Source organism: Brevibacillus fulvus (genome assembly GCF_016908525.1).
GTDB classification, from domain to species: domain Bacteria; phylum Bacillota; class Bacilli; order Brevibacillales; family Brevibacillaceae; genus Brevibacillus_G; species Brevibacillus_G fulvus.
The window spans coordinates 1-55591 of sequence record NZ_JAFBEB010000017.1 but is presented as its reverse complement, the minus strand read 5'-3'; the positions used below and the strand labels follow the sequence as shown (position 1 = coordinate 55591).

Annotated in this window: 69 protein-coding genes and 2 other annotated features; of the genes, 2 read left to right on the top strand and 67 right to left on the bottom strand. The window is 47.5% G+C overall.

The annotated features are described in order from the left end of the window. Positions 1–58: 58 nt before the first annotated feature. The 34 genes from truA to rpsJ all read right to left on the bottom strand — a co-directional run bounded on the left by truA (position 59) and on the right by rpsJ (position 18313). On the bottom strand, positions 59–796 hold the full coding sequence (truA, locus tag JOD01_RS17695; RefSeq protein ID WP_204519619.1) for a tRNA pseudouridine(38-40) synthase TruA: 738 nt from the start codon (positions 794–796) through the stop codon (positions 59–61). Then, positions 793–1596, bottom strand: coding sequence for an energy-coupling factor transporter transmembrane component T family protein (locus tag JOD01_RS17690; RefSeq protein WP_204519618.1), 804 nt, complete (start codon positions 1594–1596; stop codon positions 793–795). The genes truA and JOD01_RS17690 overlap by 4 nt, the downstream gene beginning before the upstream one ends. A 39-nt stretch (positions 1597–1635) precedes the next feature. Then, entirely contained in the window at positions 1636–2520 is an 885-nt protein-coding gene (locus JOD01_RS17685) for an energy-coupling factor transporter ATPase (protein WP_204519617.1), read from the bottom strand. Further along, positions 2496–3347: an energy-coupling factor transporter ATPase gene (locus JOD01_RS17680; protein WP_204519632.1), complete on the bottom strand. Its 852-nt coding sequence runs from the start codon at positions 3345–3347 to the stop codon at positions 2496–2498. The genes JOD01_RS17685 and JOD01_RS17680 overlap by 25 nt, the downstream gene beginning before the upstream one ends. A gap of 139 nt (positions 3348–3486) precedes the next feature. After that, positions 3487–3846: a 50S ribosomal protein L17 gene (gene rplQ / locus JOD01_RS17675; RefSeq protein ID WP_204519616.1), complete on the bottom strand. Its 360-nt coding sequence runs from the start codon at positions 3844–3846 to the stop codon at positions 3487–3489. A 66-nt stretch (positions 3847–3912) separates the two neighbouring features. Then, the gene (locus JOD01_RS17670) at positions 3913–4857 is read right to left on the bottom strand and encodes a DNA-directed RNA polymerase subunit alpha (protein WP_204519615.1); all 945 of its coding nucleotides are present in this window, start codon (positions 4855–4857) and stop codon (positions 3913–3915) included. Positions 4858–5012: 155 nt separating this feature from the next. Further along, on the bottom strand, positions 5013–5411 hold the full coding sequence (gene rpsK, locus JOD01_RS17665) for a 30S ribosomal protein S11 (protein WP_204519614.1): 399 nt from the start codon (positions 5409–5411) through the stop codon (positions 5013–5015). Between the two features lie 16 nt (positions 5412–5427). Beyond that, a complete protein-coding gene (rpsM, locus tag JOD01_RS17660; protein WP_204519613.1) occupies positions 5428–5796 on the bottom strand; it encodes a 30S ribosomal protein S13 in 369 nt (122 codons plus the stop codon). Between the two features lie 23 nt (positions 5797–5819). Further along, the gene (gene rpmJ / locus JOD01_RS17655) at positions 5820–5933 is read right to left on the bottom strand and encodes a 50S ribosomal protein L36 (RefSeq protein WP_003333770.1); all 114 of its coding nucleotides are present in this window, start codon (positions 5931–5933) and stop codon (positions 5820–5822) included. Between the two features lie 30 nt (positions 5934–5963). After that, the gene (infA, locus tag JOD01_RS17650; protein WP_003333772.1) at positions 5964–6182 is read right to left on the bottom strand and encodes a translation initiation factor IF-1; all 219 of its coding nucleotides are present in this window, start codon (positions 6180–6182) and stop codon (positions 5964–5966) included. 122 nt (positions 6183–6304) lie between these two features. Further along, entirely contained in the window at positions 6305–7051 is a 747-nt protein-coding gene (gene map, locus JOD01_RS17645; RefSeq protein ID WP_204519612.1) for a type I methionyl aminopeptidase, read from the bottom strand. A gap of 6 nt (positions 7052–7057) precedes the next feature. Further along, positions 7058–7702 carry an adenylate kinase gene (locus tag JOD01_RS17640; RefSeq protein ID WP_204519611.1) on the bottom strand — a complete coding sequence of 215 codons (645 nt, stop codon included), beginning with the start codon at positions 7700–7702 and terminating at the stop codon, positions 7058–7060. Positions 7703–7739: 37 nt separating this feature from the next. Continuing rightward, positions 7740–9032, bottom strand: coding sequence for a preprotein translocase subunit SecY (gene secY, locus JOD01_RS17635; protein WP_204519610.1), 1293 nt, complete (start codon positions 9030–9032; stop codon positions 7740–7742). Further along, positions 9032–9472 carry a 50S ribosomal protein L15 gene (rplO, locus tag JOD01_RS17630; protein ID WP_204519609.1) on the bottom strand — a complete coding sequence of 147 codons (441 nt, stop codon included), beginning with the start codon at positions 9470–9472 and terminating at the stop codon, positions 9032–9034. The genes secY and rplO overlap by 1 nt, the downstream gene beginning before the upstream one ends. 30 nt (positions 9473–9502) lie before the next feature. Next, positions 9503–9691: a 50S ribosomal protein L30 gene (rpmD, locus tag JOD01_RS17625; protein WP_204519608.1), complete on the bottom strand. Its 189-nt coding sequence runs from the start codon at positions 9689–9691 to the stop codon at positions 9503–9505. 17 nt (positions 9692–9708) lie between these two features. Next, positions 9709–10206 (bottom strand): 30S ribosomal protein S5, encoded by a 498-nt coding sequence (rpsE, locus tag JOD01_RS17620; RefSeq protein ID WP_204519607.1) that lies wholly within the window; start codon positions 10204–10206, stop codon positions 9709–9711. 34 nt (positions 10207–10240) lie between these two features. Next, entirely contained in the window at positions 10241–10603 is a 363-nt protein-coding gene (rplR, locus tag JOD01_RS17615; RefSeq protein WP_204519606.1) for a 50S ribosomal protein L18, read from the bottom strand. Positions 10604–10636: 33 nt separating this feature from the next. Continuing rightward, positions 10637–11173: a 50S ribosomal protein L6 gene (gene rplF, locus JOD01_RS17610; protein ID WP_204519605.1), complete on the bottom strand. Its 537-nt coding sequence runs from the start codon at positions 11171–11173 to the stop codon at positions 10637–10639. Positions 11174–11203: 30 nt separating this feature from the next. Continuing rightward, a complete protein-coding gene (gene rpsH, locus JOD01_RS17605; RefSeq protein WP_204519604.1) occupies positions 11204–11602 on the bottom strand; it encodes a 30S ribosomal protein S8 in 399 nt (132 codons plus the stop codon). Positions 11603–11628: 26 nt separating this feature from the next. Further along, on the bottom strand, positions 11629–11814 hold the full coding sequence (locus tag JOD01_RS17600; RefSeq protein ID WP_204519603.1) for a type Z 30S ribosomal protein S14: 186 nt from the start codon (positions 11812–11814) through the stop codon (positions 11629–11631). 24 nt (positions 11815–11838) lie between these two features. Then, positions 11839–12381 carry a 50S ribosomal protein L5 gene (gene rplE / locus JOD01_RS17595; protein WP_204519602.1) on the bottom strand — a complete coding sequence of 181 codons (543 nt, stop codon included), beginning with the start codon at positions 12379–12381 and terminating at the stop codon, positions 11839–11841. Positions 12382–12407: 26 nt separating this feature from the next. Beyond that, complete coding sequence (gene rplX, locus JOD01_RS17590; RefSeq protein WP_204519601.1) at positions 12408–12722, bottom strand: 50S ribosomal protein L24; 315 nt, start codon at positions 12720–12722, stop codon at positions 12408–12410. 49 nt (positions 12723–12771) lie between these two features. Continuing rightward, positions 12772–13140, bottom strand: a complete 369-nt coding sequence (gene rplN / locus JOD01_RS17585; protein ID WP_204519600.1) for a 50S ribosomal protein L14 — start codon at positions 13138–13140, stop codon at positions 12772–12774. Positions 13141–13181: 41 nt separating this feature from the next. Then, positions 13182–13448 (bottom strand): 30S ribosomal protein S17, encoded by a 267-nt coding sequence (gene rpsQ / locus JOD01_RS17580; RefSeq protein WP_204519599.1) that lies wholly within the window; start codon positions 13446–13448, stop codon positions 13182–13184. 22 nt (positions 13449–13470) lie between these two features. Then, positions 13471–13668 carry a 50S ribosomal protein L29 gene (gene rpmC, locus JOD01_RS17575; RefSeq protein WP_204519598.1) on the bottom strand — a complete coding sequence of 66 codons (198 nt, stop codon included), beginning with the start codon at positions 13666–13668 and terminating at the stop codon, positions 13471–13473. Next, the gene (gene rplP, locus JOD01_RS17570) at positions 13658–14092 is read right to left on the bottom strand and encodes a 50S ribosomal protein L16 (RefSeq protein ID WP_204519597.1); all 435 of its coding nucleotides are present in this window, start codon (positions 14090–14092) and stop codon (positions 13658–13660) included. Before rplP ends, rpmC begins: the two co-directional genes overlap by 11 nt. A gap of 2 nt (positions 14093–14094) precedes the next feature. Further along, the gene (gene rpsC / locus JOD01_RS17565; RefSeq protein ID WP_204519596.1) at positions 14095–14757 is read right to left on the bottom strand and encodes a 30S ribosomal protein S3; all 663 of its coding nucleotides are present in this window, start codon (positions 14755–14757) and stop codon (positions 14095–14097) included. Positions 14758–14770: 13 nt separating this feature from the next. After that, complete coding sequence (rplV, locus tag JOD01_RS17560; protein ID WP_204519595.1) at positions 14771–15103, bottom strand: 50S ribosomal protein L22; 333 nt, start codon at positions 15101–15103, stop codon at positions 14771–14773. Between the two features lie 30 nt (positions 15104–15133). Beyond that, positions 15134–15415 carry a 30S ribosomal protein S19 gene (gene rpsS / locus JOD01_RS17555; protein WP_204519594.1) on the bottom strand — a complete coding sequence of 94 codons (282 nt, stop codon included), beginning with the start codon at positions 15413–15415 and terminating at the stop codon, positions 15134–15136. A gap of 49 nt (positions 15416–15464) precedes the next feature. After that, positions 15465–16295: a 50S ribosomal protein L2 gene (gene rplB, locus JOD01_RS17550; protein WP_204519593.1), complete on the bottom strand. Its 831-nt coding sequence runs from the start codon at positions 16293–16295 to the stop codon at positions 15465–15467. Between the two features lie 32 nt (positions 16296–16327). Further along, positions 16328–16618 carry a 50S ribosomal protein L23 gene (gene rplW, locus JOD01_RS17545; protein WP_204519592.1) on the bottom strand — a complete coding sequence of 97 codons (291 nt, stop codon included), beginning with the start codon at positions 16616–16618 and terminating at the stop codon, positions 16328–16330. After that, positions 16618–17241 (bottom strand): 50S ribosomal protein L4, encoded by a 624-nt coding sequence (gene rplD, locus JOD01_RS17540; protein ID WP_204519591.1) that lies wholly within the window; start codon positions 17239–17241, stop codon positions 16618–16620. Before rplD ends, rplW begins: the two co-directional genes overlap by 1 nt. 17 nt (positions 17242–17258) lie before the next feature. After that, positions 17259–17888 carry a 50S ribosomal protein L3 gene (gene rplC / locus JOD01_RS17535; protein WP_204519590.1) on the bottom strand — a complete coding sequence of 210 codons (630 nt, stop codon included), beginning with the start codon at positions 17886–17888 and terminating at the stop codon, positions 17259–17261. Between the two features lie 116 nt (positions 17889–18004). Continuing rightward, entirely contained in the window at positions 18005–18313 is a 309-nt protein-coding gene (rpsJ, locus tag JOD01_RS17530; protein WP_005828858.1) for a 30S ribosomal protein S10, read from the bottom strand. A gap of 427 nt (positions 18314–18740) precedes the next feature. Here rpsJ and JOD01_RS17525 point away from each other — a divergent pair, with 427 nt between their 5' ends. Then, entirely contained in the window at positions 18741–19133 is a 393-nt protein-coding gene (locus JOD01_RS17525; protein WP_204519589.1) for a globin domain-containing protein, read from the top strand. A gap of 59 nt (positions 19134–19192) precedes the next feature. Here the strand turns inward: JOD01_RS17525 and tuf are convergent, their stop codons facing one another. The 25 genes from tuf to JOD01_RS17400 all read right to left on the bottom strand — a co-directional run bounded on the left by tuf (position 19193) and on the right by JOD01_RS17400 (position 45310). Further along, on the bottom strand, positions 19193–20383 hold the full coding sequence (gene tuf, locus JOD01_RS17520) for an elongation factor Tu (RefSeq protein ID WP_204519588.1): 1191 nt from the start codon (positions 20381–20383) through the stop codon (positions 19193–19195). A 148-nt stretch (positions 20384–20531) separates the two neighbouring features. Next, positions 20532–22610: an elongation factor G gene (gene fusA, locus JOD01_RS17515; RefSeq protein WP_204519587.1), complete on the bottom strand. Its 2079-nt coding sequence runs from the start codon at positions 22608–22610 to the stop codon at positions 20532–20534. A gap of 70 nt (positions 22611–22680) precedes the next feature. Continuing rightward, entirely contained in the window at positions 22681–23151 is a 471-nt protein-coding gene (gene rpsG, locus JOD01_RS17510; protein WP_204519586.1) for a 30S ribosomal protein S7, read from the bottom strand. Positions 23152–23200: 49 nt separating this feature from the next. Then, on the bottom strand, positions 23201–23638 hold the full coding sequence (gene rpsL / locus JOD01_RS17505) for a 30S ribosomal protein S12 (protein WP_204519585.1): 438 nt from the start codon (positions 23636–23638) through the stop codon (positions 23201–23203). 121 nt (positions 23639–23759) lie between these two features. Continuing rightward, positions 23760–24014 (bottom strand): 50S ribosomal protein L7ae-like protein, encoded by a 255-nt coding sequence (locus tag JOD01_RS17500; RefSeq protein ID WP_204519584.1) that lies wholly within the window; start codon positions 24012–24014, stop codon positions 23760–23762. A 254-nt stretch (positions 24015–24268) separates the two neighbouring features. Beyond that, positions 24269–27898: a DNA-directed RNA polymerase subunit beta' gene (gene rpoC, locus JOD01_RS17495; RefSeq protein WP_204519583.1), complete on the bottom strand. Its 3630-nt coding sequence runs from the start codon at positions 27896–27898 to the stop codon at positions 24269–24271. 28 nt (positions 27899–27926) lie between these two features. Beyond that, positions 27927–31466 carry a DNA-directed RNA polymerase subunit beta gene (gene rpoB, locus JOD01_RS17490; RefSeq protein WP_204519582.1) on the bottom strand — a complete coding sequence of 1180 codons (3540 nt, stop codon included), beginning with the start codon at positions 31464–31466 and terminating at the stop codon, positions 27927–27929. Positions 31467–31805: 339 nt separating this feature from the next. After that, positions 31806–32405 carry a class I SAM-dependent methyltransferase gene (locus tag JOD01_RS17485; protein ID WP_204519581.1) on the bottom strand — a complete coding sequence of 200 codons (600 nt, stop codon included), beginning with the start codon at positions 32403–32405 and terminating at the stop codon, positions 31806–31808. A 93-nt stretch (positions 32406–32498) separates the two neighbouring features. After that, the gene (rplL, locus tag JOD01_RS17480) at positions 32499–32867 is read right to left on the bottom strand and encodes a 50S ribosomal protein L7/L12 (RefSeq protein WP_204519580.1); all 369 of its coding nucleotides are present in this window, start codon (positions 32865–32867) and stop codon (positions 32499–32501) included. An 89-nt stretch (positions 32868–32956) separates the two neighbouring features. Beyond that, the gene (gene rplJ, locus JOD01_RS17475) at positions 32957–33472 is read right to left on the bottom strand and encodes a 50S ribosomal protein L10 (RefSeq protein WP_204519579.1); all 516 of its coding nucleotides are present in this window, start codon (positions 33470–33472) and stop codon (positions 32957–32959) included. Between the two features lie 30 nt (positions 33473–33502). Further along, positions 33503–33654: a sequence feature (ribosomal protein L10 leader region), on the bottom strand. Between the two features lie 48 nt (positions 33655–33702). Further along, positions 33703–34386 (bottom strand): 50S ribosomal protein L1, encoded by a 684-nt coding sequence (gene rplA / locus JOD01_RS17470; protein WP_204519578.1) that lies wholly within the window; start codon positions 34384–34386, stop codon positions 33703–33705. A gap of 112 nt (positions 34387–34498) precedes the next feature. Beyond that, entirely contained in the window at positions 34499–34924 is a 426-nt protein-coding gene (rplK, locus tag JOD01_RS17465) for a 50S ribosomal protein L11 (protein ID WP_019123553.1), read from the bottom strand. A gap of 190 nt (positions 34925–35114) precedes the next feature. Next, positions 35115–35651: a transcription termination/antitermination protein NusG gene (gene nusG, locus JOD01_RS17460; RefSeq protein WP_204519631.1), complete on the bottom strand. Its 537-nt coding sequence runs from the start codon at positions 35649–35651 to the stop codon at positions 35115–35117. Between the two features lie 44 nt (positions 35652–35695). Further along, complete coding sequence (gene secE, locus JOD01_RS17455; RefSeq protein WP_204519577.1) at positions 35696–35917, bottom strand: preprotein translocase subunit SecE; 222 nt, start codon at positions 35915–35917, stop codon at positions 35696–35698. Positions 35918–35949: 32 nt separating this feature from the next. Beyond that, entirely contained in the window at positions 35950–36102 is a 153-nt protein-coding gene (gene rpmG, locus JOD01_RS17450; RefSeq protein WP_275581973.1) for a 50S ribosomal protein L33, read from the bottom strand. A 388-nt stretch (positions 36103–36490) separates the two neighbouring features. Further along, positions 36491–37141, bottom strand: coding sequence for an RNA polymerase sporulation sigma factor SigH (gene sigH, locus JOD01_RS17445; RefSeq protein ID WP_204519576.1), 651 nt, complete (start codon positions 37139–37141; stop codon positions 36491–36493). A 197-nt stretch (positions 37142–37338) separates the two neighbouring features. Next, positions 37339–37863: an NYN domain-containing protein gene (locus JOD01_RS17440; RefSeq protein ID WP_204519575.1), complete on the bottom strand. Its 525-nt coding sequence runs from the start codon at positions 37861–37863 to the stop codon at positions 37339–37341. Position 37864: 1 nt separating this feature from the next. Beyond that, positions 37865–38620, bottom strand: a complete 756-nt coding sequence (gene rlmB, locus JOD01_RS17435; RefSeq protein ID WP_204519574.1) for a 23S rRNA (guanosine(2251)-2'-O)-methyltransferase RlmB — start codon at positions 38618–38620, stop codon at positions 37865–37867. A 4-nt stretch (positions 38621–38624) separates the two neighbouring features. Beyond that, complete coding sequence (locus tag JOD01_RS17430; protein ID WP_204519573.1) at positions 38625–39026, bottom strand: Mini-ribonuclease 3; 402 nt, start codon at positions 39024–39026, stop codon at positions 38625–38627. Positions 39027–39038: 12 nt separating this feature from the next. After that, the gene (gene cysS, locus JOD01_RS17425; protein WP_204519572.1) at positions 39039–40445 is read right to left on the bottom strand and encodes a cysteine--tRNA ligase; all 1407 of its coding nucleotides are present in this window, start codon (positions 40443–40445) and stop codon (positions 39039–39041) included. Beyond that, the gene (gene cysE / locus JOD01_RS17420; RefSeq protein ID WP_204519571.1) at positions 40426–41106 is read right to left on the bottom strand and encodes a serine O-acetyltransferase; all 681 of its coding nucleotides are present in this window, start codon (positions 41104–41106) and stop codon (positions 40426–40428) included. The genes cysS and cysE overlap by 20 nt, the downstream gene beginning before the upstream one ends. A gap of 154 nt (positions 41107–41260) precedes the next feature. Beyond that, positions 41261–41489 (bottom strand) — a binding site (T-box leader). A gap of 18 nt (positions 41490–41507) precedes the next feature. After that, the gene (gene gltX, locus JOD01_RS17415; protein WP_204519570.1) at positions 41508–42971 is read right to left on the bottom strand and encodes a glutamate--tRNA ligase; all 1464 of its coding nucleotides are present in this window, start codon (positions 42969–42971) and stop codon (positions 41508–41510) included. 51 nt (positions 42972–43022) lie between these two features. Next, a complete protein-coding gene (ispF, locus tag JOD01_RS17410) occupies positions 43023–43496 on the bottom strand; it encodes a 2-C-methyl-D-erythritol 2,4-cyclodiphosphate synthase (protein WP_275581974.1) in 474 nt (157 codons plus the stop codon). Continuing rightward, on the bottom strand, positions 43496–44191 hold the full coding sequence (gene ispD / locus JOD01_RS17405; RefSeq protein WP_204519568.1) for a 2-C-methyl-D-erythritol 4-phosphate cytidylyltransferase: 696 nt from the start codon (positions 44189–44191) through the stop codon (positions 43496–43498). The genes ispF and ispD overlap by 1 nt, the downstream gene beginning before the upstream one ends. A gap of 21 nt (positions 44192–44212) precedes the next feature. Beyond that, a complete protein-coding gene (locus tag JOD01_RS17400) occupies positions 44213–45310 on the bottom strand; it encodes a PIN/TRAM domain-containing protein (RefSeq protein WP_204519567.1) in 1098 nt (365 codons plus the stop codon). A 293-nt stretch (positions 45311–45603) separates the two neighbouring features. On the opposite strand from JOD01_RS17400, the gene JOD01_RS17395 reads away from it, so the two are divergent. Further along, positions 45604–45999, top strand: a complete 396-nt coding sequence (locus tag JOD01_RS17395; RefSeq protein WP_204519566.1) for a DUF1573 domain-containing protein — start codon at positions 45604–45606, stop codon at positions 45997–45999. A gap of 180 nt (positions 46000–46179) precedes the next feature. Here the strand turns inward: JOD01_RS17395 and pssA are convergent, their stop codons facing one another. From pssA to JOD01_RS17355, 8 genes are all read right to left on the bottom strand, one after another. Continuing rightward, on the bottom strand, positions 46180–46911 hold the full coding sequence (pssA, locus tag JOD01_RS17390; protein ID WP_204519565.1) for a CDP-diacylglycerol--serine O-phosphatidyltransferase: 732 nt from the start codon (positions 46909–46911) through the stop codon (positions 46180–46182). 233 nt (positions 46912–47144) lie between these two features. After that, complete coding sequence (radA, locus tag JOD01_RS17385; RefSeq protein WP_204519564.1) at positions 47145–48515, bottom strand: DNA repair protein RadA; 1371 nt, start codon at positions 48513–48515, stop codon at positions 47145–47147. A gap of 109 nt (positions 48516–48624) precedes the next feature. Continuing rightward, the gene (locus JOD01_RS17380) at positions 48625–51081 is read right to left on the bottom strand and encodes an ATP-dependent Clp protease ATP-binding subunit (RefSeq protein ID WP_204519563.1); all 2457 of its coding nucleotides are present in this window, start codon (positions 51079–51081) and stop codon (positions 48625–48627) included. An 18-nt stretch (positions 51082–51099) separates the two neighbouring features. Then, a complete protein-coding gene (locus tag JOD01_RS17375; RefSeq protein ID WP_204519562.1) occupies positions 51100–52167 on the bottom strand; it encodes a protein-arginine kinase McsB in 1068 nt (355 codons plus the stop codon). Positions 52168–52185: 18 nt separating this feature from the next. Continuing rightward, positions 52186–52716, bottom strand: coding sequence for a protein-arginine kinase activator protein McsA (locus JOD01_RS17370; RefSeq protein WP_204519561.1), 531 nt, complete (start codon positions 52714–52716; stop codon positions 52186–52188). 72 nt (positions 52717–52788) lie between these two features. Next, complete coding sequence (locus JOD01_RS17365) at positions 52789–53253, bottom strand: CtsR family transcriptional regulator (protein ID WP_204519560.1); 465 nt, start codon at positions 53251–53253, stop codon at positions 52789–52791. 211 nt (positions 53254–53464) lie between these two features. Beyond that, a complete protein-coding gene (locus JOD01_RS17360) occupies positions 53465–54124 on the bottom strand; it encodes an HAD-IA family hydrolase (RefSeq protein WP_204519559.1) in 660 nt (219 codons plus the stop codon). Continuing rightward, complete coding sequence (locus JOD01_RS17355; protein ID WP_204519558.1) at positions 54124–55254, bottom strand: MGDG synthase family glycosyltransferase; 1131 nt, start codon at positions 55252–55254, stop codon at positions 54124–54126. The genes JOD01_RS17360 and JOD01_RS17355 overlap by 1 nt, the downstream gene beginning before the upstream one ends. Positions 55255–55591 lie beyond the last annotated feature (337 nt).

Sequence of the window (55591 nt, the reverse complement as noted above, 5' to 3'; positions counted from 1 at the left end):
GCAGCAAAGATTGACTGGAGAAAATGATGGAGAAAAAGCTGTTTTTACCTCTCATTCCCTAGTCATACTCAACCTGCCACATCGTCAAGCCTCTGGCAGGAGCTGTTTTCCCGGCAAGCTCACGATTTTTCGCTTCCAAAATTTGCTTGATCTCACGGGGAGCTCGCTTGCCTTGCCCAACTTCCACCAAAGTTCCTACAATGATGCGAACCATATTGTACAAAAAGCCGTTTCCCCTGCAGATGACCCAGACAAAATCGTTCTGCCGTTCTACCCGCACGTCATAAAGCTCTCGAACCTTGTCCTCGACAAACGTTTTGGCAGAACAAAATGAAGTGAAGTCATGCTCGCCGATCAAACAGCCGGCCGCCTGCTGCATCGCTTCAATATCGAGCGGATAGCGGATATGATCGGCATAACGGTGATAAAACAGGTCAGGAACCGGACCATTGTCAATGCAGTAACGATATTCCTTTACCTTTACATCAAACCTGGCGTGAAAGCCCGCCGGCGCCTCTTCAACGTCTTTGACGATTATCGAAGAGGGCAGCTGGTTGTTCAAAATAAGCCGCCATTTTTCAAGAGGAATCGAACTGGCGGTGTCAAAGTGAATCACCTGGCCTTGGGCGTGGACACCCGCATCCGTGCGTCCTGAGCCAACGATTTGGATCGTCTCTCCCGTAATCCGCTGCAAAGCCGCTTCGATCTCTCCCTGAATCGTCACCTGCTCCGGTTGCACTTGAAACCCGCTATAATCGGTCCCATCATAGGCCACAATGCATTTTAAACGTCTCATCGTCTCACCCATCCAATCACGGCAAACAAAATCAGCGCAATGCCAAATGCCAACAAGTCCCTCCATGTAAAGCGCAATTGCCGCAATTTGGTTCTGCCTTCTCCGCCACGATAACCTCTTGCTTCCATCGCCAGCGCCAGCTCCTCCGCCCGGCGAAAAGCGCTGACGAACAAAGGAACGACAATCGCAACGAGATTTCGCAACCGTTTCCACAAACCGCCCGTCTCAAAGTCAATGCCTCGCGATGCTTGGGCCTTGATAATCTTGTCCGTCTCATCGAGCAGCGTCGGGATGAAGCGCAACGCGATCGTCAGCATCAAGGCAATCTCATGGACGGGGACGCCCACCCTGCTCAATGGATGGAGCAACCGTTCCAAGCCATCGGCCAATTCCAGCGGGGAAGTGGTCAATGTCAGCAAGGAACTGAACAAGGCTAACAAAGCCAGCCGTACGGAAATAAAAACAGCTTGCCGTACTCCTTCCGCTTCCACCGTAAGCCACCCCCACGCCAGATAGACCGTGCCTCCTTTTGTCATGAGCACATGCAGCAGAAAGGTTAATGCCAGCAAAAACCACACCGGCTTCAGACCGCGTAAAATATAGCGGTAGGAGATCGATGACCCTTTCATGATGAGGAGTGTAAACAGGGCAAGGATTGCGTAAGAAAGTCCATCATTCGCCATGAATACCAGGACAGCAAAAATAAGTACATATAAGAGCTTGCAGCGCGGATCGAGCCGATGAATAAAGGAATGGCCCGGTACATACTGACCGATTGGAAAATTTTGAAGCAAGTTCATGAGCCTGCCTCCTTCCCCCTGACTCCCTGGTTGAACGGGCTACTCCGGTATAATGACAGCCCGAGTCTGGCGCAATCGGTGGAGCAAATAGTCCTGCAGCTCCTCTTCCCGAAAAAGTGTCACAGGTATTTGCTGTTCACCCGGCAGACTTGCATTGATCTGTTGGATCAATTCGACGGTTTGCGGTACGGCCAAAGCATGATGGCGCAATAGTTCCTCCTCGGCAAATACCTCAGCCGGCGTCCCTTGCAGCACAACCTTCCCTTCGGCCATCACCAGCAAAAAGTCGGCGTATCGCGACGCCTCTTCCATACTGTGGGTCACCAGGAAGGTAGTCAGTTTCCGCTCTCGATGAATCCGATAGATCGCCTCCAAAATCTCTTTGCGACCAGCGGGGTCCAACCCTGCGGTGGGTTCATCAAGAACCAGCACTTTGGATTGCATCGCCAAAACGCCGGCAAGCGCTACCCGGCGCATTTGTCCGCCGCTCAAATGAAACGGTGAACGATCTTTCAATTCATCATAAGACAGACCGACTGTCTCCAGCGCCTCTTTGGCCCGCAGCAGCGCTGCTTCTTCAGACAAACCGAGGTTGCGGGGACCAAAGGCCACATCTTTTGCGACCGTCTCTTCAAACAGTTGGTGCTCCGGATACTGAAAAACGAGACCAACGTTTGAGCGAAATTCAGCCGGCAAGCGGCTGGACGGTTCAATTTGCCAATCGCCCACCTGAATCCGACCGCGCGTTGGCTTCAACAACCCGTTCAGATGCTGGACCAGCGTTGACTTTCCCGATCCGGTCTGCCCGATGATTCCGACAAACGCTTCATCGGGAATGGCGAAACTCACAGCGGAGAGCGCCTCTTTCTCAAACGGTGTCCCCGCACCATAAATATGCGTTACCTGTTCAAAAATAATCGGCATAGTTCTTCAACCAGCTCCTTCTGGTGAAGTAAAGGCGGAATCGGCACGCCGTTTGCGGATAGATAGTGCTGAATGCGAACGGCTAACGGCACATCCAATCCGGTTTCCTGCAGACGGGTGACATCGGCGAAGACGTTTCGCGGCGTTCCTTGCATAAAAATCTTCCCTTGTCGCATCACCACTACCCGGTCGGCGTCCACCGCCTCTTCAGGAAAATGGCTGATATTGATGACCGTGATGCCTGCTTCCCGATTCAGCCTGCGGACGAGCTCCATGATTTCCTTTCGTCCTTGCGGGTCCAACATTGCTGTCGCTTCATCGAGAATCAACACGCGCGGACGCATGGCGATAATGCCGGCGATCGCGGTACGCTGTTTTTGTCCGCCGGAGAGCTTATGCGGTTGTCGCTGTGCGTAGGCGGCCATGCCCACCGCTTTCAGTGCCGCGTCAATCCTCTCTCTCATTTCCGCTGGCGGCACGCCTATATTTTCCAGACCAAACGCCACATCATCTTCCACCGTTGAACCAACGATCTGATTATCGGGATTTTGAAAGACAAGCCCAACCATTTGCCTGATTTTCCACACTTCTTGCGTGGCACCTGTCTTCCAGGGACCAACCCTTACTTCACCTTCGGCGGGAAGCAGCAGTGCATTCATCAATTTGGCAAGCGTCGATTTGCCGGAACCGTTATGTCCAATAATCGTCACAAACTCGCCTTCCGCGATCGTCAAATTGAGATTTTGCAAAACCGGCAGTTTTTCGCCAAACTCGTCCGTATAATAGAACGACACATTTTCAAACTGGATTAACGGGGCACTCTCCATGTTCATGCTCCCTTCCCTGTACAGCAGGTTCCTTCCACTTGTCGCAACGATGTTCAGACAAAAGAAAAAAGGGCATGAATCAGAATCTGGTCGAAAAAACCAGATTCTGCCCTCACCCTTTTATGACTACCACGCACTATTAAACTAATTCCAGATACGCCATTGGTGCAGCGTCGCCACGGCGAGGACCAACTTTCAGGATACGAGTGTATCCACCATTACGCTCTGCATAACGTGGTGCGATGTCATCAAACAGCTTTTGAACGGCGTCGCGTCCTTCTGCTGTAGCTACTTCTTTGCGTACGAAAGCTGCCACTTGGCGACGAGCATGCAAGTCACCGCGTTTTGCCAACGTAATCATTTTTTCGGCAATCGAACGCACTTCTTTCGCCTTCATTTCAGTCGTTTCAATGCGCTCGTTAATGATCAGGTCAGTAACCAAATCACGGAACAATGCTTTTCGAGCGGCACTTCTACGCCCCAATTTACGGTATGCCATGTTCTTACCTCCCTCTTACTGGCGTGTTTACGTCGAGTCTAATTTCGCTGTAAGCCAGCCTCTTCCCTAATCGTCATTTCGCAAGGAAAGACCCAATTCTTGCAGTTTTTCCTGTACTTCTTCCAAGGATTTTCGTCCCAGGTTACGCACTTTCATCATATCTTCTTCCGACTTTTGGGTCAGCTCTTGAACAGTATTGATTCCAGCACGTTTCAAGCAGTTGTAAGAACGAACAGAAAGGTCAAGCTCTTCGATGGTCATCTCAAGCACTTTCTCTTTCTTGTCCTCTTCTTTTTCCACCATGATTTCTGCATCCTTCGCCTGATCGGTCAGACCGACAAACAGGTTCAAATGCTCCGTCATGATTTTCGCGCCCAGACTGACAGCTTCTTCCGGACTGATGCTGCCGTTTGTCCAAACCTCAAGCGTTAACTTGTCATAGTTGGTCATTTGTCCAACACGAGTGTTTTCCACTTGATAGTTGACGCGCTTAATCGGCGTATAGATCGAATCAATCGGAATCACACCAATCGGTTGATCCTCCGACTTGTTTCCATCCGCCTGAACATATCCACGACCACGTCCAGCTGTCATACGAATGTGCAGACGACCGCCGTTTGCTAGGGTGGCAATATGAAGATCAGGGTTTAAGATCTCCACATCACTGTCAGCACGAATATCTCCAGCTTTGACTACACCTTCGCCTTCAGCATCAATCTCGATGATTTTTTCTTCATCGGAATGAATTTTCAGAGCTAGGCCTTTGATATTAAGGATAATCTCCGTAACATCTTCCACAACGCCTTCTACTGTGGAGAATTCATGCAGAACACCGTCGATTTGAACAGAAGTTACTGCAGCACCAGGCAGTGAGGAGAGCAGAATTCGTCTCAGCGAGTTGCCAAGCGTCGTGCCGTAACCACGCTCAAGCGGCTCAACAACGAACTTTCCGTACAGGTTGTCGTCGGTAACTTCCACAACCTCGATTCTCGGTTTTTCTATTTCTATCATTAAACAAACCCTCCTTCAAAACGTCGAAATTCTTGGGTGGGCGTAAGAGCCCACTCAGGAATTTCCTTCGGCGGTTTACCGTATGCGTGCATGACAAGCTAAAAAAGCAGAATTTACCATTCTAGTATGGACATGTTCTGAACTTTATAAACGCATTACACGCGGCGACGTTTTGGTGGACGGCAGCCGTTGTGTGGGATTGGCGTAACATCTTTGATCATGTTAACTTCCAAACCGGCAGCTTGCAAAGAACGGATAGCGGCTTCACGGCCTGCCCCCGGTCCTTTCACAAGAACTTCACAAGAGCGCATTCCGTGTTCCATTGCAGTTTTTGCAGCGGTCTCAGCGGCCATTTGCGCAGCAAACGGAGTGCTTTTACGGGAACCCTTAAATCCGAGGGCACCAGCACTGGACCAAGAGATTGCGTTGCCGTGCGGATCGGTGATAGTAACAATCGTGTTGTTGAACGTAGAACGGATATGAGCTACGCCCACTTCAACGTTTTTCCGATCGCGACGACGTGTACGAGTGGCAGCTTGTTTTCTTTTAGCCATGTCAGATTACCCTCCTTTACTTCTTCTTGTTCGCTACAGTACGACGAGGACCTTTGCGCGTACGAGCATTTGTTTTAGTACGTTGACCACGGACAGGCAAGCCGCGACGATGGCGAATACCACGGAAGCATCCGATTTCCATCAAGCGCTTGATGTTGAGGGAGATTTCACGACGAAGATCACCTTCAACTTTGATGTTCTTGTCGATGTATTCACGAAGTTTCGCTACTTCGTCCTCAGTGAGGTCACGCACGCGAGTATCAGGGTTTACACCTGTAGCCGCCAAAATACGTTGAGACGTAGGGCGACCAATACCAAAGATATAGGTCAAAGCGATTTCCGCGCGTTTTTCGCGAGGCAAGTCAACGCCTGCAATACGTGCCATGCTAGAAAAGCACCTCCTTAAATTTATCCTTGTTTTTGCTTATGCTTTGGATTTTCACAAATAACCATTACGTTACCTTTACGACGAATGACTTTGCATTTTTCGCAAATCGGTTTAACCGATGGTCTCACTTTCATGGTTCTTGCCTCCCTTTTCTATTAGGGGTCTTATTTATAGCGGTAGGTAATGCGACCGCGCGTCAAATCATATGGCGACAATTCAACCGTCACTTTATCACCGGGCAAAATGCGAATAAAGTGCATGCGAATTTTACCCGAAACGTGAGCCAACACTTTATGACCATTCTCTAATTCTACACGAAACATTGCATTGGGCAAGGGTTCGATAACCGTACCCTCTACTTCAATTACATCGTCTTTGGCCATTCGTTTCTCTCCTTTCATCTGTCCTTCAGTCAGACCATGAGTGTTCAATACTAGTATTACAAACGAACTTATCGTCAACACGTTGGACGACAATCCAGATCTGCACAGGCATCTTGTATCGTCTATAACTTCGTTAAGACCTCATAGCCATCTTCCGTAATCGCGATGGTGTGTTCATAATGGGCGCAATTTTTCCGATCCACTGTTACGACCGTCCAATTGTCCTCCAATGTGCGGACATAACGTTCGCCAGCATTCACCATCGGTTCGATCGCCAAAACCATGCCAGGCTTCAATACTGGTCCTCGATCCGGAGGACCGTAATTGGGGATTTGCGGATCTTCATGCAAGCTTCGTCCTATGCCATGCCCCACATACTCGCGAACGATCGTGAAACCGGCAGCCTCTACATGGATTTGGATTGCGTGCGAGATATCAGAAAGACGTCCGCCAGGAACTGCTTTCTCCAGTCCTTTATACAACGACTCCTCCGTTATCCTCATCAACCGCTGATCTTCATCGGAGATCTTGCCAACTGCGTACGTCCAAGCGGAATCACTGTGGTAGCCGTCAACCATGGCCCCAATATCAAGACTGATCAGATCTCCCTCTTGCAACGTCCGTGTTCCCGGGATCCCGTGTACGAGTTCTTCATTGACTGAAGCACAGATACTTCCTGGAAAGCCACCGTAGCCTTTAAACGATGGAACAGCCCCTTTGCTGCGAATAAAGCTTTCCGCTAATTCGTCCAGTTGTTTTGTGGTGATGCCCGGCTTTACTGCTTTGGACAGCTCTTGATGGGTTAAGGCGACAATTCGCCCTGCTTCACGCATAACCTCAAGTTCCAATCTTGATTTTAGATGGATCATTCTTGCTTACCCTCGCAATAAAGACTTGATTTCCGCAAAAACAACCTGGATATCTTGTTCGCCGTTGATATTGCGCAAAAGCCCCTGCTTGGAATAGTAATCAATCAATGGTTGCGTTTGTGCGATGTTGACATCCAAGCGTTGTGTAACCACTTCGGCTTTGTCGTCATCACGTTGATACAACTTACCACCGTCTTTATCGCAAACCCCTTCCGTTTTTGGAGGGTTAAACAAAGTATGGTAGCTTGCACCGCAAACTGGACAAATCCAACGCCCCGTCAGCCGCTCAATCAAAAGCTCGCGACGAACATTAATATTGATAACGTGATCAATCTCACGTCCCAATTCTTTCAATGTAGAGGTCAAGGCTTCCGCTTGAGGAACAGTCCGTGGAAACCCGTCAAGCAGAAATCCATTAGCACAATCCTCATTTGAAAGGCGTTCCCGCACAATACCGATCACAACTTCGTCCGGTACCAGAAGACCTTTGTCCATAAAGGATTTGGCTTCCAACCCAAGAGGCGTTTGGTTCTTCACCGCAGCTCGGAACATATCGCCGGTTGAGATATGCGGGATGTTGAATTCTTCTACGATACGTTCTGCCTGTGTACCTTTTCCGGCACCAGGAAGACCCATCAGTATAATATTCATATCCATCCCCTCCGTCTGAATCACAACAACCTCAGCTTTATTTCATGAACCCTTGGTAGTGACGCTTAATCATTTGGCTTTCAATTTGCTTCATCGTATCCAGTACAACCCCGATCACGATCAACAAGGTTGTTCCCCCGATATAAATCTGCGAAGGCAAATTAGCCAATCGGGTGAAGAAGAACGGCAAAATTGAAATTACCATCAAGAATAAGGCACCAGCCAAAGTTAACCGGGTCAGCGTACGGGTGATGTACACTTCCGTGTTTTTGCCGGGTCGGATTCCAGGGATGTACCCGCCGTTTTTCTTCATATTTTCTGCCATTTGCACAGGATTCATTTGCACAAATGTATAGAAATAGGTAAAGCCAAGGATGAGCAATGCGTACAATGTCATTCCCAGCGGAGCGCTGATCTGGAAGTTTTGATAAATCCAGTTGGCAACACCCACACCGGTCGGATCAGCCCAGAACTGGGCAATTGTCGACGGGAACGTCACCAGCGAGATCGCAAAGATTACCGGAATAACCCCAGCCGAGTTAATTTTCAACGGAATGTGCGTAGATTGGCCACCGTACATTTTACGGCCAACCACACGTTTCGCATATTGCACCGGAATCTTGCGAATACCTTGCTGCATGAAGATAACGCCCACAATGATCGCAATGATGACCAACAAAATAATCACGATCTTCAAGATGCTGAAGAACAGATTGGTGGTTTCGGCAAACTGGCTTTGGTAAATCGTCACCACACCGCCGTGGATGTTGGCTACGATACCCGCCATGATAATCACCGAAATCCCGTTCCCAATACCTTTTTCCGTGATTTGCTCACCCATCCACATCAGGAGCGATGTACCAGCCGTCAAGGTGATCGCAATCAGGGCATAACTGCCGACTGACTGGTCTGTCAACAAACCGGGAGCCATATTGTTAAAACCAAATGTCATCCCAACGGATTGAACCAAAGAAAGCACGATCGTAAAGTAGCGAGTGACCGTAGCAATCTTGCGTCGTCCCGTTTCCCCTTCACGCGCCCATTGCGTAAACTTCGGCACCACTTCCATCGACAACAGCTGCATGATGATCGATGCCGTGATATAAGGCATGATCCCCATTGCGAAAATCGAGAAGTTTTTCAACGCCCCACCGGAGAACGTATTGAGCAAGTTGAGGAAATTGTTGTTGGCTTGTTCAAACATCGCCACATTGATATTGGGAACCGGAATAAAGCTACCAATTCGGAAGACGACGAGCATCAACAGGGTAAATAATACCCTTCGACGCAAGTCGCCTATCTTAAAAATGTTAGTGAGGCTCGCTAACATTAGATCACCTCGGCAGATCCACCGACTTGAGCGATCTTCTCGACAGCAGCTGCAGAGAACTTGTGAGCTTTCACTGTAAGCTTAACATTGAGTTCACCATTTGCCAAAACTTTAACACCATCACGCAGAGCGCTGATTACACCGGTTTCTCTGAGAAGTTCCGGAGTAACGACAGTTCCTTCCGCAAAACGGTTCAAAGCATCGAGACTCACAATCGCATATTCCTTGCGATTAATGTTGTTGAAACCACGTTTCGGCAAACGACGGTACAACGGGTTTTGTCCACCCTCGAAACCAGGACGGACACCACCGCCTGAACGAGCATTTTGACCCTTGTGACCTTTACCGGCAGTTTTACCAGTACCGCTACCGATACCACGTCCAACACGTTTGCGTTCATGGCGGGATCCTTCGGCAGGTTTCAATTCATGCAATTTCATTCGTTGCACCTCCTAACTGAAAAAGTCTGCTTAAGCTTCAATTTCTTTTACTTCAACCAAATGTTTTACTTTAAAGATCATCCCACGCATCGCTGGGTTATCTTGTTTAACGACAGTTTGGTTAACTTTGCGAAGGCCAAGGGCTTGCACCGTAGCGCGTTGATCTTCTGTGCGTCCAATCACACTACGTTTGAGGGTGATTTGCAGAGCTTTTGCCATATCCCATTCCCTCCTTCTTATCCTAACAATTCGTCAACGGATTTACCGCGCAATTTAGCGACATCTTCCGCTGTTTTCAATCGGCTGAGACCTTCCAGCGTAGCGTTGACCATATTGATTGGATTGTTAGAGCCGAGCGATTTGCTCAATACATCACCGATACCTGCGAGTTCAAGCACCGCACGAACAGGTCCACCAGCGATAACTCCTGTACCTGGGGAAGCCGGTTTGATCAATACGCGACCAGAACCAAAATGGCACAGAACTTCATGAGGAATAGTTGTTCCTTTGAGAGGTACGCGAATTAGATTTTTCTTCGCGTCATCAATCGCTTTACGGATAGCGTCCGGTACTTCTTGTGCTTTGCCCATTCCAGCGCCTACGTGACCATTTTTGTCACCTACAACGACCAATGCGCTGAAGCTGAAACGACGTCCACCTTTAACCACTTTCGCTACACGGTTAACGGCGACTACTTTTTCTTCTAGCTCTAATTTGCTAGGGTCGATTCGCATTCCTTACCCTCCTTGTTTACAAAAATCTTGTTGACTAGAAATCAAGTCCTGCTTCACGCGCTGCGTCAGCAAGTGCTTTAATACGTCCATGATACAAATAACCGCCACGATCAAACAGAACATTGGCGTAGCCTTTTTCTTGCGCTCTTTTCGCAATCAAAGTACCAACAGCAGTTGCTGCTTCAATGTTTCCGCCATTTTTCAGACCCAGTTCTTTATCCAGCGAAGATGCAGAAGCTAGTGTTGTTCCTGTGGCATCGTCAATCAATTGAGCGTAAATGTGTTTGGAAGAACGGAAAACGTTCAAACGAGGACGTACCGCAGTTCCGACCAGACGTCTGCGGATACGCAGATGACGTTTCTTCCGAGCTTTATTTTTATCGCCTTTTGTAAACATTACGCTGCCTCCCTTCTCATAAAACTAGCTGCTTTATTTACCTTTTTTACCCTCTTTACGACGAACAACCTCATCGCTGTATTTAATCCCTTTGCCTTTGTAAGGTTCAGGTTTACGGATCGAACGAATTTCCGCAGCCACTTGGCCAACGCGTTCTTTATCGATACCTTTCACAACCAATGTGGTTTGGTTCGGCACATCCAGTTCAATGCCTTCTTCCGGGGTAATTTCTACCGGATGGGAGAAACCGAGAGAGAGAGTTACACCTTTGCCAGCTTTAGCGGCACGGTACCCAACGCCCACCAGTTCCAGCGTACGGCTAAAACCTTCAGACACACCTGTAACCATGTTTGCAACAAGCGCGCGAGTTGTACCGTGCAAGGAACGATGTAATTTATTGTCGCTCGGACGTTCTACCAACACTTCGTTTTCACCGATGGTGATGGTAATGTCCGGATGAAAGTTCTTAACAAGTGTACCCTTAGGGCCCTTTACTGTCAGCTCCGTACCGTTCAGGGTGAGAGTAACGCCTGCAGGGACCGCTATCGGTTTTTTACCGACACGTGACATAACTTGCACCTCCTGTGCGAGAATCAAATATTACCAAACGTAAGCGAGCACTTCTCCACCAACATGCGCTTGACGAGCTTGTTTGTCAGTCATCACGCCGTTGGAGGTAGAAATGATAGCCAAACCTAAACCGCCCAACACACGAGGAATCTCGTTGTTTTTCGCGTACACGCGCAGACCAGGTTTGCTAATGCGTTTCAAACCGGAAATAACGCGCTCATTGTTCGGACCGTATTTCAGGAACAAACGAATGATTCCTTGCTTGTTATCCTCAACAAACTCAGCATCGCGGATAAAGCCTTCCTCTTTCAGGATGCGGGCAATTTCCTTCTTGATTGTAGATGCTGGGATCTCCACTTTCTCGTGGCGAACCATGTTTGCGTTACGGATACGAGTAAGCATATCTGCAATTGGATCTGTCATAACCATGAGAAAAAACCTCCTTCCCGTCTAAATTACCAGCTTGCTTTCTTAACGCCTGGAATTTGACCTTTATAAGCCAGTTCACGGAAGCAAATACGGCACAATTTGAACTTGCGCAGTACAGAATGCGGGCGACCGCAACGTTCACAACGTGTATAAGCACGTACGCTGAATTTTGGTTTCCGCTGTTGCTTAATGACCATTGATTTTTTTGCCACGTTTTTCCCTCCTTACGATAGGGTTTATTTACGGAATGGCATACCCATTTGAGTTAACAATTCACGAGCTTCCTCGTCGGTTTTTGCGGAAGTTACGATCACGATGTCCATACCGCGAACCTTGTCAATTTTATCGTATTCGATCTCAGGGAAAATAAGTTGTTCCTTCAGACCGAGTGTATAGTTTCCACGACCGTCGAATGCTTTGGAAGAAACACCGCGGAAGTCACGTACGCGTGGAAGCGATACATTCATCAATTTGTCAAGGAAGTAGTACATACGTTCACCGCGCAATGTTACTTTCGCACCGATAGGCATACCTTCACGAAGTTTAAAACCTGCGATGGACTTTTTCGCGCGAGTCACAACCGGTTTTTGACCAGTAATGATTTGCAAATCTTCTACTGCAGAATCAAGGGCTTTCGCATTGCCAACTGCTTCACCAACACCCATGTTGACAATGATTTTTTCCACTTTCGGTACTTGCATGATGGAGCTGTAGTTAAACTTGCTCATCAACGCAGGTACGATTTCATTTTGATATTTTTCTTTCAATCTTGCTGCCATCTAGGACAACCTCCTTTCCGACCTGACTACTTGTCGATTACTTCGCCAGATTTTTTTGCAACCCGAACTTTTTTGCCATTGTCAAGCACTTTATAACCTATGCGAGTAGGTTTTCCGGACTTAGGATCAATGAGCGACACGTTGGAAACGTGAATAGGTGTTTCTTGTGTTACAATGCCGCCTTGCGGATTCGCTTGAGACGGACGTGTATGTTTCTTCACGAGATTGATACCTTCTACCAATACACGATCTTTTTTCGGATAAGCAGCAAGTACGCGGCCTTTTTTGCCCTTGTCCTTACCCGTAATTACGATAACGGTATCGCCTTTTTTAACGTGCATCGCTTGGTGCACCTCCTATCGAACAAACTGCAGAATTTAAACGTTCAAATTAGAGAACCTCAGGAGCCAGAGAGATGATTTTCATAAAATCTTTATCACGAAGCTCACGAGCTACCGGTCCAAAGATACGAGTACCACGTGGGGATTTATCATCTCTGATAATAACCGCTGCGTTTTCATCGAAACGGATGTAAGATCCATCGTTGCGACGAACGCCACGAACACTACGCACTACAACTGCTTTTACAACTTGACCTTTCTTGACAACGCCGCCGGGTGTAGCGCTTTTTACGGAGCATACAATGACATCCCCGATGTTCGCGGTTTTGCGACCGGAACCACCCAGCACCTTGATGCACATCAATTCTTTCGCACCAGAGTTGTCAGCAACGGCCAATCTCGTCTGAGTTTGGATCATTTACTGTTCCTCCTTTCGGTTATGGTTGACCGAAATCTTCCTTATACAATAACTGCTTCTTCAACAATACGCACAAGACGGAAACGTTTATCTTTGGAAAGCGGACGGGTTTCCATGATCTCTACGATATCGCCGATTTTTGCAGTGTTGTTTTCGTCATGAGCCTTGTACTTTTTGGAGTACTTCACGCGTTTGCCGTACAATGGATGTTTTTTGTAGGTTTCAACAAGAACCACTACAGTTTTATCCATTTTGTCGGAAACGACGCGACCTACCATGGTTCTACGCATATTGCGGTCTGCGGTCATCGTTCGAACCTCCTTCCTTTAATTAGCCGATCCCTAATTCTCTTTGACGCAGGACTGTTTTCGCACGCGCGATGTCTCTGCGCACTTGCTTGATACGAGCTGTGTTTTCAAGCTGACCTGTTGCCAACTGGAAACGAAGGTTGAACAACTCTTCTTTCAAAGAGGAGATGTTTTGTTCGATCTCGGCAGTGGTTAAATTGCGATATTCATTAGCCTTCATTTGCGTCACCACCCACTTCTTCGCGCTTCACAAACTTGCATTTTACAGGCAGTTTGTGCATCGCGAGACGCATAGCCTCACGCGCGATCTCTTCAGGAACACCAGCAAGTTCAAACATAATCTTGCCAGGTTTCACAACTGCAACCCAATGTTCAGGAGAACCTTTACCGGAACCCATCCGTACTTCCAACGGTTTTTGTGTTACCGGTTTGTCAGGGAAAATTTTGATCCATACTTTACCGCCACGACGGATGTAACGAGTCATCGCAATACGGGCAGCTTCAATTTGACGGTTGGTTACCCAAGCCGGTTCGAGTGCTTGTAAACCGTATTCACCAAATGCAACGGTAGTACCGCCTTTTGCATTACCAGTCATCCGACCGCGGTGTTGTTTACGGTGTTTTACGCGTTTAGGCGTTAACATGTTTACTTGCCTCCTTCCTCAACTGCTACGTTCTTCTTTGTAGGAAGCACTTCACCACGATAGATCCATACTTTCACACCGATCCGACCATAAGTGGTATGAGCTTCTGCAGTACCATAATCGATATCTGCGCGAAGTGTGTGCAGCGGTACAGTTCCTTCACTGTAACCTTCCGAACGAGCGATATCAGCACCACCAAGACGACCGCTTACCAAAGTTTTGATCCCTTTAGCGCCAGCACGCATGGTACGAGCAATGGTTTGTTTTTGTGCACGACGGAAAGAAATACGGTTTTCCAATTGACGTGCGATGTTTTCAGCTACCAAAGTAGCATCCAAATCAGGTTTTTTCACTTCATTGATGTTGATGTGAACGCGTTTGCCTGTCATTTCGGACAGCGTTTTACGAAGTACTTCTACTTCTTGGCCGCCTTTCCCGATAACCATTCCAGGTTTAGCGGTGTAGATCGTCACGTTTACGCGATTGGCAGCGCGCTCGATTTCAATCGTAGAAACAGCAGCATCTTTCAGACGCCCTTTTACATACTTGCGAATACGAAGGTCTTCATGCAACAAAGAAGCGAAATCTTTGTCGGCGTACCATTTTGACTCCCAGTCACGGATAACGCCAATACGAAGACCTACCGGGCTTACCTTTTGACCCACACGTAATCCCTCCTTATTTCTCGTTTAGTACCACCGTAATATGGCTAGTGCGTTTATGGATGCGGCTAGCGCGACCCATTGCACGCGGACGGAATCGTTTCAAGGTTGGACCTTGGTCAACGAAAACTTTGCCGACTACGAGGTTGTTTGGATCCAGTTCGTAATTGTGTTCTGCGTTAGCGATTGCCGATTTCAATACTTTCTCAACTACTGGAGAAGCAGCTTTCGGAGTGTGTTTGAGAATCGCCAATGCTTCACCGACTTGCTTGCCTCTGATCAAGTCCACTACCAAGCGAACTTTGCGAGGTGCAATGCGAATATAGCGAGCAACTGCTTTTGCTTCCATCTTTGTACCTCCTCTCTGTGAAGAGAAAAATTAGCGCTTCTTGGATTTTTTGTCGTTATCGACGTGACCCTTGAAGGTACGAGTTGGTGCGAATTCACCCAATTTGTGACCCACCATGTCTTCCGTCACGTAAACCGGCACATGCTTGCGACCATCATAAACCGCAAACGTATGTCCAACGAACTCAGGGAAGATTGTTGAGCGACGAGACCACGTTTTTACAACGCGTTTTTCGTTCTTCTCGTTCAATTCGTCAACTTTCTTCATCAAGTGGTCATCCACGAAAGGACCTTTCTTCAAACTACGTCCCATATGTGAACCTCCCTTCGCCAAAGGCGTTCGGTTATTGTTTCATCCAGCCTTATTTTTTGCGGCGGCGGATGATGTATTGATCGGATTTGTTCTTTTTCTTGCGGGTTTTGAGACCCAAAGCAGGTTTACCCCAAGGAGTAACAGGCGCTTTACGTCCGATAGGTGCGCGACCTTCACCACCACCGTGTGGGTGATCATTCGGGTTCATTACGCTACCGCGAACAGTTGGACGAACTCCCAACCAACGAGAGCGACCAGCTTTACCGATGTTGATCAATTCGTGATCGAGGTTACCTACTTGGCCAACAGTCGCGCGGCACTCGTTATGAATGCGGCGAGTTTCGCCAGAAGACAAACGAACGATTACGAAGTCACCATCACGACCGAGCAATTGAGCGGAAGCACCGGCTGCACGAACCAATTGTCCGCCTTTGCCAGGTTTCAACTCGATGTTGTGAATGGTTGTACCAACCGGAATTTTTTCCAGCGGCAATGCATTACCGGTTTTGATATCGGCATCTGCACCGGAAACGATCTCGTCGCCCACTTTCAAGCCCAAAGGAGCAAGAATGTAGCGTTTTTCACCATCTGCGTAGTTGATCAAAGCAATGTTTGCAGAACGGTTTGGATCGTACTCGATCGTAGCTACTTTACCTACGATACCATCTTTGTTGCGTTTGAAGTCAATAATGCGATATTTGCGTTTATGACCGCCACCTTGATGACGAACGGTAATTTTCCCTTGGTTATTGCGGCCTGCTTTTTTATTCAAAGGCGCCAACAGGGATTTTTCGGGAGTAGAAGTGGTAATCTCCTCGAATGTGGAAACCGTCATTTGGCGACGACCAGGAGAAGTCGGTTTAAACTTTTTGATTCCCATTCAAATTCCCTCCTTTTCGGTAGTCGTCGTGCTTACACACCTTCGTAGAATTCGAGATCTTTACTGTCAGCTGTCAGCTTTACGATCGCTTTTTTCCACTCGGAAGTGTATCCGGAATATTTGCCGTAACGTTTTGGTTTTGCTGGTACACGAGTCGTGTTAACAGCTTCAACCTTTACACCAAATACTTTTTCTACCGCTTGCTTGATTTCGGTTTTGTTAGCTTTGAGAGGCACTTCAAAAACGTACTTCTTCTCAGCCATCATGTCAGTGGTGCGCTCCGTAATGATAGGGCGCTTGATTACATCATGCAGGCTCTTCATTAGGCGAGCACCTCCTCTACTTTAGCAACCGCATCTTTAGTTACGATTACTTTATCATGAGCAACGAGATCCAGAACGTTAATGCCTGCAGCATCTACAAACTTAGCTCCTGGAATGTTGCGGGAAGAGAGCGCTACGTTTTGATCAAACTCAGAGGTTACGATCAACACTTTGCGTTCTGCTTTCAGGTTGTTCAAAACAGCAACCATATCTTTTGTTTTAGGTGCAGCGATGTTCAATGCATCCAAAACAAGCAATTCATTATTTTGCACTTTGCTGGAAAGCGCGGATTTCAATGCCAAACGGCGAACTTTACGGTTCAGTTTGTAACCGTATTTGCGAGGTGTTGGTCCGAATACGACACCGCCGCCTTTCCATTGTGGAGCACGAATGGAACCTTGACGAGCGCGACCAGTACCTTTTTGACGCCATGGCTTACGGCCGCCGCCGCGAACTTCGGAACGGTTTTTCACATCGTGAGTACCTTGGCGTTGCGAAGCTTGTTGCATCACAATCGCATCGTACAAGACGTTATTGTTTGGCTCGATCCCAAAAATGCTGTCAGCCAATTCAATTTCGCCTACTTGAGAACCGCTTTGATTGTAAAGAGCTACTTTTGGCATGTCAGATCCTCCTTTCTTTACTTGTTCTTGACAGCCGTAGAAACGACCACGTAGCTATTTTTTGGTCCAGGAATAGATCCTTTAACCAAGATCAGGTTGCGATCTGCATCCACTCTTACTACTTCCAGGTTTTGAATGGTTACATTGTCAGTACCCAATTGACCTGGCAAAGTTTGACCTTTGAACACGCGGTTAGCTGCGATCGAACCGAGCGAACCTGGTCCGCGATGGTAACGGGAACCGTGTGCCATTGGTCCGCGGGATTGATTGTGGCGTTTGATTGCACCAGCATAACCTTTACCTTTGGTTACGCCAGAAACGTCAACAACATCTCCTGCGGCAAAAATATCAGCTTTCAATTCTTGACCAACCTCAAACTCTCCGAGGTTAACTCCGCGAATTTCGCGAACGAAGCGCTTAGGTGCAGTGTTAGCTTTCGCTGCATGACCTTTTTCCGGTTTGTTTGCGCGATGCTCTTTTTTATCGTCAAAACCGATTTGGATAGCTTCGTATCCATCGTTGGCTTCGTCTTTCTTTTGAAGTACAACGCAAGGACCAGCTTCGATAACAGTTACCGGAACTGCAGTGCCATTCGGCCCGAAAACCTGAGTCATGCCCAGTTTTTTACCTAAGATTCCTTTGGTCATTAGTGCCACCTCCTGTGAACAAATCAATCTGTTGTATCAAGTCCCTGCCGATGCGCAGGGGCGCATTATTCGTGGGTTTTGCAAGACAACGCCAGCGTGTGTGTCGCTGCTTCTGATTACAATTTGATTTCGATATCTACACCGGACGGCAGATCCAAACGCATCAAAGCATCAACAGTTTGCGGTGTTGGATTCAAAATATCAATCAAACGTTTGTGAGTACGCATCTCGAATTGTTCGCGAGAATCTTTGTACTTGTGAACAGCACGAAGAATCGTGTAAACCGCTTTTTCAGTAGGAAGCGGAATCGGCCCAGATACATTCGCTCCGGAACGTTTAGCCGTATCCACGATTTTCTCAGCGGATTGATCGAGGATTTTATGATCGTATGCTTTAAGACGAATACGAATCTTTTGTTTTGCCATTTTAGTCCCTCCTTTTTCGCCCATTTTATTAACGGACATTTCTCCGTGGAAATATCCTGCACCCCAGCCATGGCAAAGGGGCCGGGTGTGTCAGCAACCTCCCACATCATCGCAAGTCCATGACCAACATTCACTATTGTACTAAAATCATATAGGCAACGCAAGTTTTTTTTAAAATAAATTATAAAAGCAAGTATTGCCAAAATGGCGTTCTATCAACGCTTTACCGCACCGCAACAACACAACTCTTCTATTAATAATCGGCGGCCTTTTGGATTGTCCCTTCTTCCCGGCTTCTTGGCACGGATCGCCTGATGCAGAAAAGGAAGCCGGATAGATCCCTCTGTATTCCGTCAAGTGATGTTTTCTATACCGCGCCGTCACTTTTTGATAAAGTAGAAAGAGACGGAACGAAAGGAGTCTGCTTATGGCAAACGAAACGACTGCGTATGAACAAATCGGCGGCGCCGAAACGATTTCGCGTCTTGTCCATACATTTTATGCCTTGGTCCAACGCCACCCTGATTTGGCACCGATATTCCCTGAGGATCTCACGGAAACAAAAAACAAGCAATACATGTTCCTTACGCAATTTCTCGGCGGCCCTCCCTTATATAGCGAACGTTTCGGGCACCCCATGTTGCGCGCAAGGCACATGCCTTTCCCGATTACCCCGAAACGAGCTGAAGCCTGGTTATCATGCATGAACCAAGCAATGGACAAAATCGGCTTGGAAGGTGAGCTTCGCAATGAAATCTTTTCCCGTTTAACTTTGACCGCCCATCATATGGTCAACCAATGGGACGATGCAAGCGAATAGCTTTCTTTAACCAATAAAAAAAACCGATAGCAGCGCTATCGGTTTTTTTAACGCATATCTTACTCGATAATACCAGCAACAACGCCAGCGCCTACAGTACGGCCACCTTCGCGGATAGCGAAACGAGTACCTTGTTCCATCGCTACTGGAGCGATCAGTTCAACAGTGAACTCAGTGTTGTCGCCAGGCATAACCATTTCAACGCCTTCTGGCAATTGAATGATACCAGTTACGTCAGTTGTACGGAAGTAGAATTGTGGACGGTAGTTAGCGAAGAAAGGAGTGTGACGTCCACCTTCTTCTTTGGACAATACGTATACTTCAGCACGGAATTTGGTGTGCGGAGTAACGGAACCTGGTTTTGCCAAAACTTGACCGCGTTCGATATCTTTACGCTCAACACCACGGAGCAATGCACCGATGTTGTCACCAGCTTCAGCTTGGTCGAGCAATTTACGGAACATCTCTACACCTGTTACGGTAGTAGAACGAGTTTCTTCAGCCAAACCAATGATTTCTACTTGGTCACCAACTTTAACTACACCGCGCTCTACACGACCGGTAGCAACAGTACCGCGACCAGTGATGGTGAATACGTCCTCAACTGGCATCAAGAAAGGTTTGTCAGTTGCGCGTTCTGGAGTTGGGATGTAGTTGTCTACAGCTTCCATCAATTCAACGATTTTTTGAGCCCATTCACCGTTTGGATTGTCAAGAGCTTCTTTAGCGGAACCTTTGATTACTGGGATATCATCGCCTGGGAACTCATATTGAGACAACAGGTCGCGGATTTCCATTTCAACCAGTTCCAACAATTCTTCGTCGTCAACCATGTCGCATTTGTTCATGAAAACAACGATGTAAGGTACGCCTACTTGGCGAGACAACAGGATGTGTTCACGAGTTTGCGGCATTGGACCGTCAGCAGCGGATACAACCAAGATTGCTCCGTCCATTTGAGCAGCACCAGTGATCATGTTTTTCACATAGTCGGCGTGTCCAGGGCAGTCAACGTGTGCATAGTGACGGTTGTCAGTTTCATACTCAACGTGCGCGGTGTTGATGGTGATACCGCGTTCACGTTCTTCTGGAGCTGCGTCAATGCTGCCGTAGTCCATAGCTTTTGCTTTACCTTGTTGTGCCAATACAGTTGTAATAGCAGCAGTCAAAGTAGTTTTACCGTGGTCAACGTGACCGATTGTACCAATGTTAACGTGTGGCTTATTACGCTCAAATTTTTCTTTTGCCATGAGAGTTTAATCCTCCTCACAAATTAAGGGTAGTTAAGTATTTTTTGAAAGAAAGGTTTACAGCAAAACCAAGATTATTGTAAACCTTTCTTTCCAGAGAATAAAGAGAGTAAGCACATCTTTTAAAAGATTTTTTAAGCCGCGAGCATTATTCGCCTTTGGACTTTTTGATAATCTCTTCTGCGATGAACTTTGGTACTTCTTCGTAGTGGTCGATCACCATGGAGTAAGTACCGCGACCTTGGGTACGGGAACGAAGTACGGTGGAATAACCGAACATCTCGGACAACGGTACCATCGAACGGATCACTTGTACATTCGCACGAGCTTCCATACCTTCGATACGACCGCGGCGTGAGTTCAAATCACCCATAACATCGCCCATGTATTCCTCAGGAACAGTAACTTCTACTTTCATGATTGGTTCAAGCAGAACCGCACCGCATTTTTTGGCAGCTTCTTTCAGCGCCAAGGAACCAGCTACTTTAAACGCCATCTCGGAGGAGTCTACATCGTGGTAGCTACCGTCAACGAGCGCCGCTTTAATATCAACCAGCGGGAATCCAGCGAGCACACCATTTTTCATGGCTTCTTCAATACCGGCTTGAACAGCTGGTACATACTCACGAGGGACAACCCCACCGACGATTTTATTCTCAAATTCAAACCCTTTACCAGGTTCGAGCGGAGAGAATTCAACCCATACGTGACCGTATTGACCGCGACCACCAGATTGACGAACGAATTTACCTTCCACTTTCGCTGCATTACGGAATGTTTCACGATAAGCAACTTGTGGCGCACCTACGTTTGCTTCAACCTTGAATTCGCGTTTCATCCGGTCAACAATGATCTCCAGGTGAAGCTCACCCATACCGGAGATAATGGTTTGACCTGTTTCTTCATCAGTGTGCGTACGGAACGTTGGGTCTTCTTCAGCCAATTTCGAGAGGGCGATACCCATCTTGTCTTGGTCAGCTTTGGACTTCGGTTCGATCGCAACCGAGATAACTGGTTCTGGGAAGGTCATCGATTCCAGGATAACCGGAGATTTCTCATCGCAGAGAGTGTCACCGGTCGTCGTATCTTTCAAACCTACTGCTGCAGCGATATCACCGGAGTAAACCATATCGATTTCTTGACGGTGGTTAGCGTGCATTTGCAGGATACGTCCGATACGTTCGCGTTTCCCTTTAGTCGAGTTCAACACATAAGAACCGGAACTGATCGTACCAGAGTACACACGGAAGAAGGTCAGTTTACCAACATAAGGGTCGGTCATGATCTTGAAAGCAAGAGCAGAGAACGGACCGTTATCGTCGGACTCACGAGTCACTTCTTCTTCAGTATCCGGAAGAGTACCTTTGATTGCAGGTACATCAACTGGTGCAGGCAGATAGTCTACTACTGCGTCCAGCATTGGTTGTACACCTTTGTTTTTGTAGGAAGAACCGCAAAGTACCGGAGTGAGTTTAACTTCGATCGTACCTTTGCGCAGAGCGCGTTTGATCTCCTCGACAGTCAACTCTTCCCCTTCAAGATACTTCATCATCAATTCTTCATCTTGTTCCGCAGCTGCTTCTACAAGTTGAAGATGAAGTTCTTCACATTTGTCTTTCAATTCAGCAGGAATTTCTACTGCATCGGAAGTTTTACCAAGGTCATCGGTATAGATGATGGCTTTCATTTCAACCAAGTCAACCATTCCGACAAATTGATCTTCTGCACCGATCGGGTATTGAATCGGTACAGGGTTAGCGCCGAGACGGTTGCGAATTTGTTCTACGCACATGTCAAAGTTAGCGCCGATGATGTCCATTTTGTTAACGTAGCAAATACGCGGAACACCATAGCGGTCAGCTTGACGCCAAACCGTTTCGGTTTGTGGTTCCACGCCGCCTTTTGCGTCAAACACAGTAACAGCACCATCAAGTACACGCAAGGAACGTTCAACTTCTACTGTGAAGTCTACGTGTCCAGGAGTATCGATGATGTTGATACGATGTCCGTTCCATTGAGCGGTGGTAGCAGCTGATGTAATCGTGATACCGCGCTCTTGTTCTTGTTCCATCCAGTCCATGGTAGCTGCACCTTCGTGCACCTCACCAATTTTGTGAACGCGACCGGTATAGAAAAGAATACGCTCAGTTGTCGTCGTTTTACCAGCATCAATGTGTGCCATGATACCAATATTGCGCGTATTCGCCAGAGAGAATTCGCGAGCCATTATAAAATGCTCCTTCCATACTCATATGTGAGAATATGCAGGCATCCTGAGCGGACACCTGCTTTGGATTCTACCAGCGATAGTGTGCAAACGCTTTGTTCGCCTCAGCCATTTTGTGAGTATCCTCACGTTTTTTCACCGCTGCACCTGTATTGTTAGCTGCATCGATGATTTCGTTAGCAAGGCGTTGTTCCATTGTTTTCTCACCGCGAGTGCGAGAGTAGTTAACCAACCAGCGCAGACCGAGAGTGGTGCGGCGCTCAGGTTTTACTTCGATCGGCACTTGGTAGTTAGCACCACCGACACGACGAGCTTTAACTTCCAATACAGGCATGATGTTTTTCAGTGCTTCTTCAAACACTTCCATCGGGTTGCGACCTGTACGTTCTTGGATAATATTGAATGCGTTGTAGAGAATGTTTTGCGCTACTCCGCGTTTACCATCCAACATCAAACGGTTGATCAAACGAGTAACCAATTTGCTGTTGTAAATCGGATCAGGCAATACATCACGACGCGAAACCGGACCTTTACGTGGCATAATGTCCCCTCCTTCTTTTGAAATTCAAGAAACGGTTATCGTTTCTTTATCATTTCTTTTTCGCTGCGTCTTTACCAGCTTTCGGACGTTTTGTACCATATTTGGAACGTCCTTGCATACGGTTGTTCACACCAGCGGTATCAAGCGCACCGCGAACGATGTGGTAACGAACCCCTGGCAAGTCTTTCACACGGCCGCCGCGAACAAGAACAACGCTGTGCTCTTGCAAGTTGTGACCGATACCGCCGATGTATGCAGTTACCTCGATACCGTTTGTCAAACGCACACGTGCGTATTTACGAAGAGCGGAGTTAGGCTTCTTCGGAGTCATGGTACCTACACGAGTACATACACCGCGTTTTTGTGGAGAACTTTGGTTTGTTTGTGCTTTTTTAAAGCTGTTGTACCCTTTTTGCAAAGCAGGAGATTTGGATTTCTCCACTTTGTCTGTACGACCTTTGCGTACCAATTGGTTCATTGTAGGCATTATATTTACCTCCCTTCTTATTACCCTTCTTCAAGACCACAGATCCAGGTGAGTCATTTTTAGGCCAAATAGAAAGTTCTTGTCCGAAAAGTTACCATTGCAACTTACAAACAAAAACATTTTAACCACCTTTTTTGATCGCGACAGCAGCCGCGCCTACATCAATTCTACACGCCTTTCCAAGACGCCGCATAGAATCAACATAGAAAACTGGCACACCCTTCTCCTTTGAAAGGAGAGCGACTTTTTGAGTCAGACGCTTGTCGGCATCTTCCGCAATAAACACCTCTTCAGCCGAAGCGTGTTCAACAGCCTTAATCGTCTGATTTATTCCGATCGCCAACTCCTTGGCCCGCTCTACTTTTTCATAAGACATGATTATCATATCCTCCAAAGCATAGAGTGTCAGGCACACTTGAATATAATATCAGTTCAATTGAGAGATGTCAACTTCGCATTTCATATTTTATTCTCAAAAATTGAGCGGTATATATCCCAAGCAAATCGATAACCGTACTTCGGCAGCTCAGACGGTCATGGCATGGCCGAAATCGACGACAGATTGCGCCTGACTTTCTCTGCTTTTTTAAGTAAGGAAAGTGCCCACCGTAACGATGGGCACTTGCTGCATTATTCGACAGATACTGCTTCCGGAACAGCTTCTCCTTGATTCAAAGCGAGTGCCTCTTGTTCTGCGGCAGTCATCACTTTGGTGTTGCGATAACGCGTCATACCAGTACCGGCTGGAACCAGTTTCCCGATAATCACGTTTTCTTTCAAGCCGAGCAGACGATCCACTTTTCCTTTGATCGCTGCATCGGTAAGTACGCGAGTCGTTTCTTGGAAAGAAGCAGCAGACAGGAATGAGTCTGTTTCCAAAGATGCTTTGGTAATACCGAGCAACACCGGACGTCCAACCGCCGGATTGCCGCCTTCGATCAATACTTTGGCATTGGCTTGTTCAAACTCATGCACTTCCACGAAAGATCCAGGCAGCAAATCAGTGTCCCCGCTGTCAATCACCCGCAACTTGCGCAGCATTTGACGGATCATAACCTCAACGTGCTTGTCGTTAATTTCCACACCTTGCATCCGGTATACCTTTTGCACTTCTTGCAAAATGTAGTTGGATACTCCGCGGGTTCCGCGGACTTTCAGCATTTCTTTCGGGTCAACCGAACCTTCGGTGAGTTCATCCCCGGCGTTCAGTCTGCTTCCAATCGCCACTTTGATACGAGAGCCGTATGGCACAGCGTACACTTTGTTTTCTGCTTCTCCGCGAACTTCAATTTCACGGCGATCTTTTCCTTCGCGGATGTCAATGACTTCCCCGTCAATTTCCGAGATAACCGCTTGACCTTTCGGATTGCGCGCTTCAAACAACTCTTGAATACGCGGCAAACCTTGCGTGATATCGTCTCCAGCCACACCCCCGGTATGGAAGGTACGCATCGTCAACTGTGTACCAGGTTCACCGATCGACTGAGCAGCGATAATACCAACCGCTTCACCGATTTCTACCTCAGCGCCTGTAGCCAGGTTGCGTCCATAGCAACGTTTGCAGACACCATGGCTGGTGCGGCAAGCCAGCACGTTGCGGATATACACGTCTTCGATTCCTGCTTTTTCGATTTGCTCCGCGATCTCTTCGGTAATCTCTTCATTGCGGCCCACGATGATCTCTTTGGTGACCGGATGGCGCACCGTTTCAAAGCAAGTGCGACCAATGAGACGATCGGAAAGTTTTTCAATTTCCTCTTTCCCGTCTTTAATCGCCGTCACGCGAATCCCTTTATCGGTACCGCAATCTTCCTCGCGAACGATCACGTCTTGCGCCACGTCAACCAAGCGGCGTGTCAGATAGCCGGAGTCAGCCGTACGCAACGCGGTATCAGCAAGACCTTTACGAGCACCGTGTGTCGAAATAAAGTATTCCAACACGGTCAAGCCTTCACGGAAATTGGACTTAATCGGCAACTCGATAATCCGGCCGGATGGGTTCGCCATCAAGCCGCGCATCCCGGCCAGCTGGGTAATCTGCGAAACGTTACCGCGCGCACCGGAGTTCGCCATCATAAAGATCGCATTAAATTTATCCATCGATTTCATCAAAACATCGGTTACTTCGTCTTTGGCTTTCGACCAGATGGAAATGACGCGGTCATAGCGTTCATCTTCCGTAATCAAACCGCGGCGGAACTGCGTCATAACCGTCGCTACCTTCTCGTCGGCTGCTTCCAGAATTTCCTTCTTCTTCTCCGGAACGGCGATATCAGCAACAGCGATCGTAATACCGGCCTTGGTTGAATAGGTAAATCCGAGTTCCTTGATCCGGTCGAGAATCATCGAAGTCTGCATCGTGCCAAAGCGACGGAAACACTCCGAAATAATCGTCCCCAAGAAACCTTTTTTCACCGCGCCCCTGTCAGGCAGCTTTTGAATAAATTCCTTGATGTCGACACCTTTATCAAAGATAAAGTATTCGTCTGGCACACCATTTTGCAGGTTTTCCTTGGTCGGGGTATTAATATAAGGCAACTCCGGCGGGAAGATTTCATTAAAGATAATCTTACCAACGGTCGTTACAAACAACGCTTTGTTTTGTTTCTCCGTAAAGCTGGTTTTTCCCAAGCTATTTGTAGGCACGACAATGCGAGTTTGCAAGCTGATATATCCGTTTTGGTATGCGGCGATCGCATCCCGTGGATCACGATAAGTTGTACCTTCGCCAATGGCGCCTTCGCGTTCCAATGTAAGATAGTAAGAACCGAGAACCATGTCCTGCGACGGTGTTACGACCGGTTTTCCATCTTTCGGGTTCAAAATGTTTTGCGCAGCCAGCATCAAGATGCGCGCTTCCGCTTGTGCTTCGGCGGACAGCGGTACGTGCACAGCCATTTGGTCCCCGTCGAAGTCGGCGTTGTAAGCCGTACATACGAGCGGGTGAAGACGAATTGCACGTCCTTCAACCAGGACCGGTTCAAACGCCTGAATCCCCAAGCGGTGCAAAGTGGGGGCGCGGTTCAGCAGAACCGGATGTTCGCGGATCACATCTTCCAAGACATCCCACACTTCCGGTTGAACGCGTTCCACTTTTCGCTTCGCGCTTTTAATATTGTGGGCCAGCCCTTTAGCGACCAGCTCCTTCATGACAAACGGTTTGAACAGCTCAAGCGCCATTTCTTTCGGCAGACCGCATTGATACATTTTCAAGTTTGGTCCTACGACGATAACGGAACGCCCGGAGTAGTCCACACGTTTACCCAACAGGTTTTGACGGAAACGACCTTGTTTCCCTTTGAGCATATGGCTCAACGATTTCAACGGACGGTTACCAGGACCGGTAACAGGACGTCCGCGACGACCATTGTCGATCAAGGCGTCAACCGCTTCCTGCAGCATCCGTTTTTCGTTTTGTACGATAATATCCGGCGCGCCTAGTTCAAGCAAACGTTTCAGACGGTTGTTCCGGTTGATGACCCGACGATACAAATCGTTCAAGTCGGAAGTAGCAAAGCGACCGCCATCGAGCTGTACCATCGGACGCAATTCCGGCGGAATAACCGGCAATACATCAAGCACCATCCATTCCGGACGGTTTCCGGAGTTGCGGAATGCTTCCAAAACCTCCAGACGTTTGATCGCACGGTTGCGGCGTTGGCCTTGCGCAGTTTTCAACTCTTCCTTGAGAAAATCCACTTCTTTGTCAACATCGATTTCAGCAAGCAGACGTTTAATCGCTTCTGCCCCCATCATCGCCTGAAAAGATTGGCCGTATTTCTCACGGTAACTGCGATATTCTTTTTCAGAAAGCAATTGTTTCTTATCCAGCGGTGTATCTCCTGGATCCGTTACAACGTAGGAAGCAAAATAAATGATTTCTTCCAGCGAGCGAGGAGACATGTCAAGGACAAGACCCATGCGGCTGGGGATTCCTTTAAAGTACCAGATGTGGGAGACAGGGGCAGCCAATTCAATGTGCCCCATTCTCTCACGGCGAACTTTCGCACGGGTAACTTCCACACCGCATCGGTCGCAGACGACCCCTTTGTAACGAACGCGTTTGTATTTACCGCAATGGCACTCCCAGTCCTTTGTCGGTCCAAAAATACGTTCGCAGAACAAACCGTCTTTTTCCGGTTTCAAAGTACGATAGTTAATCGTTTCTGGTTTTTTCACTTCTCCAAATGACCACGAACGGATCTTTTCAGGAGATGCCAAGCCTATTTTCATGTATTCAAAATTATTAACGTCAATCACAGGGCGTTACCTCCCTTGTACCGGAATCTTACTCTTCGTCCAAGCTTCCACCTTCAAGCACGAGATTGAGCTTTTCGCCCGCACCCTCGTCCTCGTCTTCAATTTCCCGCATTTCGATCTCTTGTTCATCCTCGGACAGGATTTTCACATCCATCCCCAAGCTTTGCAATTCCTTAATCAAAACTTTGAAGGATTCTGGAACGCCAGGTTCCGGCACGTTCTCCCCTTTGACAATCGCTTCGTACGTTTTCACACGGCCGACGACGTCATCGGATTTAACGGTAAGAATCTCTTGCAATGTATAGGCTGCCCCGTATGCTTCGAGCGCCCATACCTCCATTTCCCCAAAACGCTGTCCGCCAAATTGGGCTTTACCTCCCAATGGCTGTTGCGTGACAAGCGAGTATGGACCAGTGGAACGAGCGTGGATTTTATCGTCGACCAAGTGGGCCAGTTTCAGCATATATACGCAACCAACCGTTACGCGGCGGTCAAACGGTTCACCTGTACGGCCATCGAACAAAATCGTTTTTCCGTCGCGGTCCAAACCGGCCTCTTCCAAAGTCTCGAATACATCGTCTTGACGCGCTCCGTCAAAGACTGGCGTCGCCACGTGAATACCGAGCATTTTTGCCGCCATCCCCAGATGTGTCTCCAATACCTGACCGATGTTCATCCGAGACGGCACACCCAATGGGTTGAGGACGATCTCTACCGGCGAACCGTCAGGCAAGAACGGCATATCTTCTTCTGGCATGATCCGGGCAATTACCCCTTTGTTACCATGTCGACCGGCCATTTTGTCCCCAACGGAAATTTTCCGTTTTTGCGCGATGTAGACGCGCACAAGCTGGTTGACGCCAGGCGGCAACTCATCGCCGTTTTCACGGGTAAACACTTTCACATCTACGACAATACCCGATCCGCCGTGCGGTACGCGCAGCGAAGTGTCGCGCACTTCACGCGCTTTTTCACCAAAGATGGCATGCAGCAAACGTTCCTCGGCTGTCAGCTCGGTAACCCCTTTAGGCGTTACTTTCCCTACCAGGATGTCGCCGTCCTGAATTTCCGCCCCAACGCGAACAATTCCGCGTTCATCCAGGTTTTTCAGCGCATCTTCACCCACGTTTGGAATGTCGCGAGTGATTTCTTCCGGTCCAAGCTTGGTGTCACGCGCTTCTGATTCATATTCTTCAATATGGATCGAAGTGTAAACATCATCTTTCACCAGTTTTTCACTCAACAGGATGGCATCCTCGTAGTTATATCCTTCCCAGGTCATAAACGCTACGATTACATTTCGACCCAGCGCCAGTTCGCCTTTTTCTGTGGAAGGACCGTCGGCAATGATGTCACCCGGTTCAATCCAGTCGCCTTTTTTCACGATTGGACGTTGGTTTACGCAAGTTCCTTGGTTGGAACGAATAAATTTATGCAGTTTGAATCGATCAAGTTCGCCGGCAACCATCTTGCCGTCGATTTCATGGTAGCGGCGCACGCGAATCTCACGAGCAGTCACGTGTTCCACTTGACCATAATGTTTGGCAACAATCGCTACACCAGAGTCCTGTGCTGCTTTATGTTCCATTCCTGTTCCGACAAAAGGAGCCTGCGGAACCAAAAGCGGAACGGCTTGGCGCTGCATGTTGGAACCCATCAACGCGCGGTTCGCGTCGTCGTTTTCCAGGAACGGGATCAGCGCGGTTGCAACCGAAACGACCTGTTTTGGCGAAACGTCCATGAAGTCTACACGATCGCGCGGCACACTGATGATTTCGCCTCTGCGGCGGCAGATAACCATCTCGTTGATAAATCGGCCTTCTTCATCGAGCGGCTGGTTAGCTTGTGCCACATTATAGACGTCCTCTTCATCCGCGGTCAGGTAAACAATGTCGCTTAGCACCCGGCCGGTTTCCGGATCAATTTTGCGCCGCGGCGTTTCGATAAAGCCGTAATCATTGATGCGGGCAAAAGAAGACAGCGAGTTGATCAAACCGATGTTCGGACCCTCCGGGGTTTCAATCGGACACATCCGGCCATAGTGGGAATGGTGAACGTCCCGAACTTCGAAACCAGCACGCTCACGTGTCAAACCGCCTGGTCCCAATGCAGAGAGACGACGTTTGTGCGTCAATTCAGCCAATGGGTTGGTTTGATCCATGAACTGGGACAACTGCGAACTCCCGAAAAACTCCTTGATAGCCGCAATCACCGGACGAATATTGATGAGCGCCTGCGGAGTGATCTGGTTTTGATCCTGGATGGACATCCGCTCGCGAACCACACGCTCCATACGGGAAAGCCCAATGCGGAATTGGTTTTGCAACAACTCACCAACCGAACGGAGACGACGGTTCCCGAGATGGTCAATGTCATCCGTAGAGCCTATGCCGTGCAGCAAATTGATAAAGTAGTTAATTGCCGCAACAATATCGGACGGGGTAATATGCTTGATCGTTTTTTCGACGTTTCCGTTTCCGATCACTTTAATTACTTTTCCGTCTTCAAGCGGAGAGAAGATATTGATGGATTGCAAACGAATCACATCTTCATCGAGCACGCCGCCATTTGTGCGAACATCTACATAGCCGACATTCTCTTCGAGCGCCGGAAGAATTCGATCCAGCAGACGGCGGTCGAGGATTTGACCGGCTTCCGCAATAATTTCGCCAGTTCTTGTATCAACAAGCGTTTCCGCAAGACGTTGATTGAACAAACGGTTCTTGATATGCAGCTTTTTGTTCATTTTGTAGCGACCAACAGAGGCCAGATCATAGCGTTTTGGATCAAAGAAACGAGAAACAAGCAAACTTTTGGCGTTGTCCACCGTTGGCGGTTCACCCGGACGCAAACGCTCGTAAATTTCGATCAGCGCTTTTTCGGTTGAATCGGTGTTGTCTTTTTCCAAAGTGTTTTTGATGTACTCATCTTCACCCAACAGGTTCAAGATTTCTACATCGGAACTGAAACCAAGTGCGCGCAGCAAAACCGTCACCGGAATTTTGCGGGTACGGTCAATACGAACATAAATGACATCCTTTGCGTCGGTTTCCAGTTCCAACCAAGCGCCACGATTCGGTATCACAGTCGCTGTATACGTCTGCTTTCCATTTTTGTCCACTTTGTTGTTGTAATAGACACTCGGGGAACGAACCAGCTGACTTACAATAACGCGTTCAGCACCGTTAATCACAAATGTGCCCGTTTCCGTCATGAGCGGGAAATCGCCCATGAACACTTCTTGTTCTTTCACTTCGCCCGTTTCCTTGTTCAACAAACGAACTTTCACTCTGAGAGGGGCGGCATATGTAACATCGCGCTCCTTCGATTCATCCACATCATACTTGGGTTCACCTAAGCTGTAATCAATGAACTCCAGCACCAGATTCCCCGTAAAATCTTGGATCGGCGAAATATCTTGAAACATCTCGCGCAACCCTTCGTCTAAGAACCATTGGTAGGATTTTTGCTGAATCTCAATCAGATTAGGAAGACCCAGCACTTCGTTAATACGCGAATACGTGCGACGCTGGCGGTGTCGACCGCTCTGAATCAGTTTACCTGCCAACTTATTCACCCCTCATGTTTGTGTTATCAGCTTGAACAGAAATGGCCTTTGCTGAACTCCCACGCAAAAAACGCCAAGTCGAATTGTAACCCTGGCACTGACAGCGTTAATAAAAATAAAAATGGGTTAAAGCAACGACTCCTTTTTTAACCCAAAAAAGCTCTATTTTAAAAGAATTCCCATCTTTTTACACCAGCATTCCTCCTTATGAATAAAAAAGAAGAAAAATTACGGTTGACAAAATAGGAATTACTTCAAAATTAGACACCAATCCCATATTGACATTATCCAATGTTACCATAACCATTTTTTAACGTCAAGCACTGTTCAGAGCAAAACTTATTTTATGGCTCGATAAATAAAGTATCCTTTGCTTCGCTCCACTTCTTCCACTTCACGATAAATCTCCTGCAGTTTTTTCAAAGCAGAAGGGGCTCCCTGTTTCTTTTGGATCACGACCCACATCTCCCCGCCGTCTACCAGAAACTGATAACCTTCTGTAAAAATCCGATGAACAATCTCCTTGCCGGCCCGGATCGGCGGGTTCGTCAGGATTACATCAAACTTCTCCATGTCATCCAGACCGCTGTATAAATCGCTGGTCAGCACCTTTACATTGGCAATGCCGTTGCGCTCGGCGTTTCTTCGGGCCAATGCCACCGCCCGTTCATTTACATCGATCATCGTGACTTTGCCTTGTTCGGCCAATTTCGCCGCTGTCAACCCGATCGGCCCGTATCCGCAACCAACATCCAATACGTTTGCTGCCTTCGGGATCTGCATCGTTTCGATCAACAGGACGCTGCCAAAATCAATGCGATCACGAGAAAACACACCGGCATCGGTAATAAAGCGAAGCGTAAAACCGCGCAGTTGAAAAGAAAATTCCATCTCGTCGTGTGGAATGTTGGGGTTGTTGGTGTAGTAATGATCGGTCAAGTCTTACACACCTTTCGCATCATTGTGGGGAGAATATGCAGAAAACCCCCTGCCTTATCGGCAAGGGGAGTCTTTCTATCAAGAAGAACAACCTTATTTTACTTCTACAGTTGCGCCAGCTTCTTCCAATTTTGCTTTGATGGATTCAGCTTCTTCTTTAGAAACGCCTTCTTTGAGGGTTTTTGGAGCATTGTCAACCAAGTCTTTTGCTTCTTTCAAGCCAAGACCAGTCAGCTCGCGAACAACTTTGATAACGTTGATTTTAGAAGCTCCACCGCTAACGAGGTTTACAGTGAATTCAGTTTGTTCTGCAGCAGCTTCGCCACCAGCAGCACCACCAGCTACTACAGCTACAGGAGCAGCAGCAGTTACACCAAATTCTTCTTCGATCGCTTTAACCAAATCGTTCAATTCAAGAACGGACATGCCTTTAATAGCTTCCAAGATTTGTTCTTTACTCATTTTTTATAGCCTCCCATTCCAGAGAAAATATTTTTTGATCAAATAAATCTTACAAACGTTACGCCGTCAGCCGATGGCCATTCGGGCAATTATGCGCTTTCGCCTTCTTTTTGGTCGGCAACAGCTTTGACTGCAAGCGCAAAGTTGCGAACAGGTGCTTGGAGCACGCTGAGCAGCATGGACAACAAACCTTCGCGGGAAGGCAAGGTAGCAAGAGCTTTGATATCATCAGCGCCTACCACTTTTCCTTCGATAATGCCGCCTTTGATTTCCAGACGATCATTTTTCTTCGCGAAATCTGCCAAAATTTTTGCCGGAGCAATCAGATCATCGTTGGAGAACGCAATTGCGTTTGGTCCCAAGAGATATTGATCGAGTTCAGTCAAGTTTTCTTTTGCAGTGGCAAGACGAGTCAGCGTATTTTTCAAAACGCGGAATTCCACGCCTGCTTCACGAAGTTGTTTGCGAAGTTCAGTAACTTCCGCTACAGTAAGTCCGCGATAATCAGCCACAACAGTGGTTTGGCTTTCACGGAGCTTCGTTGCAATTTCATTAACCGCTTGTACCTTTTCTTCACGAATAACGGTTGGACGAATTTCTGCCATGGTTTTACACCTCCCGTACTTCAATCCTTAGCCGGAAAAGAAAAATGCCCCCGCGGACTCCACGAAGGCATAATGTGATCACAGGAATATATCCTTAACGATTCATTACAGCCTCGGAGGGATATTAAGCAAGCTCTTGCGAGTCTCGCACCTTCTGTCTACGGCATCGCACTATTCTTTTCATCAACACGATCTATCTTAGCAACTTCCCCAAAGGAAGTCAACTGTCATTATTTTACTGCAACGCGCACGCCAGGACCCATAGTGGAGCTGAGCGATACGTTTTTGATGTAAACACCCTTTGCAGCTGCTGGTTTCGCACGATTCAACGCTTCCGTCAATGTAGCAAGGTTTTCTGCCAATTTGTCGGTATCAAAAGATACTTTACCGATTGGCGCATGAATGTTACCTGCTTTATCAACACGATACTCGATTTTACCAGCTTTGATTTCATTTACCGCTTTGGTTACGTCAAAAGTAACGGTTCCGGTTTTCGGGTTTGGCATCAAGCCTTTTGGACCGAGCACACGACCCAGTTTCCCTACTTCACCCATCAAATCAGGAGTAGCTACAACGACGTCAAAGTCGAACCAGCCACCTTGAATTTTGGAGATCAGGTCAGCATCGCCGACGTAGTCAGCACCAGCCGCTTCCGCTTCTTTTGCTTTTTCGCCTTTTGCAAATACAAGCACGCGTTGTACTTTACCAGTACCATGCGGCAATACAACAGCACCGCGGATTTGTTGGTCAGCACGTTTCGGATCTACACCCAAACGGAATGCAGCTTCGACAGTTTCATCGAATTTTGCAGTTGCTGATTTTTTCACCAACTCAATACCTTCGGTTACATCATACAGTTTATTTTTATCGATCAGCTTTACAGCGTCTTGATATTTTTTACCATGTTTTGGCATTATTAAAAATCTCCCTTCATTGTGGTCGTAGCGGTTTTTAATCCTCCCACAAACAGGGGGCACATACTCTGTACCCCCATAAACGTCATCACTATACCAAAAACAATAACAATTAGTCTTCGATCACGATACCCATCGAACGAGCAGTCCCTTCGACCATGCGCATAGCTGCTTCCACAGAAGCTGCATTCAGGTCAGGACGTTTCAATTCGGCGATCTCGCGAACTTTGTCACGTTTCAGCGTAGCTACTTTCGTTTTGTTTGGGACACCAGAACCAGACTCGATACCAGCAGCCTTTTTCAACAATACAGCTGCAGGCGGAGTTTTGGTAATGAATGTGAAGGAACGGTCTTCATAAACGGTAATTTCTACCGGAATAATCATTCCTGCTTCACTTTCTGTACGAGCATTGAACTCCTTACAGAATCCCATAATATTTACACCAGCTTGACCGAGAGCCGGACCTACTGGAGGCGCAGGGTTTGCTTTACCTGCTGGAATTTGTAATTTAATTACGCGGATAACCTTTTTAGCCACGTAAGACACCTCCTTACTTCAACTTGTGGTAATACGGGGGAATACCCCCTCCCACCTTTTCATGGAAAACCTGTCAAAAGGCTTTCTGATCTATCATAGTGAGAGTACGGGAACCCATTTCATAAAATGGATTTAGGACTAAAAACATATTGAAATGTATCATATCGGATGATACTTTTCAAGCTACATCCTAATCCAATTTCAGGACTTGTGTAAAGTCCAGTTCAACGGGCGTTTCACGCCCAAAAATATCCACCAGCACGCGGACTTTTTGTCTGTCTGGGTGTATCTCGATTATCTCTCCTTCACGACCGGAGAACGGACCATCTTTGACCCGAACCAAGTCCCGGAGAGCAAAATCGACTTTGACTTTCGGCAACTCAATCCCCATTTGTTTAAGAATCGCGTCAGCTTCTTCGGGAAGAAGAGCCGTCGGTTTCGAACCAGCTCCCGTGGATCCAACAAAGCCGGTCACCCCAGGAGTATTTCGCACGACATACCAAGAGTCGTCCGTCATAACCATTTCAACAAGAACGTAACCCGGAAATACTTTTTTGGTCACGGTGCGTTTTTTGCCGTCCTTAGTCTCCACCTCTTCTTCGGTTGGAACCAGAACACGGAAGATCTTGTCTTCCATCCCCATCGACTCAACGCGTTTTTCCAGATTCGTTTTTACCTTGTTTTCATACCCTGAGTAAGTATGAACCACATACCACGCTTTTTCCATATCCACCAGGACGTTAATCCGTCCGTCCCTCCTAGGTCTTGAAATTACTTGCCTTTACCCAAAATCAATTCAATCAAGCTCGAGATACCCAAATCAACCACAAAGAAGAATACCGCAAGCAACACCACCGTAACGAGGACGACAACGGTGTAAGTTGTCAGTTCTTTTCGGTTTGGCCAGCGAACTTTCTTTAATTCGGAGATAACGTCGCCAAAAAAACTTCCAGTTCGACGAAAACTAGCTCCGATTCTCGATAAGAAACCCACAACGCCACCTCCCAAACTTCCAGCTTCCAACGTTACTTCGTTTCACGGTGAAGTGTTTGCTTTTTCTCGCGGGAGCAATACTTTTTCAGTTCGATGCGCTCCGGATTGGTACGCTTATTCTTTGTGGAGATATAGTTACGCTCACCGCATTCGGTGCACGCTAACGTAATGTTTACTCGCATCATTGCCACCTCCATCTCATTTCAAACCTGCTAATTTTGCACATACAATAAAAAACCGTCCGAGCCACCGCAGCATAAGCACGAGCCGGCTACGAGAGGGTTCCTTTGCGTTCCAGAAAGTATTCACGCTTTCCTTCACAAAAATAGTACGGGAAAAACCGCTACTTTTTTCCTGACCATTCAAAGAAGTAACCATAGAATATGAGTCTACGGTTACTTAAACAAATTTATCACAATCAGCACCCTATGTCAACAAAACATCTTGACAAATCCGGCGCATATCGTTCCAACAACCGCGAAAAAAATTAGCAAAATTCAACAGGAATTTTGCTAATTTCGTCGAAAGTATTCAGAAAGAGAAACTGGAGAGGCTATTTAGCGACATTTTTCCCTACAAATGAACCTCTCGCCCTTCCAGATAACGCTCCAGTTTTCGCTTTACCCGTTGCAAAGCGTTGTCAATCGATTTGACATGCCGGTTAAGTTCAACCGCGATTTGCTGATAAGACCGCCCATCCAGATACAGCATCAGCACTTGGCGTTCCAGATCACTCAGTATCTCGCTCATCTTTCCTTCAATGTCATCAAACTCTTCCCGATTAATAAACAGTTCCTCGGGATCAGTCACTTTCGTTCCGCAGATAACATCCAGCAAGGTACGATCGGAATCCTCATCATAGATCGGCTTGTCCAACGAAACGTAAGAGTTTAACGGAATATGCTTTTGTCGCGTTGCTGTTTTGATCGCCGTAATAATCTGACGAGTGATACAAAGTTCTGCAAACGCCTTGAAAGACGTCAGTTTGTCTCCCCGAAAATCTCGAATCGATTTGTACAGCCCGATCATACCCTCCTGCACAATATCCTCTCGGTCCGCCCCAATCAGAAAATAAGAACGCGCTTTGGCTCTGACAAAGTTTTTGTATTTGTTAATCAGATATTCCAAAGCTTCCGCATCATTATCCCTTACCAGGTCAACTACCTCTTCATCGGACATCAGATCATATTGGGTATGCTTCAACTCCTTGAGGTCAACGCTCACGAATGATCCCTCCGACAACTGATTTCCAAACAGAAAACGATGGCATTCGTCAAGCTTTTGACCGCAAGGAATGCCCGCTTATCAATATCATCAACAAACTTTCCGGACTTTGCTTTCCGGTTGTTTGGACAAGCTACCATCGCAAGATATGTCGTTATTATACATGATGGCGTAAAAAAGCGTCAACTGACTCTCTATTATTCCCTTCGCCATTTTTCGAATATTTTCGCGATTTCATCATCTAGCGTTATCCGCTTGGAAAAGCGCTCTTCCTGCGTCTTTTTTACCTGTTCGTGAATTTCTTTTCCTGCGCTTTCTATATCTAACAATAGTTCCCGCGCCGATTTGCGCAAGGCGCCTTGTCCAAAGATCACCCGTTGGGAAGTATAATCCGAGGTAGCGACATAAATTTGTCGATTTCTCTCGTAAAACTGGGAAACAAGACGTTCGATTCTTTCATCAGCTGTCTCTTTTTGTTTGGTGAAATAGATGTCGATCTTGTAGTCTTGCAGTTGCCGACCCAAACCAGGCACCGTATAGGCATCAAAGACCACAATCACTTTGATTCCTGAGTAGCTCTGGTAATCTGCCAACTTGGAAATTAACAGATCGCGCGCCTCGTCCATCCGTTCGGCTTCTTTCAAGGCGCGCAATTCAGGCCATGCTCCAATAATGTTGTAACCGTCCACAATCAGAAGTTGCTTCCCTTTTTTCTTGGCCATCTTATTTCACCCGGGCGGGCAGTGGACTCCTGGCGCGGTATACTTCATACATCAACAAGGCGGCAGCAACAGAAGCATTCAGGGATGTAACCTGACCCGCCATAGGCAAGCGATAGAGGAAGTCACAGTTTTCCCGTACCAGGCGGCTGATTCCTTTGCCTTCACTCCCGATCACCAGCGCAAGCGGAATGGTAAAATCGCCTTCGCGAAAATCCAAAGGAGCACCGGCATCCGTACCCGCTATCCAAATTCCCTGCTCTTTTAATTCTTCAATGGCGCGCACGAGATTGGTTACCCGCGCCACAGGGACATATTCAATCGCGCCCGCAGATGCCTTGGCCACCGTCGCTGTCAAACTAACCGATCGACGTTTGGGAATAATCACTCCGTGTGCTCCCACCGCATCTGCTGTCCGCAGAATCGAACCGAGATTGTGGGGATCCTCCAACTCATCCAGGATCAGCAAAAACGGAGCTTCGTTTTTGGAGCGCGCAGCCGCCAAAATGTCATCCAGTTCCACATAGTCGTAGGCAGCCACCGATGCAATGACTCCCTGGTGATGATCCGTTCCGCTCAGTTGATCCAGCTTTTTGCGATTTGCCGAGGTGATGATAACTCCTTGTTCCTTGGCCAGTGAGAGGATCGGTCCCATTTGATTTTTGTTGACTCCCTCCGCTATCCAGATCTTATTGATCGTTCTTCCGGAGCGGAGTGCTTCGATAATCGGATTCTTGCCGACAATCCATTCTTCGCTCATCTCGTTACTCTCCTTCCACCACAGCAAATGCCAGCTGCATAATTTCTGCAATCCGTTCCTCTCGCCCTTGCAAATATAAATATCCGATCAACGCTTCAAATGCCGTCGCATGACGATAATCAATAATATCGGCATTTTTGGCTACGGAGCCTGACTTGGCATTTCGCCCCCGTTTGACCACGCCCACTTCTTCTTCGGTCAGCATGGGAAGAAGAGTCAGCAAAATATTGGCTTGCGCTTTTGCTGATACATATTGATTGGCCGTTTTATGCAATTGATTCGGTTTTACCAATCCTCGCGCAATCAAGTGATACCGGACACAATGGGCGTAGGTGGCATCCCCCAAAAACGCCCAGACCAAAGGATTGGCCAGCTTCGGATCACGCGTCAACTCTTCTTTTTGCATCAAACCATCCCTTTATTTACGGCGCCAGCGAACGCCCTGTGGTGTATCTTCCAGTATAATGCCCCGTTGCTGCAACAAGTCGCGAATCTCGTCAGCGCGCGCAAAATTACGCGTTTTTCGCGCTTCCGTCCGTTCAGCGATCAAGCTTTCCACTTCGCTGTCCAGCAGTTCCTCTGTCTGTTCCAAACGGAGTCCCAGCACTCCGGCAAATTCCTCAAACAGCTTTTGGTAGGCGGCGATTTGCGCAGTCCCTACATTTTGATTCCGCAGGTAAAGGTTGGCTTCCTTGACCAACTCAAACAATACGGTAATTGCATTGGCGGTATTGATGTCATCATCCATCTCCGCAATAAATCGTTCCCGCAGTTGGGCAACGATAGCGGCCTGTTCCGCGGCGAGTCCGTTCGGTTCCTCCTGCCGGGCTGTGGCCATTCGATGCTTCAGATTCTCGTACGAAGTAATGATCCGCTCCAGACCGTTTGCTGCTTGCTCCAGCAGTTCCACGCTAAAATTGATCGGACCGCGGTAGTGGCCGGTCAGCAAGAAGAATCGGATCAACTGTCCGCCGTACTGCTTGACAACGTCACGCAGCAGCAAGAAGTTCCCCAGCGATTTTGACATTTTTTCGTTATCAATGTTGATCATGCCGTTATGCAGCCAATAGCGGGCAAACACTTTGCCGGTCAAGCATTCCGACTGCGCAATCTCGTTTTCGTGGTGCGGGAAGGTCAGATCTGTTCCGCCGGCATGGATATCAATCGTTTCGCCAAGGAATTTCAACGCCATCGCCGAGCATTCAATATGCCAGCCCGGACGCCCTGCACCCCACGGACTTTCCCAAGAGATTTCCCCCGGTTTCGCCGCTTTCCAAAGGGCAAAATCAAGCGGATTTTCCTTCTTCTCGCTAATTTCCACTCGCGCCCCGGCCTGCAAATCTTCGATTGGCTGATGGGAAAGCTTGCCGTATTCGGTAAAACGGGTCGTGCGGAAATAGACGTCTCCTTCGCTCTCATATGCATAGCCCTTCTCGATCAATCCGGCGACAAATTGAATAATTTCCGGTATCGTTTCCATTACATGCGGTTGAATGTCAGGCGGCAGCACATTGATTGAAACAAGATCCTCGTTGTACGCCCGCGTATAGCGTTCAGCCAGTTCCGGAACAGTCGTTCCCTCGGCATTGGCAGCACGAATCAATTTATCATCCACATCTGTTATATTTTGCACAAACGTCACAGAAAAACCGCGGTACAGCAAATACCTGCGGAAAGTATCAAATACTACGGCAGGACGGGCATTTCCAATGTGAATATAGTTGTAAACCGTCGGACCGCAAACGTACATTTTTACTTTGCCAGGTTCAAGCGGAACAAATTCTTCTTTTTGTCTAGTCAATGTATTAAATAACCGTATGCTCATTTTCCTTCTCCTTAAGCGACTTAATTTGCTCACGAAGTTCAGCCAGCTCTTTTTGCTGTTTTTCCAATTCTGCTTGCATCTGTCGGATCATATCGGCAATCGGATCAGGCAGATTCACATGGTCGAGATCATGTTTGACTCGCTTTCCATCCTGTACCACAACCTTCGCCTTCACCCCGACGACGGTCGAGTTTGGCGGCACTTCCTGCAAGACCACTGAACCGGCTCCTATCTTGGAATTATCACCAATTTTAAAGGAACCCAACACTTTTGCGCCCGAGGCAATGATGACATTATTCCCGATCGTCGGGTGGCGCTTGCCTTTTTCTTTTCCGGTTCCCCCCAAGGTTACACCTTGATAAATAGTAACGTCATCGCCGATTTCACACGTTTCCCCAATCACTACGCCTGCCCCATGGTCAATAAACAAGCGGCGGCCAATTTTTGCTCCTGGATGAATTTCTATTCCGGTAAAAAATCTCGTCATTTGCGAAACTATTCGCGCTGCCGTATACCATTTCCACTCAAACAATTTGTGGGCAATGCGATAACCCCAGATTGCATGGAGCCCGGCATAAGTGAGTACCACCTCGAGGACGCTGCGCGCCGCAGGATCGCGGTCAAATACAGCTTGAATGTCCTCCCTCATCCGTTTCCACATGGAGCAACCCCCCGTTTCGTTACAACTTGACTCTTTGTTCAGCCTCCTCGCCGAAGCCTTTGTATGCATACGCTCACTCGTGCTCTCGCATGCTTACATCTTTCCCGCGGCTGAGCAAAGCGAAAAAACCGCCTCAACGCCTTCTTTTCGAAGACGCAGAGACGGTTTCCATATCTACCGCGGTTCCACTCTGCTTAGGCACAAGAGTGCCTCGCTTTTGTCCTCGTTAACGGAAGGAACCCGATACGACCTACTTACCCTCATTGGAGTTCAGCCGATTGCTCCCAGGTGCATCTTCCAAGATTTCATGCCGGATGGCTCTCACCTTTCCATCCTCTCTGTCGACATTACCTTCTTGTACTTCTCCTGTTCATCACATCTCGATATGCGTTTCATGGCGATCAGCGTCCGTCCAAGACCTTGCGCACGCGTTCCAACACTTTATCCCGTCCCAACAGGTAGAGCGTTTGACCCAAATCGCGTCCATGCGCCTGGCCGGTTGTGGCAACACGCACCGGCATAAACAGCGCTTTTCCTTTAAATCCGGTCTCTTTTTGGACGGTTTTTAACGACGCGTTAATGTTTTCTACAGAATATACTTCAAGCGCTTCAATGTGCTTGTAAAAGGACGCCAGCACTTCAGGCACTTGCTCTTCTTTTAAAACGGCTTTTGCATCTTCATCGTACACTACTTCTTCCAGGAAGAAAAGAGCAGCGAGCGGCACAATTTGCGCGCAATATGACATTTGTTCCTGATAAAGGGCAACAATGCTGGTTACACGCGCTTTTTCCTCCTCTGTGAGCGTCTCTTCAATGAACCCGGCTTTTTGCAAATGAGGCAAGCAAAGCTCAACGATCGACTCAAGCGGTTCGCGTTTGATGTAGAAGTTGTTCATCCAATTCATTTTCGCTGTATCAAACACAGCCGGAGCTTTGTTCACCCGCTCCAAAGTAAACAGTTTGACCAGATCGTCGAGCGAATAAATTTCTTCTTCGCCGCCAGGAGACCATCCCAACAAAACAAGGAAGTTTACAATCGCTTGCGGCAAAAAGCCCAACTCCCGGTATTGGCCGATAAACTGGATGATGCTCTCATCCCGTTTGCTCATTTTTTTGCCATCTTGATTCAAAATCAACGCAAGGTGGGCGAATTGCGGCGGTTCCCAGCCAAACGCTTCATAAATCATCAACTGACGCGGCGTATTGGACAAATGTTCCTCCCCGCGTACTACATGGCTGATCTTCATCAGATAATCATCAATGACCACCGCAAAGTTGTAGGTAGGGATGCCATCCGGGCGGCAAATGACAAAATCGCCCATACCGTTTGATTCAAAAGTGACCTCGCCGCGAATCAAATCGTTGACGACATACACCTTGTCTTCCGGTACGATGAAATGGATCGCCGGCTTGCGTCCTTCCGCTTCGTATTGCTGGCGCTGCTCATCGGTTACATAACGGTGCTTTTCCAGAATCCGCGGAGTTTCGCCGCGAGCGATCTGTTCTTCCCGCTCCGCATCCAGTTCTTCTTTGCTGGCATAACAATAATACGCTTTGCCTTCCGCCAGCAATTGGTCAATATATTTCCGGTAAATATCCAACCGTTCCATTTGGCGATAAGGAGCATAAGGTCCGCCGACATCGGTGCCCTCATCCCAATCTATACCCAGCCATTTCAAATTTTCCATTTGATTGGCATCCGCGTTTTCCACATTGCGGGTTTGATCCGTATCCTCAATCCGCACGATAAATTTTCCGCCAAGATGCTTGGCATATAAGTAGTTGAACAGGGCCGTACGCGCTCCGCCAATATGCAGATGTCCGGTTGGACTTGGCGCATACCGCAACCGTATTTCGTTCGCCATCATGACACCATCCTTAACTGTTTCTAAGGTCTTATCTTACTACTCCCTTATCTACTTGACAAGCAAGCAAACCGCTTGTGCAGCAATTCCTTCGCCCCGTCCGGTAAAGCCGAGTTTTTCCGTTGTCGTTGCTTTGATATTCACTTGAGAAATGTCCTCCGCTTCCAGCACTTCGGCGACCACTTTCCTCATTTCCGGAATGTAGGGAGCCATCTTGGGAGCCTGCGCGATAATGGTGGCGTCTACATTGCCCAAGGCAAATCCGCGTTCTTTCACCAGCTTCCAGACGTGTTGCAGCAGTTTGACACTGTCAGCATCTTTAAATGCCGCATCTGTATCCGGAAAGTGTCGCCCGATATCCCCTTCGCCAATCGCCCCCAGCAAGGCATCGCTGATTGCATGCAACAAAACATCAGCGTCGGAATGACCGAGCAATCCTTTTTCATACGGGATCGTCACTCCACCGATGATACACGGTCGCCCTTCAACCAATTGATGCACATCGAAGCCTTGTCCAATTCTCATCATCGTTCCAATCGTTCCCTTCTTCTTCGCAAGATTTCCTCACCCAACCACAGGTCTTCCGGAGTCGTAATTTTTATGTTTTCATAACTTCCCTGAATAATGGAAACAGAATGTCCCAACCATTCCACCAGCATGGCATCGTCCGTCCCCAGCTTCCCCGCCTGATCAGCCTTTTTGTGCGCTTCCCGCAACAAGGAAAGACGAAAAGCTTGTGGGGTTTGCACCGTCCACAAGCTTTCACGTGCCGGCGTTGACTCAACGATCCCAGTTGGGCCAACCACCTTGATTGTATCTTTCACCGGAACCGCCATAATAGTAGCCTGATCGGCTCGTACCTTATGAATAATTCCACTGATTTGATCACGAGTGACAAAGGGGCGAGCGGCATCGTGGACCAATACATAAGTGCAATTGTCGGAAAGCGCAGAGAGGCCCTCCCTCACGCTATACTGCCGTTCGGAACCACCCCGCTGCAACTTGACACGATACGGTTCTGTGCGTAGCCACTTTTCCACCTCAAGGTAATCTTGTTCACTGACGACCAAAACCACTTCTGCTACTTCGGGATGAGTGGCAAATAACGAAACGGTATGGGCCAAAATCGTTTTGCCCGCCAACGGCAGCCAAATTTTGTTCCGATGACTGCCCATCCGTTTCCCTGATCCAGCCGCTACAATCACAACACCGACATCCACGTTATCCTCTCCAATTTGTATCTATAAGGCCTTTTCCAATAACTTCGGCTTGGCAAAAATCATTCGTCCGGCGGAAGTTTGCAGCACGCTGGTAACGAGCACTTCCAGGTCATTGCCAATATATTCTCGGCCGCCTTCTACAACAATCATCGTGCCGTCGTCCAGATAAGCAACGCCTTGACCGTACTCTTTCCCATCCTTGATGACTTGGACAGTCAATTCCTCGCCAGGCAGCACAACCGGTTTTACCGCATTTGCCAAATCATTAATATTAAGAACAGGTACACCCTGCAGCTCGCAAACTTTGTTCAAGTTGAAATCGTTGGTTACCACTTTCCCGTTGAGGACTTTGGCCAACTTAATCAACTTGCTGTCTACTTCAGCGACATCCTCAAAATCGCCTTCATAAATCTGCACATTTACTTTAAGCTCTTTTTGAATTTTGTTCAAGATGTCCAAGCCCCGCCGCCCCCGATTACGCTTCAGTACATCGGAAGAATCGGCGATATGCTGCAGTTCCTCCAGCACAAAACCAGGAATGACCAAAACCCCTTCGATAAATCCCGTACGGCAAATATCTGCGATCCGTCCGTCAATAATGACGCTCGTATCAAGGATCTTATGCTCCACATTGGCGGCCAATCCGGTATTTTCTTTTTTGTTCTTCTCTTTTCGTCCAATGGAGAAAACCGACATGATCTCATCCCGTTTGCGGAAACCTACCTGGAAACCAAGATAGCCAAGCAAAACAGAGACGATCAATGGCAACAAATCCCGCAGGACCGGTATCCCGATATTGCTAAGGGGTAGGAATAATAAAAAAGCAGGTATAAGACCAATAATCAATCCCATTGCACCGAATAACACATCAATGATCGGCAGTTTCACCAGCATTTCTTCGCCCCAATTGATGGTGTTAACGATGTAGCTAACGAGCCAGTTACTTAAAAAGTAAAAAATTACCGCTCCCAATACGGCACCGATGTATGGTTCCGCCACTTCAGGTATTGCTCCGAAATTCAACCAGTTATTCAACAGCGTGAACAATGCTGCGCCAAAATGATAGCCAAGACCTCCGCCAAGTAATACAAAAAACACTTTCGTGATTCGACTTATCATAAGTTCACCTCCTTTTATTAATATAGACAGAAGCTGACCGGAAAAACCCTGCTTCCGATGAAAGTTTCAATTGTTTTCATGCACTTTCCCTCACTATAGCAAATGTAATTTCAGAGTGTCAAATAGCCAAAGATTTTAACATATTCCCAAAAACCTCGTCAATAATATTCGACGCTTAACTCAAATTTCCTTTATTTTCAAATTTGACGTTTTTCTGTATTATCCTTATAATTCAATTAACATTAGCGAAAAATTCTGAATATACCTTCATCCTAGAGCAGAGGTGATTCATTTTGGGAAACGTTAATTTAAGCAACTTTCAAGAGCTGGTCTCTCAGTTGCTGATTCGCCATCGCAGTGTGCTGGATGTCATGTCAAAAACCCAGGAAACCGTGGCGCGGATCAATCGTTCCTTAACAAAATCCATTACCGAGTGCGGCTGTGTGGAAATCGCCGCCAAGAAACAAGTTTTTGACAGCAGCAAAAGCCTTGCTGAACACCATCAAAACATGCCAACCCATATGCTCGGGTCCCTCTGTGAACATTGTAGTGAAATTTTGAAGACGGAGATCGGTAAACATCTGTTTTATTTAACGGCAATATGTAACATTACCGAAATTGATTTAACCGAAGTCATCAAACAGGAAACGGATCACTTAAACACACTCGGCGTCTTTAACTTGAATTGATTCCTTAACTTTAGTACGAAGCAACAGCCCAAAAAGTTGCACCCATTTTTTACCGGAACGTGCGACCAATTAAAATGGTAACACTGCAATGTGTCCGGAAAATGTCAACGCCGCCAAAAAAGAGGGTGTCCCCCGAGCACAGCATTTTCAGGGGACACCCTCTTTTTTTATTTACGAATCTTAATCATACGGAATGGTTTTTTCTTCTTTTCGTTCTTCCTTATTCGCTTTTTTCAGCAGAAGGTTAACGTTTTTTTTTATTCCATACAAGGCATAAACCGCCAAAGGCAGGAAAACGATTTTGGGAAACTGCTCGGGATATTTGACCGCGACAATCACGACAATTGCTATAATCAACGGTGTGATCCAGTATGCCGATTTCGGTATCCCCACCTTTTTGAAGTTTGGATACTTCACTTTCGACACCATCAAATAAGAGAGCAACACCATAGCGAAAGCCAACACGCCAATGTGGAATATTTGATGGTACAAAGCCAGTGTCGCCAACACGCCTCCGGCCGCCGTAATCGGCAAACCGATAAAATAGCCTGGCGTGCCGGGCTGTACATTAAACCGAGCCAACCGCAGCGCTCCGCAAATCGGAAACAGGGCTGTAATCAAGATTCCAACGATTTGCAGCTGGTCAAGCACTACCACATACATAATAAAAGCAGGGGCGACGCCAAACGTAATCACATCCGACAGCGAGTCGAGCTCTTTGCCAAAATCACTCTGTGCATTCAACATGCGCGCCACGCGGCCATCCAGTCCGTCCATCAGCATGCCAATAATCACTGTGATTGCCGCAAAATCTACATAACGGTCTTCGCCTTGAAAAGCAAATATAATCGCAACAATCCCTAGAAAAAGGTTGCTTATTGTCAACATGTTCGGTAATGATTTCACGAACATAAGGAGTACCTCCTAGTTGATTAGTCAGGAAGACGTGTCAAAAATGAAAATCAATGCTTCTATACTATTTTATATTAATCGGATCTGTCAATGAACACCGTTATTGAATACTTCTTGAATTCCTTTCCAGACTCGGTAGGCTTCCTTACTATCATCGCCCCAACTGCCTTGACTAATTCGCTGTGTGCAAATAAAAACCGGAAGCAATCGATGGACAACCGTTCTAGATCTGGCTAACCCCTCATAACTTCACGCAAAGCTTCTTCAACTGTCTTTACTCCGACCAGTTCGATATCGGCTGATATCTCCAGTCCGCGAATATTTTTTTCCGGGATAATCGCTCGCTTGAAACCCAGTTTGTGGGCTTCACGCACTCTCTGTTCAATTCGCGAAACAGCCCGGACTTCACCGGTCAACCCGACTTCGCCGATCACGACATCAAATTGATTGGTGGCATGATCGCGGAAACTGCTGGCCAAACTGACCGCAATCGCCAAATCAACGGCCGGTTCGTCTAACCTGACTCCGCCGGCTACATTTACATACGCATCTTGATTTTGCAACATCAATCCAACTCGTTTTTCCAGTACCGCCATAATCATCGCAACGCGCTGATGGTCAACCCCAGTTGCCATTCTTCTTGGAGTGACAAAACTGGTCGGGGAGACCAATGCTTGCAGTTCCACCAACACCGGTCGGGTGCCTTCCATACTGGCCACTACGGTCGAGCCTGCCACACCGACTGGTCGTTCCGCCAAAAAAATCTCCGACGGGTTGGCGACTTCCTCCAGCCCGCGCTCTTTCATCTCGAAAATGCCGATCTCATTGGTTGAACCAAAGCGATTTTTCACAGCGCGCAAGATGCGAAACGTATTGTGCCGCTCTCCTTCAAAGTACAGAACGGCATCGACCATATGCTCGAGCAGCCGCGGACCGGCGATCGCTCCTTCCTTGGTCACATGGCCGACGATAAAGGTGGCGATGCCTTTTCCTTTGGCAATTCTCATCAAATGAGCCGTCGCTTCTCTGACTTGCGCTACGCTTCCGGCCGCCGATTGAATGCCTGGATGAAAAATCGTCTGAATGGAGTCAACGATTGCGACTGCCGGCTCTACTTCATTTATATGTTGTTCAATCAATTCCAAATCATTTTCCGCCACTACATACAAGGATGGAGGCGTCTGCTGATCAAGGCGATCCGCCCTCAGCTTAATCTGTTTGGTCGACTCTTCTCCGGAAATATAGAGAACCTTGTAGCCTTGTTCGGCCAAGGTAAACGAAGTCTGGAGAAGCAACGTTGATTTGCCGATCCCCGGATCGCCGCCAACTAGCACAAGCGAGCCTGGAACCAGTCCGCCGCCCAGAACACGGTTTAATTCCTGTATCGTCGTATCAAAACGCGGTTCCTGCTCACTGGCGATCTCCGTGATCGGTTGTACCGTGCTTTTGCTCAAATGGATGGAGTCATGCCGCGAATTGCTCGGTTTGCTCGAGATCTCTTCAACCATCGTATTCCAGTTGTTGCAGCCGGGACATTTGCCCATCCATTTGGCACTTTCATATCCGCATTCCTGACAAACATACTTGGTTTTAAACTTTGACATCAGCCCTAACTCCTGTCCACTTGCTCTTTCTTCTTCTTATCATACATGATTCCATAACAAAAAGGATACCTCCCATAAGGAGATATCCTTAATCGTTTATCAAGATGCGTTATTTGGATGCGCTTGTCTCCAAGCGTTTGACGACCAGCACCCCGTCTTCCGCATCAATTGTGACAGAGTCGCCCTTTTGAATCGTTCCTCTCAGGAGCTCTTCCGACAATTTGTCCTCAATATTGCGCTGGATCGCACGGCGGAGCGGACGGGCACCGTAGGCCGGGTCAAATCCTTCTTTCGCCAGGATCTTCTTCGCTTCATCTGTCAATTTGAAGTAAATGTTTTGTTCTTCCAGACGTTTGCGGAGTTCTTCGGTCATCAAGCTGACGATTTGTTCGATATGCTCTTGCTCCAGCGAATGGAAGACGATGACTTCATCGATACGGTTCAGGAATTCCGGACGGAAGCTGCGTTTTAATTCATCCATTACTTTGTCTTTCATATCCTGATATTTCTTTTCCGTATCTCCCATAGTAAAGCCAAGGGAGGTGTTCTTTTTAATCATGTTCGCCCCTACGTTGGAGGTCATGATGACGACGGTATTGCGGAAGTCGACCGTACGGCCTTTGGAATCGGTCAAACGTCCGTCGTCCAGCACTTGCAGCAAGATATTAAATACATCCGGATGAGCTTTTTCAATTTCATCCAGCAAAATAACCGAATACGGTTTGCGGCGCACTTTTTCTGTCAATTGCCCGCCTTCGTCATATCCGACATATCCTGGAGGAGCACCGACGAGTCGTGCAGTCGAATGTTTTTCCATGTATTCCGACATGTCGATACGAATCATCGAATCCTCATCGCCAAACAGAGCTTCCGCAACAGCGCGGGCTAATTCGGTTTTCCCGACACCGGTTGGTCCGAGGAAAATGAAGGAGCCGATCGGGCGTTTCGGATCTTTCAACCCGGCGCGAGCACGTCTTACGGCACGAGAGATGGATTTGACCGCTTCATCTTGGCCAATCACACGATCATGCAAGATTTCTTCCATTTTCAACAAACGTTCGGTTTCTTCTTCTTTCAATTTCACGACTGGAACTCCAGTCCAGTTGGCCACGACATGGGCGATATCTTCCGGCGTTACTTCCATGTTCAGCTTGCCTTGGCGTTCTTTCCAGTCTTTTTTGGTTTTCTCCAGTTCTTCGCGGAGCTTCTGTTCTTTGTCGCGCAACGAAGCAGCTTCTTCGAATTCCTGGGATTGCACCGCTGCATCCTTTTCCTTGCGCACTTCTTCCAGATGCGCTTCCAGCTCTTTCAAGTTTGGCGGAACGGTAAAGGATTGCAAGCGGACTTTTGAGGCGGCTTCATCGATCAAGTCAATCGCTTTGTCCGGCAAGAACCGGTCCGTGATATACCGATCAGACAATCGTACAGCCTGCTCAATTGCTTCATCCGTAATTTTTACGCGGTGATGCGCTTCGTAACGATCACGCAGTCCGTGCAAAATCTTGATGGCGTTTTCCGCAGTCGGTTCGTTGACCTGAATTGGTTGAAAACGTCTTTCCAACGCGGCGTCTTTTTCAATATACTTCCGATACTCATCGAGCGTGGTCGCCCCGATGCATTGCAATTCGCCGCGGGCCAAAGCGGGCTTCAAAATGTTGGAGGCGTCAATCGCACCTTCTGCACCGCCAGCACCGATCAGCGTATGCAATTCGTCAATAAACAAGATAATGTTGCCGGCTTGCCGGATTTCATCCATGATTTTTTTCAGACGATCTTCAAATTCACCGCGATACTTGGTGCCGGCGACAACTGTTCCCATATCCAGCGTCATAACCCGTTTGTCGCGCAATGTTTCCGGAATTTCATTGTTGACAATTTTTTGCGCCAAACCTTCCGCAATCGCCGTTTTCCCAACACCGGGCTCCCCAATCAATACGGGATTGTTTTTTGTCCGGCGGCTGAGTACCTGAATCACGCGTTCGATCTCGTTTTGTCGTCCGATGACAGGGTCCAGACCCCCTTCACGGGCAATCGCGGTCAAATCGCGAGCCAAGCTGTCCAACGTTGGCGTATTGGCGGACGCGTTGCCTCCGCCGGATTGATGAGACGACATCATTTCCGAACTGCCCAACAGTTGGAGCACTTGTTGACGCGCTTTGTTCAAGCTTACGCCCAAATTGTTCATAATCCGTGCGGCAATTCCTTCCCCTTCACGGATCAGGCCAAGCAAGATATGTTCCGTACCGACGTAAGTATGACCAAGCTTGCGAGCTTCGTCCATCGACAATTCAATTACTTTTTTGGCGCGCGGCGTATAGTTCGGTGTGTAATTGGCACCTGCGGTTTGTTCGGTCCCCCGTCCAATCAGCGATTCCACTTCGCTTTGAATTTTATCGAGTCCCAGGCCCAACGATTGCAGCGCTTTGGCCGCGATTCCTTCGCCTTCACGGATTAGCCCCAACAAAACGTGCTCCGTGCCAATATCCTTGTGCCCCAATCGAACAGCTTCTTCTAAAGCAAGAGCCAAAACTTTTTGTGCGCGTTCAGTAAAACGTCCAAACATCATATCGGTTACACCTCCATTTTAATTTGTTACGGTGGATAGCCTTTCGCGAATTAACCGGGCTCTTCGTTCGTCACGTTGTTCCGGAGTCAGTTTTTGACCGGCGTGATGCTGCAAAAATCCCGGTTGCGTCATCACCAACAACTCATTAATTATGTTTGACGGAATTCCTTTAATAATCCCTAGATCAATGCCCAAACGGACATCGGACAAGCGCTGTGCCGCCTCTTTTGATTCAACATTGCGGGCGTACAGGAGAATGCCGTAAGACCGATAAATTCGATCTTCCAAAGCCGTTCGCGAATGCTCATGCAAATATCGCCGAGCGACTCTCTCCTGTTCGATAATTTGCCGAGCCACACTGTAAAGATTGGCGAGAATGTCACTTTCCGCTAGCCCCAGTGTAACTTGATTCGATAGCTGAAACAAGTTGCCAAGTGCTTCGCTGCCTTCCCCATACAGTCCGCGCACGACCAATCCTACCTGGTTGATCGCCTGCAAAATTCGGTTGATTTGCTGCGTGATGACCAAAGCGGGCAGATGCAGCATGACTGAGGCCCGGATCCCCGTCCCCACATTGGTAGGGCAACTGGTCAAATAACCTCGTTTTTCGTCAAAGGCATAATTTAAATGTTTCTCAAACAGATCATCCAGCTTTGAGCCCGTTTCCCAAGCTTCGTTCAATTGAAATCCCGGCAGAAGAACCTGAATCCGAATATGGTCTTCTTCATTGATCATGATGCTGATCGATTCTTCCCGATTTAACAACACTGCACCTTTTCGCGATTCCTCGGCGAGATTGGGGCTGACCAAATGTTTTTCCACCAGCACCCTTTTTTCCAGGGGACTGATTTGCTCCATCGTAATCAACTCAAAATCAGCCAAGTTTTTCATCGCTTCGTCTTTTGCCGCTGCCGATACCTTTCGGACAACTTCCTCCGCCTGGGAATCGGTCGCCAGCAGCGGAAAAGGAAGTTGGGACAAATTCCGGGCAATCCGCAAACGGGTGCTCACGACAATATCGGAATCCGGCCCATCCCCCTTCATCCAGTAACTCCAAGGATTTTGCGTAAAGCTTTGTTGTGACATCGACATTCACCTCCCAGCTTATGATTGGGCGATTCTTTGCTCCAATGCACGAATGCGGTCGCGAATTTCAGCAGCTTTCTCAAATTCTTCACTAACCACATATTTCCGTAAAGCCTCTTTCAACTGATCCAGTTCTTTGCGGATTTTCAACTGGCCGCCGGTTCTCTCCGGTACTTTCCCCAGGTGCTGTATGTTTCCATGAATTCTCCGCAAAAGCGGGTCCAATCGATCACCCAAAAATTTATAACAGTCACTGCAGCCAAATTTACCGCTTTTGCTAAACTGGGCGTAGGTAAGACCGCATGTTTCACAGCGAAACGGCTTCTGATTTGCTTGGCTGTCCTTTGCGCCTGCACCCTCTTTTTTCAGCATGGGATCAAAATTCAACAAGCCAGAGAGCAGGTTGTTAATGCTGAAGTTGCTAAATCCGCCAAATACGTCAGCTTCCTTGGCGCACTGCTCACAAATATGATATTCGGTTTTTTCACCATTTACGATCTTGGTCAAGTGCAGGGTTGCAGGCCTTTTTCCACATTCCTCACAATTCATTGCCGTTCCCTCCTTTATCCTTTTCAAGTCGTATACAACATTGGAAAACCGTTCTTTTTCCTGTTTAACAGCTTACCTCAACAAGATAGCCGCAATCATTTGTTTCAGCATCGTTGCGCGCAGCCGATCGCGAATTTGGGGAACTTCGTTAAGGACGTTTCGAGAAGTTGCAATCTTCATCAGTGTTGACTCTCGTGCACTGATTAATCCCTCTTCCAACAATCGATCAATGATTGCATAGCCAACCCCTTGTGTGATACTCTCACCGATCAGTTCTTCCGTTAACAATTCCTGCAAACGAGCTTTGCTGACAATTTGGACCTTGCGAATCCGAATATATCCTCCGCCGCCGCGCTTGCTTTCCACCAAATACCCTTTTTCAACGGTAAATCTGGTGTTTATCACATAATTAATCTGCGAAGGAACACACTGAAACAGGTCAGCAAGCTCACTACGTTGGATCTCGATCGACCCACCGGGACTATCCTGCAATATGTTCTTCAGATGTTGTTCGATAAGGTCCGAGATATTCCGCATTTATGCTGCCCTCCCGTTCCATCGTGATCATTGACTTTGACTATCTTTGACTTTAATTATAATGATTTTTTTGGGGGACGCAAGTGGTGAAGCTTTATCTTTAGTTTGTTCATTTCGGTTCATCTTGAAACGAGAAGGGCAGCAGGAGGAAAGTGGCGCACGAAAAAAACCATTCAACGGGAATGGTTTTTTGGCCTGCCTGTTATTTTATTCAGAAAGGTAATTTTTCGGGAATCTCCGCAAAACGCTGCACGACTACATCTGCTCCGTCCAACTCGCCCGCTTGCGCAAAGCCGAAGTCGCAACCGATCGTGAACAGCCCGTTTGTTTTCCCCGCTTCCACATCGGAATGACGGTCTCCGACCATGACCGCGCGGTTGACCGTGTAATCGCTGATTAGTCGGGCGACCAGCTCATTTTTGGACTTTGTGGCGAAACGACCGGCGGAGTAGAGGTCAGTAAACAGTCCGGTTATTTGAAAATAATCGCAAATGGCTGCAATGTAATTCTCCAGCCCATTGCTTGCCACAAACAGATCCAGTCCTCGTTCTTTTAACTCGGTCAGCACTTCGCGTACATCGGGGTAAAGGTCGGTATACCCTTGCTTCAACAAGATGATTTCGTTTTCCAACATCAGTTGATTGGCTAATTTCTTGGTTTGTTCGTTCGCTCCCGGAAGCAGTCGATCCCAAAGCTGTGAGATGGTCATTCCTAATACATTCGTAAATTCTTGCTCGTCGGGTATATCCTTGTTCCAATGCCCACGTTCGATCAAATCCGCAAATGTTTTGCGAAATGCCGGCACCGCCAACTTTTCGGATTGGAGCAAGGTTCCATCCATGTCGAAAAAAACAGCCTGATTGATTGCCATTATTCTCCTCCTAAAGGTACCTTTGAAACAGCTTTACTCGCCATATCCTCCATGATAAATCGCGCAATGTCTTCGGCTGCGTTCGGTTTGGCGATCCTTTTTGCCATCTGTTTCATATGATCCACTTTTATAGGATTATACAACAATTCCCTTATAAAATAGATCAGTTGTTCCGAAACGGTAGCATGCACAGCACAACCGTTGTTCAGCAAAAAATGGCTGTTCCTTTCCTCTTGTCCTGGCAACGGATTGTGAACAATCATCGGGACTTGCTTACTCAGTACCTCTGCTGTCGTCAGACCTCCTGATTTCGTTACGATTAAATCGGCCACATGCAGGTATTCGTGAACGTTGTCGATAAAAGGGAGCGGAACCACCTCATGTCGATATGTATGTTTGGAAACTTTGCGAAACAATTTTTGGTTTTTTCCGGTTAAGACAAACGTCTTCAGCGGAAGGTCAATATTATTCAAACCGTCCAATACTTTTTCCATCGAACCTAAACCCAAGCCGCCACCTGACAGTAAAATGCATTTCTGATTGTTCTTTAACCCAAATGTCTCGCGTAATTTCTCTTTATCCAATGGCTCACGAAACTTTTTCATTATCGGTATGCCCATCGCCTTGAATTTTTCGGGATCTTCCCGATATATATCGATCAAGTATTTTAATTGTTCATGTGCAATGAAATAATAATCGATATGATGGTTTATCCATGAAGGGTGGATGGTAAAATCCGTGATTATTGTATAGATTGGAATACTCCAGTTATTTCGCCCTTTGAGTACAGACAACATGCAGCTGGCAAACGGATGCGTCGCAATAAAAGCATCCGGCTTGACGCTATTAATCAATTTTTTCAGCTTGTTGGCCAGCAGCATCAAAACATTAATCTCGATTAGTCGCGATCTTTCGGAGTTATGATATATCTTTCCCCACATTTTTGGCGACAATCTTAATAAATTCATGTAACTTTCCAGCAAGATTTTATGAAAAGTTGGACTCACGTATTCTAGCGTATCAATAATCATGGATGAATAACCTTGTTCACCCAAACTTTCCTGCATTGCTTTTGCAGTTTGATTATGGCCGTTACCGATTGAAGCTGAAAAGATTAAAATCTTCTTCATTTTGATTCTCCTTTGGATTCCGCTTCCATAATCTCACTTGATTCCTTAATCTCACTTGATTCCTTAATCTCACTTGATTCCTTTTACATGTTATGATGGTATGCCAATGGCAAATCCTATGCAAGGGTAATCTTGTCGTAAAGTTTGTAAAGATTCGACAGCGTTTTTCCCCCATCTGATAAAAAACAAAAACCCTCAACAATGGTTGAGGGTATCTTATTCCTTCAAAACTGGATACGCAAATTGACTAAGGAAATGTGGATAAGCCCTCGACCGATTAGTATTCGTCAGCTCCACGCGTTACCGCGCTTCCACACCGAACCTATCAACCTCATCG

Bases quoted from the DNA above. Each gene is read 5' to 3' on its own strand.
- JOD01_RS17430 (WP_204519573.1), bottom strand. From the start codon at position 39,026: ATGCAAAAAGAAGAGTTGACGCGTGATCCGAAGCTGGCCAATCCTTTG.
- rplB (WP_204519593.1), bottom strand. From the start codon at position 16,295: ATGGGAATCAAAAAGTTTAAACCGACTTCTCCTGGTCGTCGCCAAATG.
- JOD01_RS17375 (WP_204519562.1), bottom strand. From the start codon at position 52,167: ATGTCACAACAAAGCTTTACGCAAAATCCTTGGAGTTACTGGATGAAG.
- rplW (WP_204519592.1), bottom strand. From the start codon at position 16,618: ATGAAGAGCCTGCATGATGTAATCAAGCGCCCTATCATTACGGAGCGC.
- rpsK (WP_204519614.1), bottom strand. From the start codon at position 5,411: ATGGCTAAAAGAAAACAAGCTGCCACTCGTACACGTCGTCGCGATCGG.
- rplD (WP_204519591.1), bottom strand. From the start codon at position 17,241: ATGCCAAAAGTAGCTCTTTACAATCAAAGCGGTTCTCAAGTAGGCGAA.
- infA (WP_003333772.1), bottom strand. From the start codon at position 6,182: ATGGCCAAAGACGATGTAATTGAAGTAGAGGGTACGGTTATCGAACCC.
- rpmC (WP_204519598.1), bottom strand. From the start codon at position 13,668: ATGAAGGCTAATGAATATCGCAATTTAACCACTGCCGAGATCGAACAA.
- rplJ (WP_204519579.1), bottom strand. From the start codon at position 33,472: ATGGCAGAAATTCGTCCAACCGTTATTCGTGAAGAAAAGGTACAAGCG.
- JOD01_RS17640 (WP_204519611.1), bottom strand. From the start codon at position 7,702: ATGAATATTATACTGATGGGTCTTCCTGGTGCCGGAAAAGGTACACAG.
- rpsH (WP_204519604.1), bottom strand. From the start codon at position 11,602: ATGGTTATGACAGATCCAATTGCAGATATGCTTACTCGTATCCGTAAC.
- rpsL (WP_204519585.1), bottom strand. From the start codon at position 23,638: ATGCCTACAATGAACCAATTGGTACGCAAAGGTCGTACAGACAAAGTG.
- JOD01_RS17500 (WP_204519584.1), bottom strand. From the start codon at position 24,014: ATGTCTTATGAAAAAGTAGAGCGGGCCAAGGAGTTGGCGATCGGAATA.
- rplN (WP_204519600.1), bottom strand. From the start codon at position 13,140: ATGATCCAAACTCAGACGAGATTGGCCGTTGCTGACAACTCTGGTGCG.
- JOD01_RS17400 (WP_204519567.1), bottom strand. From the start codon at position 45,310: ATGATAAGTCGAATCACGAAAGTGTTTTTTGTATTACTTGGCGGAGGT.
- rpsQ (WP_204519599.1), bottom strand. From the start codon at position 13,448: ATGACCGCAGACCGCAATATGCGTAGAACCATGGTAGGTCGCGTCGTT.
- cysS (WP_204519572.1), bottom strand. From the start codon at position 40,445: ATGAGCATACGGTTATTTAATACATTGACTAGACAAAAAGAAGAATTT.
- JOD01_RS17360 (WP_204519559.1), bottom strand. From the start codon at position 54,124: ATGGCAATCAATCAGGCTGTTTTTTTCGACATGGATGGAACCTTGCTC.
- radA (WP_204519564.1), bottom strand. From the start codon at position 48,515: ATGTCAAAGTTTAAAACCAAGTATGTTTGTCAGGAATGCGGATATGAA.
- rpsJ (WP_005828858.1), bottom strand. From the start codon at position 18,313: ATGGCAAAACAAAAGATTCGTATTCGTCTTAAAGCATACGATCATAAA.
- rplL (WP_204519580.1), bottom strand. From the start codon at position 32,867: ATGAGTAAAGAACAAATCTTGGAAGCTATTAAAGGCATGTCCGTTCTT.
- truA (WP_204519619.1), bottom strand. From the start codon at position 796: ATGAGACGTTTAAAATGCATTGTGGCCTATGATGGGACCGATTATAGC.
- gltX (WP_204519570.1), bottom strand. From the start codon at position 42,971: ATGGCGAACGAAATACGGTTGCGGTATGCGCCAAGTCCAACCGGACAT.
- rpsG (WP_204519586.1), bottom strand. From the start codon at position 23,151: ATGCCACGTAAAGGTCCGGTTTCGCGTCGTGATGTATTGCCTGATCCG.
- pssA (WP_204519565.1), bottom strand. From the start codon at position 46,911: ATGTTCGTGAAATCATTACCGAACATGTTGACAATAAGCAACCTTTTT.
- rpsS (WP_204519594.1), bottom strand. From the start codon at position 15,415: ATGGGACGTAGTTTGAAGAAAGGTCCTTTCGTGGATGACCACTTGATG.
- rplC (WP_204519590.1), bottom strand. From the start codon at position 17,888: ATGACCAAAGGAATCTTAGGTAAAAAACTGGGCATGACTCAGGTTTTC.
- nusG (WP_204519631.1), bottom strand. From the start codon at position 35,651: ATGGAAAAAGCGTGGTATGTGGTTCATACTTACTCAGGGTATGAAAAC.
- JOD01_RS17690 (WP_204519618.1), bottom strand. From the start codon at position 1,596: ATGAACTTGCTTCAAAATTTTCCAATCGGTCAGTATGTACCGGGCCAT.
- rpmD (WP_204519608.1), bottom strand. From the start codon at position 9,691: ATGGCAAAAGCTCTGCAAATCACCCTCAAACGTAGTGTGATTGGACGC.
- JOD01_RS17670 (WP_204519615.1), bottom strand. From the start codon at position 4,857: ATGATAGAAATAGAAAAACCGAGAATCGAGGTTGTGGAAGTTACCGAC.
- rplR (WP_204519606.1), bottom strand. From the start codon at position 10,603: ATGTTTACAAAAGGCGATAAAAATAAAGCTCGGAAGAAACGTCATCTG.
- rpsE (WP_204519607.1), bottom strand. From the start codon at position 10,206: ATGCGAATCGACCCTAGCAAATTAGAGCTAGAAGAAAAAGTAGTCGCC.
- fusA (WP_204519587.1), bottom strand. From the start codon at position 22,610: ATGGCTCGCGAATTCTCTCTGGCGAATACGCGCAATATTGGTATCATG.
- JOD01_RS17680 (WP_204519632.1), bottom strand. From the start codon at position 3,347: ATGGAGAGTGCCCCGTTAATCCAGTTTGAAAATGTGTCGTTCTATTAT.
- cysE (WP_204519571.1), bottom strand. From the start codon at position 41,106: ATGTGGAAACGGATGAGGGAGGACATTCAAGCTGTATTTGACCGCGAT.
- rpmG (WP_275581973.1), bottom strand. From the start codon at position 36,102: ATGATGCGAGTAAACATTACGTTAGCGTGCACCGAATGCGGTGAGCGT.
- rplE (WP_204519602.1), bottom strand. From the start codon at position 12,381: ATGGCAGCAAGATTGAAAGAAAAATATCAAAATGAAATCGTACCTGCG.
- rplQ (WP_204519616.1), bottom strand. From the start codon at position 3,846: ATGGCATACCGTAAATTGGGGCGTAGAAGTGCCGCTCGAAAAGCATTG.
- rplV (WP_204519595.1), bottom strand. From the start codon at position 15,103: ATGGAAGCAAAAGCAGTTGCTCGCTATATTCGCATTGCACCTCGCAAA.
- rpsM (WP_204519613.1), bottom strand. From the start codon at position 5,796: ATGGCACGTATTGCAGGCGTTGACTTGCCTCGCGAAAAACGCGCGGAA.
- rlmB (WP_204519574.1), bottom strand. From the start codon at position 38,620: ATGAGCGAAGAATGGATTGTCGGCAAGAATCCGATTATCGAAGCACTC.
- ispF (WP_275581974.1), bottom strand. From the start codon at position 43,496: ATGAGAATTGGACAAGGCTTCGATGTGCATCAATTGGTTGAAGGGCGA.
- tuf (WP_204519588.1), bottom strand. From the start codon at position 20,383: ATGGCAAAAGAAAAATTTGAGCGTAATAAGCCACACGTTAACATTGGT.
- rplX (WP_204519601.1), bottom strand. From the start codon at position 12,722: ATGCACGTTAAAAAAGGCGATACCGTTATCGTAATTACGGGTAAGGAC.
- JOD01_RS17525 (WP_204519589.1), top strand. From the start codon at position 18,741: ATGGCAAACGAAACGACTGCGTATGAACAAATCGGCGGCGCCGAAACG.
- rplO (WP_204519609.1), bottom strand. From the start codon at position 9,472: ATGAAATTGCATGAATTGAAACCTGCCGAAGGATCCCGCCATGAACGC.
- JOD01_RS17440 (WP_204519575.1), bottom strand. From the start codon at position 37,863: ATGGCCAAGAAAAAAGGGAAGCAACTTCTGATTGTGGACGGTTACAAC.
- rplF (WP_204519605.1), bottom strand. From the start codon at position 11,173: ATGTCACGTGTCGGTAAAAAACCGATAGCGGTCCCTGCAGGCGTTACT.
- JOD01_RS17365 (WP_204519560.1), bottom strand. From the start codon at position 53,253: ATGCGGAATATCTCGGACCTTATCGAACAACATCTGAAGAACATATTG.
- rplA (WP_204519578.1), bottom strand. From the start codon at position 34,386: ATGCCAAAACATGGTAAAAAATATCAAGACGCTGTAAAGCTGATCGAT.
- rpmJ (WP_003333770.1), bottom strand. From the start codon at position 5,933: ATGAAAGTGAGACCATCGGTTAAACCGATTTGCGAAAAATGCAAAGTC.
- JOD01_RS17370 (WP_204519561.1), bottom strand. From the start codon at position 52,716: ATGAATTGTGAGGAATGTGGAAAAAGGCCTGCAACCCTGCACTTGACC.
- secY (WP_204519610.1), bottom strand. From the start codon at position 9,032: ATGTTAGCGAGCCTCACTAACATTTTTAAGATAGGCGACTTGCGTCGA.
- map (WP_204519612.1), bottom strand. From the start codon at position 7,051: ATGATCCATCTAAAATCAAGATTGGAACTTGAGGTTATGCGTGAAGCA.
- JOD01_RS17380 (WP_204519563.1), bottom strand. From the start codon at position 51,081: ATGATGTTTGGACGTTTTACTGAACGCGCACAAAAAGTTTTGGCTCTT.
- JOD01_RS17685 (WP_204519617.1), bottom strand. From the start codon at position 2,520: ATGCCGATTATTTTTGAACAGGTAACGCATATTTATGGTGCGGGGACA.
- rplP (WP_204519597.1), bottom strand. From the start codon at position 14,092: ATGTTAACGCCTAAACGCGTAAAACACCGTAAACAACACCGCGGTCGG.
- JOD01_RS17355 (WP_204519558.1), bottom strand. From the start codon at position 55,254: ATGAAGAAGATTTTAATCTTTTCAGCTTCAATCGGTAACGGCCATAAT.